This is a genomic window from Erwinia sp. JUb26, assembly GCF_003751505.1.
Taxonomy (GTDB): domain Bacteria; phylum Pseudomonadota; class Gammaproteobacteria; order Enterobacterales; family Enterobacteriaceae; genus Erwinia.
Genome location: NZ_RJVB01000002.1, coordinates 1 through 57,013, shown reverse-complemented (window position 1 = coordinate 57,013; position 57,013 = coordinate 1). Strand labels below are relative to the sequence as shown.

Annotated in this window: 54 protein-coding genes, 5 tRNA genes and 1 other annotated feature (1 of these 60 cut by a window edge); of the genes, 45 read left to right on the top strand and 14 right to left on the bottom strand. The window is 55.1% G+C overall.

The window, feature by feature from the left end:
- The 11 genes from cysN to rpoS form a co-directional block, all read left to right on the top strand.
- Positions 1-253, top strand: the 3' portion of a protein-coding gene (gene cysN / locus EC836_RS05400) for a sulfate adenylyltransferase subunit CysN (protein ID WP_123330908.1). 1,175 nt of this gene lie to the left of the window's left edge; the window shows 253 of its 1,428 coding nt (coding positions 1,176-1,428); its start codon lies beyond the left edge, outside the window; the stop codon is at positions 251-253.
- Between the two features lies 1 nt (position 254).
- Positions 255-860, top strand: coding sequence for an adenylyl-sulfate kinase (cysC, locus tag EC836_RS05395; protein WP_123330905.1), 606 nt, complete (start codon positions 255-257; stop codon positions 858-860).
- Positions 861-944: 84 nt separating this feature from the next.
- On the top strand, positions 945-1,265 hold the full coding sequence (locus EC836_RS05390; RefSeq protein ID WP_123330903.1) for a DUF3561 family protein: 321 nt from the start codon (positions 945-947) through the stop codon (positions 1,263-1,265).
- 192 nt (positions 1,266-1,457) lie between these two features.
- Positions 1,458-1,772 carry a cell division protein FtsB gene (ftsB, locus tag EC836_RS05385; protein WP_123330901.1) on the top strand — a complete coding sequence of 105 codons (315 nt, stop codon included), beginning with the start codon at positions 1,458-1,460 and terminating at the stop codon, positions 1,770-1,772.
- An 8-nt stretch (positions 1,773-1,780) separates the two neighbouring features.
- On the top strand, positions 1,781-2,500 hold the full coding sequence (gene ispD / locus EC836_RS05380) for a 2-C-methyl-D-erythritol 4-phosphate cytidylyltransferase (RefSeq protein WP_123330899.1): 720 nt from the start codon (positions 1,781-1,783) through the stop codon (positions 2,498-2,500).
- On the top strand, positions 2,500-2,973 hold the full coding sequence (ispF, locus tag EC836_RS05375; RefSeq protein ID WP_123330897.1) for a 2-C-methyl-D-erythritol 2,4-cyclodiphosphate synthase: 474 nt from the start codon (positions 2,500-2,502) through the stop codon (positions 2,971-2,973). The genes ispD and ispF overlap by 1 nt, the downstream gene beginning before the upstream one ends.
- 2 nt (positions 2,974-2,975) lie before the next feature.
- The gene (truD, locus tag EC836_RS05370; protein ID WP_123330895.1) at positions 2,976-4,025 is read left to right on the top strand and encodes a tRNA pseudouridine(13) synthase TruD; all 1,050 of its coding nucleotides are present in this window, start codon (positions 2,976-2,978) and stop codon (positions 4,023-4,025) included.
- Positions 4,026-4,232: 207 nt separating this feature from the next.
- Positions 4,233-4,994, top strand: a complete 762-nt coding sequence (gene surE, locus EC836_RS05365) for a 5'/3'-nucleotidase SurE (protein ID WP_123330893.1) — start codon at positions 4,233-4,235, stop codon at positions 4,992-4,994.
- Entirely contained in the window at positions 4,988-5,617 is a 630-nt protein-coding gene (locus tag EC836_RS05360; protein WP_123330891.1) for a protein-L-isoaspartate(D-aspartate) O-methyltransferase, read from the top strand. The genes surE and EC836_RS05360 overlap by 7 nt, the downstream gene beginning before the upstream one ends.
- A gap of 158 nt (positions 5,618-5,775) precedes the next feature.
- Positions 5,776-6,855, top strand: a complete 1,080-nt coding sequence (gene nlpD / locus EC836_RS05355; RefSeq protein ID WP_123330889.1) for a murein hydrolase activator NlpD — start codon at positions 5,776-5,778, stop codon at positions 6,853-6,855.
- Positions 6,856-6,904: 49 nt separating this feature from the next.
- Positions 6,905-7,897: an RNA polymerase sigma factor RpoS gene (gene rpoS / locus EC836_RS05350; RefSeq protein ID WP_105593956.1), complete on the top strand. Its 993-nt coding sequence runs from the start codon at positions 6,905-6,907 to the stop codon at positions 7,895-7,897.
- 70 nt (positions 7,898-7,967) lie between these two features.
- Here the strand turns inward: rpoS and narL are convergent, their stop codons facing one another.
- Entirely contained in the window at positions 7,968-8,621 is a 654-nt protein-coding gene (narL, locus tag EC836_RS05345; RefSeq protein WP_123330887.1) for a two-component system response regulator NarL, read from the bottom strand.
- A gap of 323 nt (positions 8,622-8,944) precedes the next feature.
- Here narL and EC836_RS05340 point away from each other — a divergent pair, with 323 nt between their 5' ends.
- Genes EC836_RS05340 through narI form a run of 5 tightly spaced genes read left to right on the top strand, consistent with a single transcriptional unit; the run spans position 8,945 to position 17,072 of the window.
- A complete protein-coding gene (locus EC836_RS05340; RefSeq protein WP_123330885.1) occupies positions 8,945-10,342 on the top strand; it encodes a NarK family nitrate/nitrite MFS transporter in 1,398 nt (465 codons plus the stop codon).
- Positions 10,343-10,369: 27 nt separating this feature from the next.
- Positions 10,370-14,131 carry a nitrate reductase subunit alpha gene (locus tag EC836_RS05335; RefSeq protein ID WP_123330883.1) on the top strand — a complete coding sequence of 1,254 codons (3,762 nt, stop codon included), beginning with the start codon at positions 10,370-10,372 and terminating at the stop codon, positions 14,129-14,131.
- Complete coding sequence (gene narH, locus EC836_RS05330) at positions 14,128-15,672, top strand: nitrate reductase subunit beta (RefSeq protein ID WP_123330880.1); 1,545 nt, start codon at positions 14,128-14,130, stop codon at positions 15,670-15,672. Before EC836_RS05335 ends, narH begins: the two co-directional genes overlap by 4 nt.
- Complete coding sequence (narJ, locus tag EC836_RS05325) at positions 15,669-16,391, top strand: nitrate reductase molybdenum cofactor assembly chaperone (RefSeq protein WP_123330879.1); 723 nt, start codon at positions 15,669-15,671, stop codon at positions 16,389-16,391. The genes narH and narJ overlap by 4 nt, the downstream gene beginning before the upstream one ends.
- Positions 16,392-16,394: 3 nt before the next feature.
- Entirely contained in the window at positions 16,395-17,072 is a 678-nt protein-coding gene (gene narI / locus EC836_RS05320) for a respiratory nitrate reductase subunit gamma (protein ID WP_123330877.1), read from the top strand.
- Positions 17,073-17,250: 178 nt separating this feature from the next.
- Here the strand turns inward: narI and mutS are convergent, their stop codons facing one another.
- From mutS to EC836_RS05305, 3 genes are all read right to left on the bottom strand, one after another.
- Positions 17,251-19,812, bottom strand: a complete 2,562-nt coding sequence (mutS, locus tag EC836_RS05315) for a DNA mismatch repair protein MutS (protein WP_123330875.1) — start codon at positions 19,810-19,812, stop codon at positions 17,251-17,253.
- Positions 19,813-20,261: 449 nt separating this feature from the next.
- Positions 20,262-21,587 (bottom strand): CitMHS family transporter, encoded by a 1,326-nt coding sequence (locus EC836_RS05310; protein ID WP_123330873.1) that lies wholly within the window; start codon positions 21,585-21,587, stop codon positions 20,262-20,264.
- A gap of 32 nt (positions 21,588-21,619) precedes the next feature.
- Positions 21,620-22,315, bottom strand: a complete 696-nt coding sequence (locus EC836_RS05305; protein WP_123330871.1) for an RraA family protein — start codon at positions 22,313-22,315, stop codon at positions 21,620-21,622.
- Positions 22,316-22,434: 119 nt separating this feature from the next.
- Between EC836_RS05305 and EC836_RS05300 the strand changes: the two genes are divergently transcribed.
- From EC836_RS05300 to luxS, 18 genes are all read left to right on the top strand, one after another.
- The gene (locus EC836_RS05300; protein ID WP_233599144.1) at positions 22,435-23,322 is read left to right on the top strand and encodes a LysR family transcriptional regulator; all 888 of its coding nucleotides are present in this window, start codon (positions 22,435-22,437) and stop codon (positions 23,320-23,322) included.
- 213 nt (positions 23,323-23,535) lie between these two features.
- Positions 23,536-23,997, top strand: a complete 462-nt coding sequence (locus tag EC836_RS25090; RefSeq protein WP_123330867.1) for an RcnB family protein — start codon at positions 23,536-23,538, stop codon at positions 23,995-23,997.
- A gap of 138 nt (positions 23,998-24,135) precedes the next feature.
- Positions 24,136-25,221, top strand: coding sequence for a lytic murein transglycosylase B (gene mltB, locus EC836_RS05290; protein ID WP_123330865.1), 1,086 nt, complete (start codon positions 24,136-24,138; stop codon positions 25,219-25,221).
- A 94-nt stretch (positions 25,222-25,315) separates the two neighbouring features.
- Positions 25,316-26,089 carry a trans-aconitate 2-methyltransferase gene (tam, locus tag EC836_RS05285; protein WP_123330863.1) on the top strand — a complete coding sequence of 258 codons (774 nt, stop codon included), beginning with the start codon at positions 25,316-25,318 and terminating at the stop codon, positions 26,087-26,089.
- Positions 26,090-26,190: 101 nt separating this feature from the next.
- Positions 26,191-26,685, top strand: coding sequence for a nicotinamide-nucleotide amidase (gene pncC, locus EC836_RS05280; protein ID WP_123332116.1), 495 nt, complete (start codon positions 26,191-26,193; stop codon positions 26,683-26,685).
- A gap of 94 nt (positions 26,686-26,779) precedes the next feature.
- Positions 26,780-27,841: a recombinase RecA gene (recA, locus tag EC836_RS05275; protein WP_123330861.1), complete on the top strand. Its 1,062-nt coding sequence runs from the start codon at positions 26,780-26,782 to the stop codon at positions 27,839-27,841.
- Positions 27,842-28,032: 191 nt separating this feature from the next.
- Positions 28,033-28,545, top strand: a complete 513-nt coding sequence (locus tag EC836_RS05270) for a regulatory protein RecX (RefSeq protein WP_123330859.1) — start codon at positions 28,033-28,035, stop codon at positions 28,543-28,545.
- A gap of 137 nt (positions 28,546-28,682) precedes the next feature.
- On the top strand, positions 28,683-31,310 hold the full coding sequence (gene alaS / locus EC836_RS05265) for an alanine--tRNA ligase (RefSeq protein ID WP_123330857.1): 2,628 nt from the start codon (positions 28,683-28,685) through the stop codon (positions 31,308-31,310).
- Between the two features lie 246 nt (positions 31,311-31,556).
- Positions 31,557-31,742: a carbon storage regulator CsrA gene (csrA, locus tag EC836_RS05260; RefSeq protein ID WP_004155916.1), complete on the top strand. Its 186-nt coding sequence runs from the start codon at positions 31,557-31,559 to the stop codon at positions 31,740-31,742.
- Positions 31,743-32,101: 359 nt separating this feature from the next.
- Positions 32,102-32,194, top strand: a tRNA-Ser gene (locus EC836_RS05255).
- A 4-nt stretch (positions 32,195-32,198) separates the two neighbouring features.
- Positions 32,199-32,275, top strand: a tRNA-Arg gene (locus EC836_RS05250).
- A gap of 110 nt (positions 32,276-32,385) precedes the next feature.
- Positions 32,386-32,462 (top strand) — tRNA-Arg (locus EC836_RS05245).
- A 78-nt stretch (positions 32,463-32,540) separates the two neighbouring features.
- A tRNA-Arg gene (locus EC836_RS05240) sits at positions 32,541-32,617 on the top strand.
- A gap of 23 nt (positions 32,618-32,640) precedes the next feature.
- A tRNA-Arg gene (locus EC836_RS05235) sits at positions 32,641-32,717 on the top strand.
- A gap of 273 nt (positions 32,718-32,990) precedes the next feature.
- On the top strand, positions 32,991-33,557 hold the full coding sequence (yqaB, locus tag EC836_RS05230; RefSeq protein WP_123330856.1) for a fructose-1-phosphate/6-phosphogluconate phosphatase: 567 nt from the start codon (positions 32,991-32,993) through the stop codon (positions 33,555-33,557).
- Positions 33,554-33,982 (top strand): YqaA family protein, encoded by a 429-nt coding sequence (locus EC836_RS05225; RefSeq protein WP_123330854.1) that lies wholly within the window; start codon positions 33,554-33,556, stop codon positions 33,980-33,982. Before yqaB ends, EC836_RS05225 begins: the two co-directional genes overlap by 4 nt.
- Before the next feature lie 72 nt (positions 33,983-34,054).
- On the top strand, positions 34,055-35,614 hold the full coding sequence (gshA, locus tag EC836_RS05220; protein ID WP_123330852.1) for a glutamate--cysteine ligase: 1,560 nt from the start codon (positions 34,055-34,057) through the stop codon (positions 35,612-35,614).
- Positions 35,615-35,768: 154 nt separating this feature from the next.
- Positions 35,769-36,284 (top strand): S-ribosylhomocysteine lyase, encoded by a 516-nt coding sequence (gene luxS / locus EC836_RS05210; RefSeq protein WP_105593979.1) that lies wholly within the window; start codon positions 35,769-35,771, stop codon positions 36,282-36,284.
- Between the two features lie 76 nt (positions 36,285-36,360).
- On the opposite strand, the gene EC836_RS05205 is transcribed toward luxS, so the two are convergent.
- Positions 36,361-37,653: an HlyC/CorC family transporter gene (locus EC836_RS05205; protein WP_123330848.1), complete on the bottom strand. Its 1,293-nt coding sequence runs from the start codon at positions 37,651-37,653 to the stop codon at positions 36,361-36,363.
- A gap of 22 nt (positions 37,654-37,675) precedes the next feature.
- The gene (locus tag EC836_RS05200; RefSeq protein ID WP_123330846.1) at positions 37,676-38,467 is read right to left on the bottom strand and encodes an inner membrane protein YpjD; all 792 of its coding nucleotides are present in this window, start codon (positions 38,465-38,467) and stop codon (positions 37,676-37,678) included.
- Positions 38,468-38,633: 166 nt separating this feature from the next.
- On the opposite strand from EC836_RS05200, the gene ffh reads away from it, so the two are divergent.
- From ffh to EC836_RS05170, 6 genes are all read left to right on the top strand, one after another.
- Complete coding sequence (gene ffh, locus EC836_RS05195) at positions 38,634-39,995, top strand: signal recognition particle protein (protein ID WP_123330844.1); 1,362 nt, start codon at positions 38,634-38,636, stop codon at positions 39,993-39,995.
- A gap of 136 nt (positions 39,996-40,131) precedes the next feature.
- Positions 40,132-40,380 (top strand): 30S ribosomal protein S16, encoded by a 249-nt coding sequence (gene rpsP / locus EC836_RS05190; RefSeq protein WP_105593983.1) that lies wholly within the window; start codon positions 40,132-40,134, stop codon positions 40,378-40,380.
- Positions 40,381-40,398: 18 nt separating this feature from the next.
- The gene (rimM, locus tag EC836_RS05185) at positions 40,399-40,941 is read left to right on the top strand and encodes a ribosome maturation factor RimM (protein ID WP_123330842.1); all 543 of its coding nucleotides are present in this window, start codon (positions 40,399-40,401) and stop codon (positions 40,939-40,941) included.
- A gap of 35 nt (positions 40,942-40,976) precedes the next feature.
- The gene (trmD, locus tag EC836_RS05180; RefSeq protein WP_123330840.1) at positions 40,977-41,747 is read left to right on the top strand and encodes a tRNA (guanosine(37)-N1)-methyltransferase TrmD; all 771 of its coding nucleotides are present in this window, start codon (positions 40,977-40,979) and stop codon (positions 41,745-41,747) included.
- Positions 41,748-41,796: 49 nt separating this feature from the next.
- Positions 41,797-42,147 carry a 50S ribosomal protein L19 gene (gene rplS / locus EC836_RS05175; protein ID WP_123330838.1) on the top strand — a complete coding sequence of 117 codons (351 nt, stop codon included), beginning with the start codon at positions 41,797-41,799 and terminating at the stop codon, positions 42,145-42,147.
- A gap of 186 nt (positions 42,148-42,333) precedes the next feature.
- On the top strand, positions 42,334-43,257 hold the full coding sequence (locus EC836_RS05170; RefSeq protein WP_123330836.1) for a DMT family transporter: 924 nt from the start codon (positions 42,334-42,336) through the stop codon (positions 43,255-43,257).
- Positions 43,258-43,380: 123 nt separating this feature from the next.
- On the opposite strand, the gene EC836_RS05165 is transcribed toward EC836_RS05170, so the two are convergent.
- Together EC836_RS05165 and EC836_RS05160 are read right to left on the bottom strand one after the other, a co-directional pair.
- Positions 43,381-44,079, bottom strand: coding sequence for a CTP synthase (locus EC836_RS05165; RefSeq protein ID WP_123330834.1), 699 nt, complete (start codon positions 44,077-44,079; stop codon positions 43,381-43,383).
- 32 nt (positions 44,080-44,111) lie between these two features.
- On the bottom strand, positions 44,112-44,672 hold the full coding sequence (locus tag EC836_RS05160) for a GNAT family N-acetyltransferase (protein WP_123330832.1): 561 nt from the start codon (positions 44,670-44,672) through the stop codon (positions 44,112-44,114).
- Positions 44,673-45,005: 333 nt separating this feature from the next.
- Between EC836_RS05160 and EC836_RS05155 the strand changes: the two genes are divergently transcribed.
- Positions 45,006-46,073: a 3-deoxy-7-phosphoheptulonate synthase gene (locus tag EC836_RS05155; protein ID WP_123330830.1), complete on the top strand. Its 1,068-nt coding sequence runs from the start codon at positions 45,006-45,008 to the stop codon at positions 46,071-46,073.
- Positions 46,074-46,091: 18 nt separating this feature from the next.
- Positions 46,092-47,213, top strand: coding sequence for a bifunctional chorismate mutase/prephenate dehydrogenase (gene tyrA, locus EC836_RS05150; protein WP_123330828.1), 1,122 nt, complete (start codon positions 46,092-46,094; stop codon positions 47,211-47,213).
- A 121-nt stretch (positions 47,214-47,334) separates the two neighbouring features.
- Here the strand turns inward: tyrA and modA are convergent, their stop codons facing one another.
- The 6 genes from modA to bamD all read right to left on the bottom strand — a co-directional run bounded on the left by modA (position 47,335) and on the right by bamD (position 51,959).
- On the bottom strand, positions 47,335-48,054 hold the full coding sequence (gene modA / locus EC836_RS05145; RefSeq protein WP_123330826.1) for a molybdate ABC transporter substrate-binding protein: 720 nt from the start codon (positions 48,052-48,054) through the stop codon (positions 47,335-47,337).
- Positions 48,054-49,103 carry an ABC transporter substrate-binding protein gene (locus EC836_RS05140; RefSeq protein ID WP_123330824.1) on the bottom strand — a complete coding sequence of 350 codons (1,050 nt, stop codon included), beginning with the start codon at positions 49,101-49,103 and terminating at the stop codon, positions 48,054-48,056. The genes modA and EC836_RS05140 overlap by 1 nt, the downstream gene beginning before the upstream one ends.
- A gap of 110 nt (positions 49,104-49,213) precedes the next feature.
- Entirely contained in the window at positions 49,214-50,374 is a 1,161-nt protein-coding gene (pheA, locus tag EC836_RS05135) for a bifunctional chorismate mutase/prephenate dehydratase (RefSeq protein WP_123330822.1), read from the bottom strand.
- 23 nt (positions 50,375-50,397) lie between these two features.
- Positions 50,398-50,524, bottom strand: a sequence feature (Phe leader region).
- Entirely contained in the window at positions 50,476-50,523 is a 48-nt protein-coding gene (gene pheL, locus EC836_RS05130) for a pheA operon leader peptide PheL (protein ID WP_105594002.1), read from the bottom strand. Its footprint overlaps the feature before it by 48 nt.
- Positions 50,525-50,627: 103 nt before the next feature.
- Entirely contained in the window at positions 50,628-50,960 is a 333-nt protein-coding gene (gene raiA, locus EC836_RS05125; protein WP_123330820.1) for a ribosome-associated translation inhibitor RaiA, read from the bottom strand.
- 267 nt (positions 50,961-51,227) lie between these two features.
- A complete protein-coding gene (bamD, locus tag EC836_RS05120; RefSeq protein ID WP_123330818.1) occupies positions 51,228-51,959 on the bottom strand; it encodes an outer membrane protein assembly factor BamD in 732 nt (243 codons plus the stop codon).
- A gap of 130 nt (positions 51,960-52,089) precedes the next feature.
- On the opposite strand from bamD, the gene rluD reads away from it, so the two are divergent.
- The 3 genes from rluD (at position 52,090) to clpB (ending at position 56,495) form a co-directional block, all read left to right on the top strand.
- The gene (gene rluD, locus EC836_RS05115; RefSeq protein ID WP_123330816.1) at positions 52,090-53,067 is read left to right on the top strand and encodes a 23S rRNA pseudouridine(1911/1915/1917) synthase RluD; all 978 of its coding nucleotides are present in this window, start codon (positions 52,090-52,092) and stop codon (positions 53,065-53,067) included.
- A complete protein-coding gene (gene yfiH, locus EC836_RS05110) occupies positions 53,067-53,795 on the top strand; it encodes a purine nucleoside phosphorylase YfiH (protein WP_123330814.1) in 729 nt (242 codons plus the stop codon). Before rluD ends, yfiH begins: the two co-directional genes overlap by 1 nt.
- Before the next feature lie 126 nt (positions 53,796-53,921).
- Entirely contained in the window at positions 53,922-56,495 is a 2,574-nt protein-coding gene (gene clpB, locus EC836_RS05105) for an ATP-dependent chaperone ClpB (RefSeq protein ID WP_123330812.1), read from the top strand.
- The last annotated feature ends 518 nt before the right edge of the window (positions 56,496-57,013 follow it).

Sequence of the window (57,013 nt, the reverse complement as noted above, 5' to 3'; positions counted from 1 at the left end):
GATTGGCCTGGTGGACGTCACCTTTGATGAACCGGTGGTGCTGGATCCGTATCAGCAAAACCCGGTAACCGGCGGGATGATCTTTATCGATCGTCTGAGCAACGTCACCGTGGGTGCCGGTATGATCCTGGAGCCGCTGGCGGAAACGCAGCAGGCCGCAGGTAACTACAGCGCCTTTGAGCTGGAACTGAATGCGCTGGTGCGCCGTCACTTCCCGCACTGGAACGCGCGCGATCTGCTGGGCGGTAACTGATATGGCCCTGCATGACGAGAATGTCGTCTGGCACAATCACCCGGTCAGCCGGGAAGAGCGTGAGGGGCAGCACGGTCATCAGGGCGCGGTACTGTGGTTTACCGGGCTTTCCGGCTCCGGTAAATCCACCGTCGCCGGTGCGCTGGAGCAGGTACTGCACCGCCTGGGCGTCAGCACCTATCTGCTGGATGGTGATAACGTGCGCCACGGCCTGTGCCGCGATCTTGGCTTTAGCGACGACGACCGCCGGGAGAATATCCGCCGGGTGGGTGAAGTGGCGAAACTGATGGTGGACGCGGGTCTGCTGGTGCTCACCGCCTTTATCTCGCCGCACCGCGCCGAGCGCGATATGGTGCGTGAGATGCTGGGAGAAGGGCGTTTTATTGAGGTGTTTGTCGACACGCCGCTGGCCATCTGTGAAGCGCGCGATCCGAAGGGGTTGTACAAAAAAGCCCGGGCCGGAGAACTGCGTAATTTCACCGGTATCGACTCGGTTTACGAGGCACCGGAACGTGCAGATATCCGCCTCGACGGCGAACAATTAGTAACACATTTAACCGTTCAGATATTAGACCTGCTGCGCCAGCGCGATATTATCAAATCCTGATACAGCGACTGTTAACGCCCTCACGGGCGTTATTCGGGTGGGGCGTCGTTTCGATGCTCCCGCTTAAGCGTTAATGGGATATCTATGCAAAACGTCACCCCACTGCTGGCAAGAAAAAACAAAAGCGATCACGATGAGGCTTCCTGGCCCTTTCCTGGCGGCGTGGTAGGCTTCGTGTCCTGGTGGGTCGCCCTGGCGACAACGTTTATGATGTACGGTTCAAACACCCTGTTTTTCTTCCTCTACACCTGGCCATTCTTCCTCGCATTGCTGCCCGTTTCCGTGCTGGTTGGTATTGCAATCAGCGTGCTGCTGCGCGGGCATCTGATCTGGACTACGCTTGTCACGATAATCGTGGTGGTGTGCCTGTTCTGGCTGCTGTTCAGTCAGTTAAGCGGCTGGTAACCTCGACGCCTGATGTGCAAACGCATCGCAGCGTTACAAAATTTTTCGTTAACCGGTTCCAAAAAAGCCTCTCTTTTGGTGCTTTTTGCCGCGTTTCCGCGTCATAGTCTGAGAAAACAGCGCTATTTCACTGGCAGAGTGGAGTCGTAGTAAAAGTTATGGGATGATTGAGCCGTTTTTCAGGGGGCGGGGATGGGAAAACTTACGCTGCTGTTACTTGTACTGCTGGGCTGGTTGCAATATTCGCTCTGGCTGGGCAAGAACGGCATTCATGACTATACGCGCGTTGATGAGGATGTTGCTGTGCAGCAGACCAACAACGCCAAGCTTAAAGCGCGCAACGATCAGCTTTTTGCCGAAATCGACGATCTTAACGGCGGTTCGGAAGCGATCGAGGAACGCGCACGCAACGAACTGGGGATGATTAAACCCGGTGAGATTTTCTATCGCCTTGTGCCGGATCAAAGCAAACGAAACGCGCAGCAAAGCCAACCAGCCAATCAGTAACGATAACCATGAACATCGCAGACGCCTGTCCGCACGTGATCGCCGTTGTGCCTGCTGCGGGGATCGGCAGCCGCATGCTGTCCGAGTGCCCCAAGCAGTACCTTTCGATCGGCAACAAAACGATTCTTGAACACAGCCTGGACGCGCTGCTGGCCCATCCCGCGGTGACGCGGGTCATTGTGGCGCTCAGCCCGGACGATAGCCATTTTTCCCGGCTGCCGGTGGCGAACGATCCGCGCATCATTCAGGTGGTGGGCGGGAACCAGCGTGCCGACTCGGTGCTGGCCGGCCTGAAGGCGGCCGAGAACGCGCAGTGGGTGCTGGTGCATGACGCCGCTCGCCCGTGCCTGCACCTCAGCGATCTGACCCGTCTGCTGGAGCTGACCCAGCGCAGTGACGTCGGCGGTATTCTTGCCGCGCCGGTGCGCGATACCATGAAGCGGGCGGCGGCAGATGGGGCAGAGACCATTGCCCATACGGTTGAGCGTGAGGCGCTGTGGCACGCGCTGACGCCGCAGCTGTTCCCGCTGGTGCTGCTGCGAAATTGCCTGGAGCGCGCGCTGCGCGAAGGTGCCAGCATCACCGATGAAGCCTCTGCCTTAGAGTACTGCGGCTATCATCCGGAATTAATCAGCGGACGCAGTGATAATCTTAAAGTAACCCGGCCGGAAGATCTGGCGCTGGCCGAGTTCTATCTGACCCAAATTTATAATAAGGAGAACGCATAATGCGTATTGGTCACGGTTTTGATGTACACGCTTTTGGCGGCGAAGGCCCGCTGATTATTGGCGGCGTGCGTATCCCTTATGAGAAAGGATTACTGGCCCATTCCGACGGCGACGTGGCGCTGCATGCGCTGACCGATGCACTGCTGGGCGCGGCGGCACTGGGCGATATCGGCAAACTGTTCCCGGACACCGATGCCGCCTATAAAGGCGCGGACAGCCGCGAACTGCTGCGCGAAGCGTGGCGGCAGATCGAGAAAAAAGGCTATCGCGTGGGCAACGTAGACGTCACGATCATCGCTCAGGCACCGAAAATGCTGCCACACACGCCGCAGATGCGCATCAATATTGCCGAAGATCTGGGCATCCACATGGATGAGGTCAATGTGAAGGCCACCACCACTGAAAAGCTGGGCTTTACCGGTCGCGGTGAAGGCATTGCCTGTGAAGCCGTTGCACTGCTGATTAAGGTCTGATGATGGATTTAGCGAAGCAGAACTGGCTGTACGGTAAGCCGAGCGCTGAAGGCGTGCTGAAGGCTGCGGCGGAAGATTTCGTTGTGGTTGAAGATCTCGGCTACGCCCCGGACGGCGATGGCGAACAGCTGCTGGTGCGCATTCGTAAAACCGGCTGCAATACGCGCTTCGTCGCTGAAGCGCTGGCAAAATTCGTCGGCATTCACCCGCGCGATGCCAGCTTTGCCGGGATGAAGGATCGCCACGCCGTGACCGAACAGTGGTTCTGCCTGCGCCTGCCGGGTAAAGAAACGCCCGATATGCGCAAGTTTGTGCTGGAAGGCGTGGAGGTGCTGGAGAGCGCCCGCCACCGCCGCAAGCTGCGTACCGGCGCGCTGCAGGGCAATGCGTTCCGGCTGGTGCTGCGCCAGGTGAGCGATCGTGATGCGGTTGAGCAGCGCCTGCAGCAGATCGCTGTTGGCGGCGTTCCGAACTATTTCGGCAGCCAGCGCTTTGGCCATAACGGTAACAATCTGCTGATGGCACAGCGCTGGGCGGCGGATGAAATCCGCGTGCGCGAACGCAACAAGCGCAGTTTCCTGCTCTCAGCGGCGCGCAGTGCGATGTTTAATCAGGTGGTCAGCGATCGTCTGGCACAGCAGGGTTCGCTGACGAAGGCATTAAACGGCGATGCGCTTCAACTCACCGGCCGCGGCAGCTGGTTTGTTGCTACTGCGGAAGAGTTGGCCGCCCTGCAGCAGCGGGTGGATGAAAATGAACTGCGTATTACCGCTCCGCTTCCTGGCAGCGGTGAGTGGGGCACGCACGATGAGGCTCTGGCGCTGGAGCAGGCTTCTCTGGCCTCCGAAACGGCCTTAATCGAACTGATGATGCGTGAAAAGGTGGAAGCCGCCCGCCGTGCGATGCTGGTTATCCCCCGCGATCTGCGCTGGGTCTGGCTGGATGATGCCACGCTGGCGATGAACTTCTGGCTCCCCGCAGGGAGTTTTGCCACCAGCGTAGTGCGCGAACTGCTGCTGCCGCAGAGCAGCGCCGATGAGGTTGATGAGTAACGCACTGACCTGCTGCTTGACTGCCGCTCCGGCGGCAGTTGCCAGGTGATTGAAACCAGAAACTTACACCTACCACAACCCGAATCATCCAGCTAAAATGGTTCCCAGCCACGCCCTCTATTCCGTCTGTTTTTCATCCGTTCAGCATTAGATTTGACCCGCTGACGGAATGGGGCGAACAAAAATTATCAACAGGTTAGGTGTTAAATGCGAATTTTGCTGAGTAACGACGATGGTATCCATGCGCCCGGAATTCAGGCGCTGGCAAAGGCGCTACGCCAGTTTGCTGAGGTCCAGGTTGTTGCTCCCGATCGTAATCGCAGCGGGGCGTCGAACTCGCTGACGCTGGAAACACCACTGCGCACGTTTGACTATCCCAACGGTGATATTGCCGTGCAGATGGGAACACCGACCGACTGTGTTTACCTGGGGGTGAATACCCTGATGCGCCCAAAGCCAGATATTGTCGTCTCTGGAATTAATGCCGGGCCGAATCTCGGCGATGATGTGATCTACTCCGGGACCGTTGCGGCGGCGATGGAAGGGCGTCACCTCGGGCTGCCCGCGCTGGCGGTGTCGCTGGACGGGCATCAGCATTATGAAACGGCGGCGGCGGTGACCTGCTCGATTCTGCGCGCGCTGGAGCGTGAACCACTGCGCACCGGACGCATTCTGAATATCAACGTTCCCGATTTGCCGCTGGATCAGATTAAAGGCATCCGCGTGACGCGCTGCGGCAGTCGCCATCCCAGCGACAGGGCGATTCAACAGCAGGATCCGCGTGGCAACACGATGTACTGGATTGGGCCTCCGGGCGACAAGCTCGATGCGGGCCCGGGTACCGATTTTGCTGCGGTCGATGAAGGCTATGTTTCGGTGACCACGTTGCATGTTGATCTGACCGCCCATGCGGCTCAGGAGATTGTTTCTTCCTGGTTGTCACGGGTTGAGGTTGATCGGCAATGGTAAGCGGCGGTCGGATCGATACGCTGCTGACGCTGTTGCGCAAGCAGGGCATTAACGATGAGCGATTGCTGCTGGCCATTGAAGAGGTGCCGCGCGAACGTTTCGTTGATGAAGCCTTTGAGCATAAAGCCTGGGACAATATGGCGCTGCCTATTGGTTCGGGGCAGACTATTTCTCAACCCTATATGGTGGCCAGAATGACCGCGCTGCTGGAGCTGACTCCGCAGTCGCGGGTGCTGGAAATCGGTACCGGTTCCGGTTATCAGACGGCGATTCTGGCGCATCTGGTCGAGCACGTTTGCTCGGTCGAGCGCATTAAAGGTCTGCAGTGGCAGGCCAAACGCCGACTGAAGCAGCTCGACCTGCATAATGTTTCAACGCGGCACGGTGACGGCTGGCTTGGCTGGCGCTCTCGCGGGCCGTTTGATGCGATTATCGTCACGGCCGCACCGCCGGAAATTCCTGATGCGCTGCTGGCGCAGCTGGATGAGGGCGGCATTATGGTGCTGCCGGTGGGGGAAGAGCAGCAGGTTTTGCAGCGCATTCGGCGTCGTGGAGACGAGTTCGTGATTGAGACCATCGAGCCGGTTCGCTTTGTTCCTCTGGTGCAGGGCGACCTGGCCTGAGATATGCCACGAATAAAGATTAATACAACTGTTTCATGGCACGTTGTGGTTGATATTGCTAGTATCTGAATAATTCGCGCGGGCTGACAGAAGATGCTGTAAACCATCAGCCCGGCCGCAGTTCTGTCTTTAATAAGCATTGCCGTAATGGGGGAAGAATGAGCACTGGAAGCCCGGTTTTTAAGTTGCGCCGTATTGCGGCCGTTTCATTGATAGGTTTTTGGCTGGCAGGTTGTTCCAGCGATAATACGCAGGCTCCCATCAGTTCAGTTGGCGGTAATGATTCAGGCATGCTCAGTAATTCTGGCGGCGCCGGCGGCGGTGGTTTTATTCCTGCTCGCCCGCCGTCGTCGTCAAATGGTGGAATGATCTCGTCATCTTCACCGAACGTGGTGACGGAAAACGGACGTATTGTTTACAACCGCAGTTATGGGAACATTCCGAAAGGTAGCTACAGCGGTGACAGCTATACCGTTAAGCGTGGCGACACGCTGTTCTATATTGCATGGATCACCGGCAACGATTTCCGCGATCTGGCACAGCGCAATAATATCGCCGCGCCTTACGGGCTCAACGTTGGCCAGCAGATTCAGGTTGGAAACGGCGGTGGTACGCCGATCACCGGCGGTAATGCCATTACCGTCGCCGACGCCACGGCGGGGGGCGTAACGACTCCTCCTTCCAGTACACAAATGCAGCCAACACCTGTTGCACGGCAACCGGTTATTACGTATTCTGAGGATTCAGGTACTCCAAGTGGAGGAAGTGGAGGCAAAATGCTGCCTTCATCCGGCACAACTGTTGCAACGACGACAGCGCCGGTTACCGCCCCGACCGTCAGCAGTACAACGGACAGCGCTACCCCAGTGGGAAGCTGGCGTTGGCCGACAGACGGTAAGATTATTGATAACTTCTCTGCTTCCGAAGGTGGCAATAAAGGCATCGATATCGCGGGTTCACGTGGTCAGTCCGTTGTTTCCACCGCTTCAGGTCGGGTGGTGTACGCCGGAAATGCGCTGCGCGGATACGGTAATCTGATAATCATCAAACATAATGATGACTACCTGAGTGCTTATGCCCATAACGACACTATGCTGGTCCGTGAACAACAAGAAGTTAAAGCGGGTCAGAAAATAGCCACGATGGGCAGTACCGGCACGAGTTCGGTTAGATTGCACTTTGAAATTCGTTACAAGGGGAAATCCGTAAACCCGTTGCGTTATTTACCGCAGCGATAACCGGCAGAACCTTGGTGTTCTGCCCTGGAATCACGGGTAGGAGCCGCTTATGAGCCAGAATACGCTGAAAGTTAATGAGTTAAATGAAGATGCGGAATTCGACGAAAACGGAGCTGAGGTTTTTGATGAGAAGGCTCTTGTCGGAAATGAACCTGGTGATAATGATCTAGCAGAAGAAGAACTGCTGTCGCAGGGCGCTACACAGCGTGTGCTTGATGCGACGCAGCTCTATCTTGGGGAGATTGGTTATTCCCCACTGTTAACGGCGGAAGAAGAAGTGTTCTTTGCCCGCCGGGCGCTTCGTGGCGACATTCCTTCACGTCGCCGAATGATTGAAAGCAATCTGCGTCTGGTGGTGAAAATCGCCCGTCGTTACAGCAATCGTGGTCTGGCGCTGCTGGATCTGATTGAAGAAGGTAACCTCGGCCTGATTCGTGCCGTAGAGAAGTTTGACCCGGAAAGAGGGTTCCGTTTCTCCACGTACGCCACCTGGTGGATTCGTCAGACGATTGAACGGGCGATTATGAATCAAACCCGTACCATCCGCCTGCCGATTCACATCGTGAAAGAGCTGAATGTTTATCTGCGCACCGCGCGTGAACTTTCCCATAAGCTCGATCATGAGCCAAGTGCGGAAGAGATTGCCGAGCAGTTAGATAAACCTGTTGATGACGTAAGCCGGATGCTGCGCCTCAACGAACGCATTACCTCAGTTGACACGCCTCTGGGCGGAGATTCTGAGAAAGCGCTGCTGGATATCCTGGCCGATGAGAAAGATAACGGCCCGGAAGATACCACCCAGGACGATGATATGAAGCAAAGCATCGTCAAGTGGCTGTTCGAACTGAACGCCAAGCAGCGTGAAGTGTTGGCACGTCGTTTCGGCCTCCTTGGCTATGAAGCGGCAACGCTGGAAGATGTGGGTCGCGAAATTGGTCTGACCCGCGAGCGTGTACGCCAGATTCAGGTTGAAGGTCTTCGTCGTCTGCGTGAGATTCTGCAGGCACAGGGACTGAATATTGAAGCACTGTTCCGCGAGTAATCGCGAACTGCCTGACTGAGTTAATGCGAAAAGCGACGATCTCCGATCGTCGCTTTTTTATTGCCTTTTTTCAGCTGTAACCGTTTTGCAGCGACCACACCGCCGCTTCAACCCGCGACTTCATCTGCAGCTTCTTCAGCATATGCTTAACGTGTACCTTCACCGTGCTTTCGCTGATGCACAGGCGGCGGGCGATTAGCTTATTGCTCAGGCCCATGGCAACCAGCTTCAGGATATCGCGCTCGCGGGCCGTAAGCCGATCAATATCCGGCAGTTCCTTTGGCCGCTGCTGACGCAGGCTGGCGGCCAGCAGCGGCGGCAGTGTTTCACTGAGCACCATCTCTCCGGCGGCGGCGCGATGCAGTGAGTTCAGCAACGCTTCGGGTTCCATATCCTTCAGAAGGTATCCATCGGCACCCCGCTTCAGGGCGCGGATCACATCATCCTCATAATCCGACACGCTAAAGACCACGATGCGGCCGCGTGCGTCTATCGCCCTCAGCTGTTCCAGCGTTTCCAGACCGTTCATACCGGGCATATGCAGATCCAGCAGGATCAGATCGTAGTCATTTTGTTCCGCCAGCAGGACGCCGTCTGCACCGTTGCCCGCTTCCCCGATGACTTTCAGCCGATCGTCCATGCCGATCAATTGTTTCAGTCCGGTACGAATCATCGGGTGATCGTCAATCAGCAGGACGGTCGCGGGAGCAGGTTTATTATTCATCCATCATTCCGGGGGGTTAATTGCGCAAAACTGCAGGGTACACAGCGGCTGGCACTATTCTCTGTCATTGAGGTGGGAATACACATACCTCTTTTGGGGTAATACTTAATAGCCTGATTATATGATAACCCTGATAAATTATCATGGTAATGGGTTATTTTACTGATTTTATTTGGTTTTTATTTTGTTTATGTTCTCCCCCTTCAGGGGTAAGTCCGCCCGTGGGCCAAAATTCACCTGCCTGCTCGTTGATATACGTCAATTCGGCTAAGGGCATTACTACTCAGGATGGTGCCATCATAAACAACCCCACTGAGAAGAATATGTCCCACTCATCCCCTTCACCAGGAAAGAAAAGTAGCGCAGTCATTCAGGACTGGCGGCCCGAGGATGCCCAGTTCTGGGCGACAACGGGAAAGCGTATAGCCAGCCGTAACCTGTGGATCTCGGTCTTTTGTTTAATGCTGGCCTTTTGTGTCTGGATGCTGTTCAGCGTGGTGGCCGTCAACCTGAATAAGGTGGGCTTTAACTTTACCACCGACCAGCTTTTTCTGCTGACGGCGCTGCCTTCAATCTCCAGCGCGATTTTACGCGTGCCTTATTCATTTGTTATTCCCATCTTTGGTGGCCGTGTCTGGACGACCTTTAGTACCTGTTTCCTGTTAGTTCCCTGCATCTGGCTGGGCTTTGCAGTGCAGGACACCGCCACTCCATTTGCGGTATTCATCATTATTTCTTTGCTCTGCGGATTCGCCGGTGCCAACTTCGCATCCAGCATGGGCAATATCAGCTTCTTCTTCCCGAAAGCCATGCAGGGTGGTGCGTTGGGTATTAATGGAGGACTGGGTAACCTTGGCGTTAGCGTCATGCAGTTACTGGTACCGCTGGCTATCTCAACCGCGATTTTTGTTGGGTTCAGCGACAGTACAACCGGCTCCGGCTATGGTCTCTGGTTGGAAAATGCGGCCTGGATCTGGGTGCCGCTGTTGGTGATTGCCACACTTGCTGCCTGGTTTGGCATGAACGAATTAGCAACGGCAAAATCATCGCTGCGTGAACAACTGCCGGTACTGAAACGTGGGCATCTGTGGATGCTGTCGTTGCTGTACCTCTGCACCTTTGGATCATTTATCGGCTTTTCTGCCGGTTTCGCCATGCTGTCTAAAACACAGTTTCCTGATGTGATGATCATGCAGTTTGCCTTCTTCGGCCCGTTTATCGGCGCGCTGGCACGTTCCGCCGGTGGCATTATCTCCGATCGTCTGGGCGGCGTTCGCGTCTCGCTGTTCACCTTTATCCTGATGGCGATTTTTACCGGATTACTGTTCCTGACGCTGCCGGGTGAAAACAGCTCGGGTTCTTTTGTCGCCTTCTATGGCGTGTTTATGGTGCTGTTCTTCGCCGCCGGTTTGGGCAGCGGCTCGACCTTCCAGATGATCGCCGTCATTTTCCGCAAGCTGACACTCGATCGCGTGAAAGTCGCCGGTGGCAGCGATGAAACCGCGCAGCGTGAGGCGGTGACCGAAACCAGTGCCGCGCTGGGCTTCATCTCGGCAATCGGTGCGCTGGGCGGCTTCTTTATCCCGCAGACCTTCGGTATTTCGCTGAGCATGAGCGGGTCGCCCGCGGGCGCCATGAAAGTCTTCCTCGTTTTTTATCTGGTGTGTATCGCGATTACCTGGCTGGTGTACGGCCGTAAAAAAAATAACGAAGTGCGATAAACATCATTCCTTTTTGGAGCAAGTCGTATGAGCAAATTTCTGGATCGTTTACGCTATTTCAAACAGCTGGCAGAACCCTTCTCCGGCGATCACGGGCAAACCCTGAACACCAACCGTGATTGGGAAGATGGTTATCGCAGCCGCTGGCAGCATGACAAAATTGTCCGCTCCACGCACGGGGTGAACTGTACCGGCTCATGCAGCTGGAAAATCTATGTGAAAAATGGCCTGGTTACCTGGGAAACCCAGCAAACCGACTATCCGCGCACCCGCCCGGACTTGCCGAATCATGAGCCTCGCGGTTGTCCGCGCGGCGCCAGCTATTCCTGGTATTTATACAGCGCCAACCGCCTGAAGTATCCCCTGATGCGTAAAAGCCTGATGATGCTCTGGCGCAAAGCGAAAGCCCGCCAGAGCGATCCGGTGCTGGCGTGGCAGTCAATTGTGGAAGATGCCGAACAGGCGATGAGCTATAAAGCGGCACGCGGGCGCGGAGGTTTCGTGCGCTCAAGCTGGCAGGAGGTCAACGAGCTGATCGCTGCGGCTAACGTCTATACCGCGAAAACCTTCGGCCCCGATCGCATCATTGGATTTTCCCCGATCCCGGCGATGTCGATGGTTTCTTACGCCTCGGGTTCACGCTACCTGTCACTGATTGGCGGTACCTGCCTGAGCTTCTATGACTGGTACTGCGACCTGCCGCCGGCATCGCCGATGACCTGGGGTGAGCAGACCGACGTCCCCGAATCCGCAGACTGGTACAACTCTTCCTATATTATGGCGTGGGGCAGTAACGTTCCTCAGACCCGTACGCCGGATGCGCACTTCTTTACCGAAGTCCGCTACAAAGGTACTAAAACGGTCGCCATCACCCCGGACTACGCGGAAATCGCCAAGCTGTGCGATCAGTGGCTGGCGCCGAAGCAGGGCACCGACAGCGCGCTGGCGATGGCGATGGGCCACGTGATGCTGACCGAGTTCCATCAGCAGCGTCAGGTCGAGTATTTCCGCAATTACGTGCGTACCTATACCGATATGCCGATGCTGGTGATGCTGGAACCGCGCGACGGCGGCTACTACGCTGCCGGACGCATGCTGCGCGCCAGCGATCTGGTTGACGGTCTGGGCCAGGAAAATAATCCACAGTGGAAAACCATTGCCATTAACGAAACCAACGGCGAGCTGGTCGCGCCACAGGGATCGATTGGCTTCCGCTGGGGCGAGAAGGGCAAATGGAACCTCGAACAGCGCGAAGGTAAGGATCAGCAGGAAGTCGAGCTGCAGCTGAGTCTGCTGGACAAGCACGATGACATCGTTAACGTCGGGTTCCCTTACTTTGGTGGTACCGAGGTACAGGACTTCAACACCGTCGCGCTGGATGAAATTCTGCTGCATAAACTGCCGGTTAAGCGCCTGCAGCTGGCAGACGGTAGCACCGCGCTGGTGACCAGCGTTTATGACCTGACGCTGGCTAACTACGGCGTTGAGCGCGGCATGAACGATGCTAACTGCGCGGCAACCTACGATGAGGTGAAGGCCTACAGCCCGGCATGGGCGGAGCAGATCACCGGCGTACCGCGTCAAAATACCATCCGTATCGCCCGCGAATTTGCTGAAACCGCGGAAAAAACGCACGGACGTTCAATGATCATCGTCGGTGCCGGTTTGAACCACTGGTACCACATGGATATGAACTACCGTGGGCTGATCAATATGCTGGTGTTCTGCGGCTGCGTGGGCCAGAGCGGCGGCGGCTGGGCGCACTATGTCGGCCAGGAAAAACTGCGTCCGCAGACCGGCTGGCTGCCGCTGGCCTTTGGTCTCGACTGGCAGCGTCCACCGCGCCAGATGAATGGCACGTCGTTCTTCTACAATCATTCCAGCCAGTGGCGCTATGAAAGTCTGCAAACCGATGAGCTGCTGTCGCCGCTGGCGGACAAATCACGCTACACCGGCAGCCTGATCGACTTCAACGTGCGCTCGGAACGTATGGGCTGGCTGCCGTCGGCACCGCAGCTGAACGTTAACCCGCTGCACCTGGCGGAAAAAGCGAAAGCGGCAGGCCTTTCCCCGGTTGATTACACCGTCGCCGGTTTGAAAGATGGCTCGCTGCGCTTTGCCGCCGAGCAGCCTGACGATCCGCAGAACTTCCCGCGCAACCTGTTTGTCTGGCGCTCTAACCTGCTGGGTTCTTCCGGTAAGGGCCATGAGTATCTGCTGAAGTATCTGCTGGGTACCGACAGCGGCGTGCTGGGTGAAGATCTCGGTGAAATGGGTGCGGCTAAGCCGGAAGAAGTGGAGTGGCGCGATAATCCGGGCAAGGGCAAGCTCGATCTGGTGGTAACCCTCGACTTCCGTATGTCGAGTACCTGTCTCTATTCCGATATCGTCTTGCCCACCGCAACCTGGTATGAAAAAGACGATATGAATACCTCGGATATGCATCCGTTTATTCATCCGCTCTCTGCCGCCGTTGACCCGGCCTGGGAATCCCGCAGCGACTGGGAAATCTACAAGGGCATTGCGAAGCGTTTCTCTGAGGTGTGCGTTGGCCACCTTGGTGTAGAAACCGACGTGGTGACCTTGCCGATGCAGCATGACTCCGCCGCCGAGCTGGCGCAGCCGCTGAGCGTGCAGGACTGGCACAAGGGCGAATGCGATCTGATCCCGGGCAAAACGGCGCCCCATCTGATGGTGGTGGAGCGTGACTATCCGTCAACGTATGAGCGCTTTACCTCTCTCGGGCCGCTGCTCGATAAGCTGGGCAACGGCGGTAAGGGCATCAGCTGGAATACCCAGACCGAAGTCGATTTCCTCAAAAAACTCAACTACGTCAAGGCCGACGGTCCGGCAGCGGGTCGACCGAATATCGACAGCGCGATTGATGCTGCTGAGGTGATTCTGTCGCTGGCGCCGGAAACCAACGGCCAGGTTGCGGTGAAAGCCTGGCAGGCGCTGGGTGAATTTACCGGGCGCGATCATACGCATCTGGCGCTGAACAAAGAGGATGAAAAAATCCGCTTCCGTGATATTCAGGCACAGCCGCGCAAAATTATTTCCAGCCCGACGTGGTCCGGCCTGGAAGATGAGCATGTGTCTTACAACGCCGGTTATACCAACGTTCACGAGCTGATCCCGTGGCGTACGCTGTCCGGCCGTCAGCAGTTGTATCAGGATCACCAGTGGATGCGTGATTTTGGCGAAAGCCTGCTGGTGTACCGCCCACCGATCGACACGCGCACCGTCCAGCCGCTGTTGAACCGCAAGCCTAACGGCAATCCGGAGATGGCACTGAACTTCATCACCCCGCACCAGAAATGGGGAATTCACTCAACCTACAGTGAAAACCTGCTGATGCTGACGCTGTCGCGCGGTGGCCCGATTGTCTGGCTGAGCGAAGACGATGCGAAGCAGTTAGGCATTGAGGATAACGACTGGATTGAGGCCTTCAACGCCAACGGTGCGCTGACCGCCAGAGCCGTGGTCAGCCAGCGTGTGCCTGCGGGTATGACCATGATGTACCACGCTCAGGAACGTCTGGTGAATATTCCGGGTGCGGAAACCACCCAGCAGCGCGGCGGCATTCATAACTCGGTGACGCGCGTTTGCCCGAAACCGACGCATATGATTGGTGGCTACGCGCAGCAGTCCTACGGCTTCAACTATTACGGCACCGTTGGCTCGAACCGCGATGAGTTCGTAATAGTAAGAAAGATGAATAATATTAACTGGTTAGATGGTGAGGGCAACGATGATTGCCAGGGCAGCCAGCAGGAGATCGCTAAATGAAAATTCGTTCACAGGTCGGGATGGTGTTGAATCTCGACAAATGCATCGGCTGCCACACCTGCTCAGTGACCTGTAAAAACGTCTGGACCAGCCGGGAAGGGATGGAATACGCCTGGTTTAACAACGTGGAAAGTAAACCGGGTTTGGGCTTCCCTCACGCCTGGGAAGATCAGGAAAAATGGAAGGGCGGCTGGATCCGCAAGATTAACGGCAAGCTGGAACCGCGCATGGGTAGCCGCGTTGGCGTGCTGTCGAAGATTTTTGCCAACCCGCATGTACCGGAGCTGGACGACTACTACGAGCCGTTTGATTTCGACTATCAGCATCTGCATAACGCCCCGGCCGGAAAACATCAGCCGATTGCCCGCCCGCGATCGCTGATTACCGGCCAGCGTATGAAGAAGATTGAGAACGGCCCCAACTGGGAAGAGATTCTCGGCGGCGAGTTCAGCAAGCGTTCTAAAGATGCCAACTTCGCGCAGATCCAGAAGGAGATGTACGGCCAGTTCGAAAACACCTTCATGATGTATCTGCCGCGTCTGTGCGAACACTGCCTGAACCCGGCGTGCGTCGCCACCTGTCCAAGCGGCGCAATCTACAAGCGCAGCGAAGATGGCATCGTGCTAATCGATCAGGATAAGTGCCGTGGCTGGCGCATGTGCCTGACCGGCTGCCCTTACAAGAAGATCTACTTCAACTGGAAAAGCGGCAAATCGGAAAAATGTATTTTCTGCTATCCGCGTATCGAATCCGGTGCGCCAACCGTGTGTTCAGAAACCTGCGTGGGCCGTATCCGCTATCTCGGTGTGCTGCTGTATGACGCCGATCGCATTGAGCAGGCCGCCGCTGTGGAGAATGAAAAAGATCTCTATCAGAGCCAGCTGGATATCTTCCTCGATCCCAACGATCCGGCGGTCATCGAGCAGGCACTGAAAGACGGCGTGCCGCAGGGCGTAATCGACTCGGCTCAGCGCTCACCGGTGTACAAAATGGCGATGGACTGGAAGCTGGCGCTGCCGCTGCACCCGGAATATCGCACCCTGCCGATGGTGTGGTACGTGCCACCGCTGTCGCCAATTCAGTCCGTGGCGGATGCGGGGCAGCTGGCGCATAACGGCGTACTGCCAGATGTGGAAAGCCTGCGCATTCCCGTACAGTACCTTGCTAACCTGCTGACGGCAGGCGATACCGCTCCGGTGCTGCTGGCGTTAAAACGCATGCTGGCAATGCGGCACTACAAGCGTGCCGAAACCGTTGACGGTGTTCACGACGTCAGCGCGCTCGAGCAGGTTGGGTTGAGCGAGGCGCAGGCGAAAGAGATGTATCGCTATCTGGCGATCGCCAACTATGAAGATCGCTTCGTAATCCCTTCCAGCCATCGGGAACAGGCACGTGAAGCTTTCCCTGAAAGTAAAGGCTGTGGCTTCAGCTTCGGCGACGGCTGCCACGGCAGCGACGTGAAGTTCAACCTGTTTAACAGCCACCGCATCGATGCGATTGACGTGTCGATCAAAACTCAGCGGAAGGAAGATGCATCATGATTGCGATACGCCTTATCGCCCGGCTGCTGGATTATCCGGAGCAGGAATTTTTCGATCATCAGGACGAGCTGCTGGCCGCACTGCAGGAAGCGGATGAACTCAGCGCCGAGCACAAAACCCTGCTGGCGGCGTTGATCCGCCAGTGTGCGGAGCGGCCGCTTTTGGATCTGCAATCCGATTACTGTGAGCTGTTCGATCGCGGCCGTGCGACCTCGCTGCTGCTGTTCGAACATGTGCACGGTGAATCCCGCGATCGCGGACAGGCGATGGTCGATCTGCTTGATCAGTACCGTGCCGACGGCCTGGAGCTGGATTCCCGTGAGCTGCCCGATCATCTGCCGCTTTATCTGGAATACCTGGCGCAGGGTGGCACAGAACGCGTCCGGAGTGGGTTGCAGGACGTGGCGCCGATACTGGCGCTGCTGGGCGCGCGGCTGGAACAGCGGAATAGTCCCTACGCGCAGCTGTTCCCTGTGCTGCTGGATCTGTCCGGCAGCAGCGCCAGCCCGGCGTCGCTGCAGTCGCAGGTTGCCGGTGAAACGCGGGACGACACGCCGCAGGCGCTCGACGCGGTGTGGGAAGAGGAGCAGGTGTCCTTTATTGCCCGCATGAATCCGCAGGGTGAAGGCTGTACGGCCACGCATCAGCGCCGTTTCGCGGGAGCCGTCACTCCGCAGTATCTCGACGTTTCGACACTCAGCCAGACAAGGGGAGAGTAGGTTATGCAATTTTTGAATATGTTCTTTTTTGATATCTACCCCTACCTGGCCGGGACGGTATTTCTGGTCGGAAGCTGGCTGCGCTACGATTATGGTCAGTACAGCTGGCGGGCGGGCTCCAGCCAGATGCTGAGTAAAAAAGGCATGAGGCTGGCCTCTAACCTGTTCCATATCGGGATCCTGGGCATTTTCTTTGGCCACATCGTTGGCCTGCTGACGCCGCACTGGGTGTATCAGTCCTTCCTGTCGATTGCCGCCAAGCAGCAGCTGGCAATGATCGCCGGGGGCATTTGTGGTGCGATGACGCTGATCGGTGGCGGTCTGTTGTTGAAGCGGCGGCTGACTAACGTGCGCGTGCGGGCGACCAGCAGCTTTGCTGACATTATGATCCTGACGCTACTGGTGACTCAGGCGGCGTTGGGGCTGCTGACCATTCCGTTCTCAGCGCAGCATCTTGACGGTTTGGAGATGATGCAGCTGGTGGGCTGGGCGCAGGCGGTGGTGACCTTCCACGGCGGGGCATCGCAGCATCTTGAGGGCGTGGCCTTTATTTACCGCGTGCATATGGTGCTGGGCATGACGCTGTTCCTGCTGTTCCCGTTCTGCCGTCTGGTGCATATCTGGAGCGCGCCGGTGGAGTATCTCACCCGTCGCTATCAGCTGGTGCGTAACCGCCGCTAAAAATAAACGGGCTGGTGGTACCAGCCCGTTTTTTTTCGTTGCAACCCCTGCCAGCAGGTAGTTCCCTCAGACTTATCGCTTTGAGCAGGCGATTAAAAGCCCTTCTAATTTCGTCCCGGACCCGCTGCAAGGCGGCTCGTCCAGAGCGGTTTGTCAACCAGCGTCCGGCAGCACCGGGTTAAACCAGCGATTTCAGGCGGTAAATCCACTCCAGCGCCTGGCGAGGAGAGAGCGAGTCGGGATCGAGCGCTTCCAGTGCCTCAACGGCGGGCGAGGTCTCCTCTACCAGTAGCGGCAGCTGCGAGCCATCGGCTCGCGTTGCAGCAGCGTTGCCGGAAAGGGCTTCAAGCTCTTTCAGCTTTTGACGCGCGCGCTTAATCACATCCTTCGGCACGCCCGCCAGCGCGGCGACAGCCAGACCGTAGCTTTTGCTGGCCGCACCGTCCTGCACGCTGTGCATAAAGGCGATGGTATCGCCGTGCTCAACGGCATCAAGGTGGACGTTAGCCACGCCTTCAATCTGATCCGGCAGCGTGGTCAGCTCGAAGTAGTGGGTGGCGAACAGCGTCATCGCCTTAATGCGGGTGGCCAGACTTTCCGCACAGGCCCAAGCCAGCGAAAGACCGTCATAGGTGGAGGTTCCACGGCCAATTTCATCCATCAGCACCAGGCTGTACTCGGTAGCATTGTGCAGGATATTGGCGGTTTCGGTCATTTCCACCATAAAGGTGGAGCGGCCTGATGCCAGATCGTCCGCCGCACCGACGCGGGTGAAGATGCGGTCTACCGGGCCGATGACCGCCTGCTCTGCCGGAACAAAGCTGCCGATACAGGCCATCAGCGTGATCAGCGCCGCCTGACGCATATAGGTGCTTTTACCGCCCATATTGGGGCCGGTGACGATCAGCATGCGACGCTGCGGCGAAAGCGACAGCGGGTTAGCGATAAACGGCTCTTTCAGCACCTGTTCCACCACCGGATGGCGGCCGCCGGTCAGCTTAATACCCGCTTTATCGCTCAGCGTCGGGCAGTTGTAGTTCAGCGTCCAGGCGCGTTCGGCCAGGTTGCTCAGCACGTCCAGTTCGGCCAGCGCGGCGGCGCTCACCTGCAACGCTTCCAGGTGCGGCAGCAGCATATCGAACAGCTGCTCATACAGCGCTTTTTCCAGCGTCAGCGCTTTGCCTTTGGAGGTCAGAACTTTATCTTCGTACTCCTTCAGCTCGGGAATGATATAGCGTTCGGCATTTTTCAGCGTCTGGCGGCGCACATAGTGGATCGGCACCTGGTGGCTCTGGCCACGACTAACCTGAATGTAGTAGCCGTGAATGGCATTGAACCCGACCTTCAGCGTATCCAGCCCGAGTTTGTCACGTTCGCGGATTTCCAGCCGATCGAGGTAGTCGGTTGCGCCGTCGGCCAGCGCCCGCCATTCGTCCAGCTCTTCGTTATAACCCGGGGCAATGACGCCGCCGTCTCGTACCAGCACCGGCGGCGTTTCGATAATCGCGCGCTCAAGCAGCTCGCGCAGTTCAGCAAACTCGCCCATCTGACTACGCAGGGTTTGTAGATGGCTGGTCTGATTGTTTTCCAGCACCTGATTTAGCAGCGGCAACTGCTGGAAGGCGTGACGCATGCGGGCCAGATCGCGCGGGCGAGCGGTGCGCAGCGCCAGACGCGCCAGAATTCGTTCAAGATCGCCAATCTGCCGCAGAAACGGCGACAGCTCATCGTTAAGATCCTGCAGGGCGGCGATACTTTGCTGGCGCTGGGTAATCACCTGAGTATTGCGCACCGGGCTGTGCAGCCAGCGCTTTAGCATGCGGCTGCCCATCGGCGTCACGGTTTTATCCAGTACCGAAGCCAGCGTGTTTTCAATGCCGCCGGAGAGGTTCTGGGTGATTTCAAGATTTCGCCGGGTGGCCGCATCCATAATGATGCTGTCCTGCTGACGCTCCATGGTCAGCGAACGGATATGTGGCAGCGAAGTGCGCTGGGTATCTTTCACGTACTGCAACAGGCAGCCGGCGGCACGCAGCGCCTGATGCGCCTGTTCCACGCCGAAACCGCTGAGGTCGCGGGTGGCGAACTGAAGGTTAAGCTGCTGGCGGGCGGTATCCAGCTCAAACTCCCACAGCGGGCGGCGGCGCAGGCCGCGACGGTTTTCAATCAGCGCCATCGACGGGAAGTCTTCGGGGTACAGCAGCTCAGCCGGGTTGGAGCGCTGTAGTTCAGCCGCCATGGTTTCCAGGTCGTCCGGCTCCGCCACACGGAAGCGGCCGGAGCTGATATCCAGCGTGGCATAGCCAAATCCACGCGCGCTCTGCCAGATGGCCGCCAGCAGGTTATCCTGGCGCTCCTGCAGCAGCGCTTCATCGCTGATCGTTCCCGGGGTGACAATGCGCACCACCTTGCGCTCAACCGGGCCTTTGCTCAGCGCCGGATCGCCAACCTGCTCGCAGATCGCCACAGATTCGCCCAGCTGTACTAGTTTCGCCAGATAGTTTTCCACTGCGTGATAGGGGACGCCCGCCATCGGGATCGGTTCACCGGCGGAAGCGCCGCGTTTGGTCAGTGAGATTTCCAGCAGTTGGGAAGCGCGTTTGGCATCGTCGTAAAACAGTTCGTAAAAGTCACCCATGCGGTAGAACATCAGAATTTCCGGATGCTCCGCTTTCAGCCGCAGATACTGCTGCATCATCGGGGTGTGGGAGTCGAGATTCTTGTTGTCAGTCATAGACATGATTTAATTAATCCATTGAATTTAAAGTATAATGTGATTTTGTTGTTTTCGTTGGTATCACGATGTTGCGCAAAATATGACGTAATCCTGTTGGTACTCGCGATTTAAAATCAATCGGTTAACTCTGCTTAGCGATAAGCTCCGTTATGTACCGCTATAGTAGCCCAGGGACCAACGGGCTGTCACAGGTAAAAACGGAAGGCCTGCCGCAAACTTTGCATCAGAAAGAAGAGCACAGCGATTGGGCGAATCGGGCGAGGACGTCAGGATGCCAGGTTGTGGGGGAACGGGAAGAGTGAATGTATGCAGGGTCGCTGCATGGAAAGTGGTGGACCTGCCGCTTTTGCGCAGCCCCGCCGGGGTATTGGTGGGAAACGATCGGACTGTTCGGGCACGCGGGGCTTTTCTGCCCCGCCGGGCGAGCCGGTAAGAACCACCCGGCTGTTATCTTAAAGTGGCACCGTATTGGTCAGGACCAGTGAGAACACCATCACAAACGAGAACACCACGACGGGTAAAAAGGAAAAACGGATATGATCTTTCAGTTCAACACCGGCCAGACCAATCGCTAAATAGGTGGTTGCAAATACCGGGCTAAGCATCATGGTAATATTTTTCCCCACCACCATCGTCAGCCCCATTTCTTCCCAGCTTAGGCCGTAGTTGGTGCCGACCTTGGCGACCAGCGGATAGATGCCGTAGAAGAAGGCATCCGGACCAATCACAAAGCCGATCAATCCGCCCAGGAGACCCATGATGATATGCAGATGGGAACCTAAGGAGTCGGGCATCACGTGGAGCACCACGTCGGCCATTTCCGTCAGAATTGAGGCATCGCCGCCGCCGCTTAAAATACCAACAAAGACGCCCGCTGCCATTACCGTGCCGGAAATCATATAGGCAGAGTAGGCATATTTTTTCATCACGCCTTCCTGCGCCTTGAGGTTGGGATAGTTGAAAATCATCGCGGCGGAAAACGCACACATAAAGATAATGTAGGCCTGAATATGGGTGATCAGCAGCAGAAGCGTAGCGCCGACGACCAGCGTGACGTTGAGGGCAAACAGCAGGCGGTTTTGCTTATCTTCAACCTCATGGTGGCCTTTGCCCGTCGCCTTCTCCGGCTCCAGCGCCGCTTCCGGGATCGGCAGGCCACGCGCAATGCGGCGTTTTTCCTGCAGGCCTAAGTACAGCCCCAGTACAATCATACAGACCAGCCCAATCACCTGCGTTGGGATCAGCCGGTGATACAGGGCATTAACGTCAAGACCGGACACGGCAGCGACGCGCGCCAGCGGGCCGGCCCAGGGCGTAAAGTTCGTTACCCCCATCCCGGCAGCCAGCATACACAACAGCACGACAGGCCTGATGCCAAACTGCTTATAGATTGGCAGCATGGCACCAATGGTGATCAGCACCGTCGGCACAGACGAACCGTCAAGGTGAGCAATGGTGGCAATGCATCCGGTTACCACCACAATCGCGACGACGCTGTTACCGGCAATTTTGGTCATCCAGTTAACCAGCGGCTGGAATACTCCGGCATCGGTAACAATGCTGAAAAAGATAATGGAGAAGGTGAACAGCACCGCGTTAGGCGCGGTTTGCATCACGCCTTTCATGATGTAATCATTCATCTGCATCGGCGTATAGCCTGCGCAGAACCCGGCGATAATCGAAAGGAAAATAAATAAAGAGATAGGGGTAGCTTTTCCTTTAATCAGGAAAAACATCAGGCATGCAATAAGTGCATAACCAATCAGGGCAAGATACATATTATTATCCTTATTATGGCTTAACGATATTTTTACACCGGACATCCTGCTTTGCGCAGAATGGAATTAAATCTTTCCGGGTCGCTGCGGCCGCTGGCATTATTTTCTCTGATGGCTTCCTCTTTCTTTAAATGTGCTTTCGCGCGCACCAGTACGTTCTCTGCGTCAGAAGGAGCGATCGCCAGTGCGCCATCGCTATCCGCCAGGACCAGATCGCCGGGGTTCACTACCATGCCGCAGCAGGCAATCGCCACATTCACTTCTCCCGGTCCGCTTTTATCCGGTCCGCGATGGGTGTGGCCTTTGGCAAATACCGGTATCTGGCCGTCTGCCCATTCGGCTAAATCACGGATGGCCCCATCAACGATGAACCCGGCAATTTTCTTCGTCAGCGCCGTGGTGCGGATTAGCCCGCCGATCAGCGCCTGGGTCAGATCACCGCCGCCGTCAATCACGATGACATCGCCCGGCTGCGCCTGTTCCAGCGCCTTGTGGATCATCAGGTTATCCCCGGGGCGCACTTTAACGGTGATGGCCGGTCCACAGATACTGATATTGACGTCCTGGTGGTAGCGCTGTAATCCGGTCGCGCCGCTAATTCGGCCTGTACAATCGCCGGCGACCGCAACGGGAATAGAGTGAAATTCTGCAACAATGTCCGAAGAGAGAATATTCTTACGCTCAGAAATATAAAACCCTGCTGGCCAACTGCTTCGTTCGTTATTCATAGTACCTCTGCATTGATATTATCGGTTTATGCCTGCGATCCGTGCGGACATTATTGTTGTGATGATTTATTTCCACTAATATACTTTTTTATTTAATCGATGAATTTCAGGAATGAGTGATGAATAACAGAGAGTTAGGGTACTTTATGGAGGCGGCCCGCATTATGAATTTGGGACAGGCTTCACAAAACCTCAATATCACCCAGCCCGCACTCTCCAAGTCCATCGCGCGTCTGGAAAAAGACCTGAATATCAAACTGTTCAAGCGATCGGGGCGAGGACTGGCACTGACCGAAGCGGGTGATATCCTCTACCAGCGAGGACTGATGCTGCAAAGCTCGTGGGATGACGTCGCGAAAACGATGGCGGAGTTAAGTCACGGTCGTCGGGGCGTGGTGCGGGTGGGTAGCGCGGGATCCGCGACTCAGTTTTTGCTGCCGGAAGTGTGTAAACGCCTGCAGCAGGATGCGCCGAATGTGAAGCTGGAGATCCAGATCGGCATGAATGATGTGCTGTTCAACCTGCTTGATAAGCATGAGCTGGATATTATCGTCGGCCCGCTGGTGGGCTATAACAAACCGGTGGTACAGCTGCCGGTGACCACCGATCGGGTGGTAGTGGCGGCTTCCCGCTCCCATCCGCTGGCGAACGGCCCCGCCAGCCTGCGCGATCTCAGCCGCCATGGCTGGATCCTGCCGGCAAAAACCGTCTCCATGCGTCAGTGGCTGGAGCGGATCTTCTATGAAAATCACTGTGCGGCGCCCGAGGTTAAAATCGAAATCAGTTCTCTGGCTGCCGTACCGGGGCTAATTGCCAGCAGCGGTCTGCTGAGCTTTATTTCTGAAAACAGTCTGGCAGAAAAAGAGTTTGCCTCACTGCTGACGCGTATCGACAACAACCAGCTGGTGATGACGCGCCGCGTGGGGATTACCTGGCTGCAGGATGCTTTCCTGTCTCCGGCAACGCAGCAGGTGATTGATATCACCTGCGCGTACGGGAAAAAATAAGTCAGTACCGGCCTTCAACACCTTTCTTAACAAAAATTTGCGCCCCTGCTGGCCGACATCGCATTATCATCGCAAACCGCTCGGGCCGGAACTCTGCGGAGGTTGTGATATCTAATGCTGAACGACCTCAAATGCCAGCCTGAGTAAGCTATTCTGATACTGTGGCGACTGCGTGATGATGTGTCGCTCATCGTCGTTAAAACTGGAGACGTTATGCGTAAGTTGCAAGTGATATTATGTTCAGCGGTATTCTCGACGGTGGCACTCGCCAGCGTTTCTGCAGCCTGGGCTGATGACGAGCAGAATGCGGCGCAGCAGGCCCCTGAAGCGGTCGCCCAGCAGACGGATGCCGCCGCAGCGGCAAGCCAGACCACGGAAGCGCCAGCCGAAACCGCGACGGCTGAACAGCCGTCCGACCAGGCGCAGGCTGACTCTGCGGATCCCTATAGCGTAAAAAGCTTCTTCGCGGACTTTACCCATTTCGCCATTGGTGACACGGTGCCCGATCTTTATCGCACTAAGAAGTATGAGGTGACCCAGTGGACGGTACGCCATCTGCCAGCCCCGGTTGCCGAAAGCCACTGGACCTATATGGGCGGTAACTATGTGATGATCGCCAACGCCGACGGGAAAATCCTCAAGGCAGAATCCGGCGAGATCTATTATAAGCACTGATTGAAATACTGCGGCGGGGCATTTTTTCTACCCGCTGCGCAGTTTTATCGCCCGGCAGGTAAATCCTCTTTAATTCCATCCTGACTCTGTTTTACCATCTGCTTTCTGATTTTTTATGCACGGTTAAATGGATACCCCATGCGTTTTCTGGCAACTCTTCTTCCCGCAGTCGCATTACTTTCCGCCTGTAGCAGCCAGCCGCAGCAGGCCCCGGCTGAACCGCACGGTAATCCGTTTAAGGGAAACGGCGGTTTCCTGCTCAGCCCCGATCATACGGCCGCGCCGTTCGGCGGTGATTTTTCCGATAACCAGGCGGCGAATGCCTTTATCGACAAAATGGTGCGCGAGCACGGTTTCGACCGCCAGCAGCTGCATGACGTGCTTGGACAGGCGAAGAATCTGGACTGGATCATTCGCCTGATGGATCGCCAGGCACCGACGACGGCTCAGGGGCCAACCGGACCTAACGGCGCCTGGATACGCTACCGCAGCAAGTTTATTACGCCGGATAACGTGCAGAACGGCGTTGCCTTCTGGGATCAGTATCAGGATGCGCTACAGCGCGCGCAGCAGGTTTACGGCGTGCCGCCGGAAATCATCGTCGGGATTATCGGTGTGGAAACACGCTGGGGCAGGGTGATGGGCAAAACGCGCATTTTAGATGCGCTGGCGACGCTGTCCTTTAACTATCCGCGCCGTGCCGCCTACTTCAGCGGTGAGCTGGAAACCTTCCTGCTGATGGCGCGTGAAGAAGGCGATGACCCGCTGAATCTGCGCGGTTCCTTTGCCGGTGCGATGGGCTACGGTCAGTTTATGCCTTCGGCATTCAAACAGTATGCGGTGGACTTTAACGGCGACGGGCATATCAACCTCTGGGATCCGGTGGATGCGATCGGGAGCGTGGCGCACTATTTCCAGGCCCACGGCTGGCTGACCAACGGCACGGTTGCCGTACAGGCCAACGGCCAGGCACCGGGTATGGAAAGCGGATTTAAGACGCGTTACTCGGTGGCTACGCTGGCCGCAGCCGGGCTGTCGCCGCAGATCCCGCTGGATAATAATCAGCAGGTCAGCCTGCTTAAATTCGATATGGGAAGCAGCTATCAATACTGGTACGGCCTGCCGAACTTCTATGCCATCACCCGCTATAACCACAGCAATCATTACGCGATGGCCGTATGGCAGTTGGGCGAAGCGGTAGGGCGCGCCCGACTGGGGATGTAGTGCCCGCAGGATAAATTGTTGCTATTTCGTTATTTATCGCCAGCGCGACCAGGCCTACACTGTGTCCGGTCGCACACTTACTGAGCGAGGAATAATGAAAGACTGGAACCCCGATCTCTACCGACAGTTTGAAGCAGAACGTACCCGTCCGGCGCAGGAGTTGCTGAGCCGAATCCCCCTGACTGACGTGACTTCCGCCACCGATCTCGGCTGTGGCCCGGGCAACAGCACCGAGCTGCTGTGCAACGCCTGGCCCGATGCGCACATTACGGGACTGGACAGTTCGCAGGCGATGCTCGAGCAGGCGCAGCAGCGTCTGCCCGGCTGCACCTTTGCCCGCGAAGATATTCGCCGGTGGCAGGCCGCTCAGCCGCAGGATGTCATCTATGCCAATGCCTCGCTGCAGTGGCTGACGGAGCATCAGACTCTTTTGCCCCATCTGATTGCCCAGCTGGCCCCGTCGGGCGTGCTGGCGGTACAAATGCCGGATAACCTTGATCAGCCGACCCATCGCCTGATGCGCGAAGTGGCGCAGCGTGCGCCGTGGGGGGAGATTATCGATCCGCAGGCCGCCAACAGGAAGAAGCTGCTGTCGACGGAGCAGTATTACGATTTGTTGTGCGATGCAGGATGCCGGGTAGATATCTGGCGTACCACCTATTATCACGTGATGCCCTCGCCGCAGGCGATCGTTGACTGGCTGCGGGCAACCGGACTGCGGCCGTTTCTTGCTGCGCTGGATGAGCCACAGCAGGAGGCGTATCTGGCCGAATATCGATCGGAGATTGTCCAGGCCTATCCTGCCCGGGCTGATGGTAACCTGCTAATGGCCTTCCCCCGTTTGTTTATGCTGGCACAAAAGATTTAACGCCGGGCTGGAAGAGGGGCCGCAAAAACGGCTTCCTCTGCTCCCCGAACGCCGTAAAAATGTTAGGCTTTGCGACAATCAAAACGGAAAAGGTGCGCACCATGACGGATGAACAATTAACGCAGTTAAGTACCCGTGTTGGTCAGTTGCTGTTAGCCCGTGGCGCGACGGTGACCACCGCCGAGTCCTGTACCGGGGGCTGGATTGCCAAGGTTCTGACCGATATTGCGGGCAGCTCTGCCTGGTTTCATCGCGGCTTTGTGACCTACAGCAACGATGCCAAGCAGCACATGATCGGCGTCAGCGAACGTTCGCTGGCGGAACACGGTGCCGTCAGCGAGCCCGTCGTGCGAGAAATGGCACAGGGCGCGCTGCGCGAAGCGGCAGCTGATTTCGCGCTGTCGGTCAGCGGCATCGCCGGGCCGGACGGCGGCAGCGAGGAAAAACCGGTGGGTACGGTATGGTTCGGTTTTGCCAGAGCAGGCGGTGACGTGCTGGCAGAACGCCGTTGTTTCAGCGGAGACCGGGAGGCCGTTCGCCGTCAGGCAACCGCGTGGGCATTACAAACCCTACTCGATCGTTTTCTGAAAAATTAAACTTGATACTGTATGACCATACAGTATAATCACTGCATATTTTAGAGACAAAGCAGCGTCCGCGTGTGCTTTACCCGCATGACTAGGAGTAAAAATGGCTATTGACGAAAACAAGCAAAAAGCACTGGCAGCAGCGCTGGGCCAGATTGAAAAGCAATTTGGTAAAGGCTCCATCATGCGCCTGGGTGAAGACCGTACTATGGATGTTGAAACCATCTCTACCGGTTCTTTATCGCTTGATATCGCGCTGGGCGCGGGTGGCCTGCCGATGGGCCGTATCGTCGAGATCTACGGACCGGAATCCTCAGGTAAAACCACGCTGACTCTGCAGGTGATTGCTGCCGCGCAGCGCAAAGGTAAAACCTGTGCCTTTATCGACGCCGAGCACGCGCTGGACCCCGTTTATGCCAAGAAGCTGGGCGTGGATATCGATAACCTGCTGTGTTCTCAGCCGGATACCGGTGAGCAGGCGCTGGAAATCTGTGATGCGCTGGCGCGTTCTGGCGCGGTAGATGTCATCATCGTTGACTCCGTTGCGGCCCTGACGCCAAAAGCGGAAATCGAAGGTGAGATTGGTGACTCTCATATGGGCCTTGCGGCGCGTATGATGAGCCAGGCGATGCGTAAGCTGGCCGGTAACCTGAAAAACTCCAATACGCTGCTGATCTTTATTAACCAGATTCGTATGAAAATTGGTGTGATGTTTGGTAACCCGGAAACGACCACCGGCGGTAACGCGCTGAAGTTCTATGCTTCCGTCCGTCTGGATATCCGCCGCATCGGTGCCATCAAAGAAGGCGACGAGGTTGTGGGCAGTGAAACCCGCGTTAAAGTGGTGAAGAACAAAATCGCTGCACCTTTCCGTCAGGCTGAATTCCAGATTATGTACGGCGAAGGCATTAACATCTTCGGTGAGCTGGTGGATCTGGGCGTGAAGCACAAGCTGATTGAAAAAGCGGGCGCATGGTACAGCTACAACGGCGATAAAATCGGTCAGGGTAAAGCGAATGCTTCAAACTTCCTGAAAGAGAATCCGGAAAAAGCCAACGAAATCGATGCGAAACTGCGTGAGATGCTGCTGACTAACCCGGATCAGAAAGCTGATTTCGTGCCAACCGCAGAAGAAGCCAGCGAAGAAACTCACGAAGACTTCTGATCCGTCTGATGTTTTTTCCTGAAGAAAAGGAACGGTAACCCCGTTCCTTTTTTTATGGGTGATGTATGCAGCATGCAGAGCATCATAATCCGGCCAAACCTCCTGCCACCCGTGCGTATTTTCCTCGCCAGCCTCGCCGCCAGACGTTACCCTTATGGATGTGTTTTTTGCATTAAAAAGGGACTGCCTTTATGACCGAACATTCAGAACGGACCCGGCATGCCCGCCTGCTGGAGCGCGCAACGCGTATCCTTGCCATGCGCGACCACAGCGAAGCCGAGTTTCGCCGTAAGCTGAACATTGCCACGGAGCGCGCGGCGCAGTTTTCCCGCAGCGAAACACCGCCGGAGCCGCTAACGCCGGAAGAGATCGATCGGGTTGTCGAATGGTGCTACCAGCACAACTGGCTGGACGATGCCCGTTTTGCTGAACGCTATCTGGCGGGGCGCAGCAGGAAAGGCTATGGCCCGCAGCGCATCAGGCTGGAACTGGGTCAGAAGGGAGTGGACAAGGCCTTAATTGATGAGGCAATGTTTAACACGGATACGGACTGGCAAAGTCTGGCTTTCAGCCTGGCCGAGCGCAAGTTTGGTTTACCGTTACCCACGGAATGGAAGGAAAAAGCCAAAGTGCAGCGTTATCTGATGACAAAAGGCTTCTTTATGGAAGATATCAGGTCTGTTTTCACAAATTTTGATGATTGAACGCCAATGGGATTTTACTTCCCTCCGAAGAAAATTTATCTTATTCACCACTTTTTGTTCGTGTGTCGCCGCAGGCAAGTGTAATTCCGGCGCAGCAAGACCCACGAAACGTTCGTTAGCGTGATTCCAGGACAAATATGAGCAAGAGCACTGCGGAGATTCGTCAAGCGTTTCTCGACTTTTTCCAGAGCAAGGGACATCAGGTTGTAGCCAGTAGCTCCCTCGTCCCCAACAACGATCCGACTTTGCTGTTTACCAACGCCGGGATGAACCAGTTCAAGGATGTTTTCCTTGGCCAGGACAAGCGTAACTACACCCGTGCGACGACCTCGCAGCGCTGCGTGCGCGCCGGTGGTAAACACAACGATCTTGAAAACGTTGGCTACACTGCCCGCCACCATACTTTCTTCGAGATGCTGGGCAACTTCAGTTTTGGCGACTATTTCAAGAAAGAGGCGATTGCCTTTGCCTGGGAACTGTTGACCGGTTCGGCGTGGTTTGCACTGCCGAAAGAGAAACTGTGGGTGACCGTGTACGAAACCGATGATGAAGCCTTTGATATCTGGGCGAATGAGATCGGCGTACCGCGCGAACGTATTATTCGTATCGGCGACAATAAAGGCGGCGCCTACGCGTCAGATAACTTCTGGCAGATGGGCGATACCGGTCCTTGCGGTCCGTGCTCTGAAATCTTCTTTGACCACGGCGACCATATCTGGGGCGGCCCTCCGGGCAGCCCGGAAGAAGACGGCGACCGCTACATTGAGATCTGGAACATCGTCTTTATGCAGTTCAACCGTCAGCCTGACGGTACCATGCTGCCGCTGCCTAAGCCTTCGGTCGATACCGGCATGGGGCTGGAGCGTATCTCTGCGGTTCTGCAGCACGTGAACTCGAACTATGAAATCGATCTGTTCGCTAAACTGATTGCCTCTGTTGCAGAGGTTACCGGTGCAACCGATCTCGGCAATAAATCACTGCGCGTGATTGCTGACCACATCCGTTCCTGTGCATTCCTGATCGCCGATGGCGTGATCCCATCGAATGAAAACCGCGGCTACGTCCTGCGTCGTATCATTCGCCGTGCGGTTCGTCACGGCAACATGCTGGGCGCGAAGGGCACCTTCTTTTATAAACTGGTTGCGCCACTGATTGAAGTGATGGGCGCGGCGGGAGAAGAGCTGCAGCGCCAGCAGGCTCAGGTTGAGCAGGTTCTGAAATCAGAAGAAGAGCAGTTCGCAAAAACGCTGGAGCGCGGTCTGGCGCTGCTGGATGACGAACTGGAAAAACTTCAGGGCGATACGCTGGACGGTGAAACCGTCTTCCGTCTGTATGACACCTTTGGCTTCCCGGTCGATCTGACCGCCGATGTCTGCCGTGAACGTAACCTGAAAATCGACGAAGAAGGCTTCGAGCGGGCGATGGAGCAGCAGCGCCAGCGCGCACGTGATGCCAGCGGTTTTGGTGCTGACTACAGCAGCGTGATCAGCATCGATAAAGCGTCCGCGTTTAAAGGCTATGACCAGCTGGCGCTGAATGCGACCGTGACCGCCATTTTTGTGAATGGCCAGGCGGCGAGTGAAATCACTGCCGGTCAGGAAGGGGTAATCGTTCTGGATGAAACGCCGTTCTACGGCGAATCAGGCGGACAGGTAGGTGATACGGGCGAACTGAAAGGTGAGAACACCAGCTTCACCGTAACCGATACCCAAAAATACGGTCAGGCGATTGGCCACAGCGGCAAGCTGGCCGTAGGAACATTACGCATCGGCGATCGTCTGGCGGCGCAGGTTGATGAAGCGCGCCGTGCGCGTATCCGTCTTAACCACTCCGCGACGCACCTGCTGCATGCTGCGCTGCGCCAGGTTCTGGGCGACCACGTGGCACAGAAAGGCTCACTGGTGAACGATAAATACCTGCGTTTTGACTTCTCGCATTTCGAAGCGATGAAGCCGCAGGAAATCCGCCAGGTTGAAGAGATCGTCAACGCGCAGATCCGTCGTAATCTGGCGATTGATACCAATATCATGGAGCTGGAAGCGGCCAGAGCCAAAGGCGCCATGGCGCTGTTTGGCGAGAAGTATGACGATCATGTCCGCGTCGTCGGCATGGGTGACTTCTCAACCGAGCTGTGCGGTGGCGTTCACGCCAGCCGCACCGGCGATATCGGCCTGTTCCGCATTCTGTCTGAATCCGGCACGGCTGCGGGCGTGCGTCGTATTGAAGCCGTCACGGGTGAGGGCGCGCTGTCTCAGGTTTACAGCCAGAGCGAACAGCTGCTGGATATCGCCCAGCTGGTGAAAGCGAACAGCAGTAACCTGAATGATAAAGTGCGCGCGCTGATCGACCATGCACGCGGGCTGGAAAAAGAACTGCAGCAGCTGAAAGATCAGCAGGCCGCGCAGGAGAGCAATCTCCTGAGCAGTAAAGCGATTGCCGTGAAGGGCACAAAGCTGCTGGTTAGCGAACTGAAAAACGTTGAGCCAAAAATGCTGCGTACGATGGTAGACGATCTAAAAAATCAGCTCGGCTCCGCGGTTATCGTACTGGCAACCGTTGCAGATGGAAAAGTATCCCTGATTAGTGGGGTGACTAAAGACCTGACCGATCGTGTGAAAGCGGGTGAGCTGGTTGGCGAGCTTGCGCAGCAGGTTGGCGGGAAAGGTGGCGGTCGGCCGGACATGGCTCAGGCGGGCGGTACAGATGCACAGGCACTCCCTGCTGCGCTGGCTGGCGTTGAGTCCTGGGTGGCAGCAAAACTGTAACACCAATAAGAATGTACCGCTGATGAGCGCCAGGAAGCGAAAACCTGGCGCTCTTCATATGCGGTGCGCACTGTAATCATAAAGTCAGGTTGATGAGCAGGTTTTCGGCTAAACTAAGTATCAGCAGAATGTATTAGTATGAGGATGCACTCTTGGTGTATTTGTCATAGTCTACATTGCACGTTGTATGATGGATAATGCCGGGAACAGTTAACCCGACTCTTTTAATCTTTCAAGGAGCAAAGAATGCTTATTCTAACTCGTCGAGTTGGTGAAACCCTCATGATCGGTGATGAGGTTACTGTAACTGTGCTGGGTGTTAAAGGTAACCAGGTCCGTATTGGTGTGAACGCCCCTAAAGAAGTATCGGTGCATCGCGAAGAGATTTATCAGCGTATTCAGGCTGAAAAAACTCAGCAAACGAGCTACTAACGTATTCAGCGCCTCGCTCTCTGTAGCGAGGCCACTGCCGGTTTGCTTCTGTTCGACCCCATTTTTCCCCCCGATCCGTACATATCTTCTTTTCGCCTGCGTCTTTTTCATTAAATCAGCCATCCCGGTGGATTATTCCCGTTGTGCTTTTCATCGCAGAACGCCGTTTTCGCTGTTGATAATTCACTCTTTTTGCCTTTAAAACCGCCGGATTGCATGGCTTTTGTGCAATTGAACGCAGAGGGTGAAAAAAGGGGGAGAAAATGTTTGACTTAAAACGCCCAGAAAGTAATATGTGCGCCACGCAGTGCCGATGAGCAGTTAGAAAGTTCTGAAGCACAACTCGAAAGAGTGCTAGTGGTGAGGTGGCCGAGAGGCTGAAGGCGCTCCCCTGCTAAGGGAGTATGCGGTCAAAAGCTGCATCCGGGGTTCGAATCCCCGCCTCACCGCCATTTTGCATCCATAGCTCAGCTGGATAGAGTACTCGGCTACGAACCGAGCGGTCGGAGGTTCGAATCCTCCTGGATGCACCATCTCTCTTAAAGTGGCATAAGCGGCTTTATAAGAAGTAGTAAGGTACAGCGTTAGCAGCCTGTATCACGGTGAGTAGTTAAGCACCCTGCGTTATACAAGAATTAGCAATGCATCCATAGCTCAGCTGGATAGAGTACTCGGCTACGAACCGAGCGGTCGGAGGTTCGAATCCTCCTGGATGCACCATTCCTTAGAGTGGCAGTGATTTTCTTCAGTATCTCCTCAGGTTTGTCGCGTTACCCCCCAATCAAAAGTTTTTCCGATGCATCCATAGCTCAGCTGGATAGAGTACTCGGCTACGAACCGAGCGGTCGGAGGTTCGAATCCTCCTGGATGCACCATATTGAGTCAAGCATTTCCCGATGCATCCATAGCTCAGCTGGATAGAGTACTCGGCTACGAACCGAGCGGTCGGAGGTTCGAATCCTCCTGGATGCACCATCTCTCCTGATTTCTACTATTCCTCAATCTCGCTCGTCAGGCCGTCTACGATTGTGCCGCCATGTTGCCGTCACCCTGTTTTCCTCATCTGTTCGTTCCCCCTCTGTCTTTTTATCTTTAGCCCGTTATCCTGCATGTTAATTCGTTTTCTCATCGCAAATTTACTGCCAGAAATCCCTATGGCTTTCAAGGCATTTGCGGATCCACGCTGACAGCGACATTCATACGGCTTTACGCTAAAGTAATCGTTCCTTTATCAGGGTGGTTAAGAGAATGTACGACGCTTACGACGGCTTGATCTTCGATATGGATGGCACCATCCTCGATACTGAACCCACGCACCGCCAGGCCTGGCGTCAGGTGCTGGCTCAGCATGGGATGGCTTTTGATGAAAAGGCGCTGATTGGCCTTAATGGTTCTCCGACCTGGCGCATTGCACAGTTTATCGTTGAACAGCATCAGAGCGATCTCGATCCTCACCGCCTTGCTGCGGAGAAGACCTCTTTATTTAAAAGCATACTGTTCGATGTGGTGAAACCGCTCCCGCTGATCGAGGTGGTTAAAGCCTATAAGGGACGTCGCCCGATGGCGGTGGGCACCGGCAGCGAACATGCCATGGCGGTTGCGCTGTTGCAGCATCTGGGGCTGCGCGATTACTTCTCGGCGATTGTCGGAGCAGATGATGTTAAACGTCATAAGCCAGAGCCTGATACATTTATCCGCTGCGCTGAACTGTTGGGCGTACCGCCTGCGCGCTGCGTGGTATTTGAGGATGCGGACTTCGGTCTGCAGGCTGCACGTGCTGCGGGTATGGATGCCGTTGATGTTCGTTTGCTGTGACTGAGTGGCTGACATACGGTTCGATGTTTGCCAGCAGTTTTCTGAGTGCTACGCTGTTGCCCGGCAGCTCGGAGGCGATGCTGGTAGGCCTGTTACTGGCCGGTAAGGCTTCCGCGGTACATCTGGTATTGATTGCTGCCGTAGGTAACACCCTCGGGGGACTGACAAACATTCTGATTGGTCGCCTGCTGCCGCTAAAAGAACAGGGGCGATGGCATAAAACAGCGATGGCATGGTTACATCGTTTAGGGCCTGCCGCGCTGATATTTAGCTGGTTACCGGTGATCGGTGACCTGCTGTGCGTTATTGCCGGCTGGCTGCGTTTCGCCTGGCTGCCGACGGTTTTTTTTCTCGCTGTCGGCAAAACCTTGCGATATATCGCGCTGGCTGCTGCAACATTACAGGGCATGGAATGGTGGCATTGATTCGCTATTAGATGATGCTACGGTTAACATTATGCTTAACAATAATAAATTTTCTCTGAGCGGGAGGTCAATTTGATCCCGGACGTATCACAGGCACTTGCGTGGCTGGAAGCCCACCCTGGCGCACTTAAAGGAATTGGTCGCGGTATTGAACGCGAAACGCTGCGTGTCAGGCCCGATGGGCATCTGGCGACAACCCGGCATCCCTCTTCTCTGGGATCCACCTTAACGCATAAGTGGATCACCACCGATTTTGCGGAAGCGCTGTTGGAATTTATCACGCCGGTCGATCAGGATATCGATCATCTGCTGGCGTTCCTGCGTGATATTCATCGCCACACCTCCCGCGAACTCGGTGAAGAGCGGATGTGGCCGATGAGCATGCCGTGCATTATTGAACCGGGTCAGGATATTGAGCTGGCGCAGTACGGCAGTTCGAACATTGGCCGCATGAAAACGCTGTACCGTCAGGGATTGAAAAATCGTTACGGTGCGTTGATGCAGGTGATTTCCGGCGTGCATTATAACTTCTCGCTGCCGCTCTCTTTCTGGCAGGCCTGGGCTGGCGTAGAGGATGCGGAAAGCGGTAAAGATGCGATTTCAGACGGTTACCTGCGCCTGATTCGCAACTACTATCGCTTCGGCTGGATTATCCCTTATCTGTTCGGTGCGTCACCGGCGATTTGCTCTTCGTTCCTGCAGGGTAAGGAAAGCAATCTGCCGTTCGATCGCAGTGAACAGGGCATGCTGTCATTGCCGTATGCCACTTCTCTGCGCCTGAGCGATCTGGGTTACACCAACAAGTCGCAGAGCAACCTCGGTATTACCTTTAACGATCTGCCCGGCTATATCAAAGCGCTTAAGGCGGCGATTAAAACCCCCTCCGCTGAATTTGCGGCGATGGGCGTGAAGGACGCTAACGGTGACTGGCTGCAGCTGAATACCAACGTGCTGCAGATTGAAAATGAGCTGTATGCGCCAATCAGGCCGAAGCGCGTGACGCGTTCCGGTGAAGCGCCTTCAGACGCGCTGCTGCGCGGCGGCATTGAATATATTGAAGTGCGCTCGCTGGACATCAACCCGTTCTCTGCGATCGGGGTTGATGCTAACCAGGTGCGCTTCCTGGATCTGTTCTTGATCTGGTGTACGCTGGCGGAAGCGCCGGATATGAACAGTGATGAACTGCTCTGTACGCGTAAAAACTGGAACCGGGTGATCCTTGAAGGTCGTAAGCCGGGCCAAACCCTCGGCATTGGCTGCGGAGATACCGAGCAGCCGCTGGTCGATGTGGGTAAAGCATTGTTCCGCGATCTCAGGCGAGTTGCCGAAACGCTGGACGGTCAGAGCGGAGAAAACCACTACCAGGAAGTGTGCGATCGCCTGGTGGCCACGTTTGACGACCCGGATTTGACCTACTCCGCACGTTTCCTGCACTCGCTGAAGGAAAACGGCATTGTCGGTACCGGGCTGGCGCTGGCCGAGCAGTATCGCCAACAGCTGAACGAAGAGTCTTTGGAAGTATTGAGTGAAGAACAGTTCACCGCAGAGGCGCAGCGCTCGAAGGTAAGCCAGCAGCAGATTGAAGAAAGTGATACGCTGAGTCTGGAAGAGTTTCTGAAAGATAAAGGCTAGCGCTAAAAGAAAATGGCCACATCATTGTGGCCAAAGTAACATCTCTGTTGTCAGGGATGATGATAACAAATGCGCGTCTTTCACATAGTCAGACGCGAGCTGACAGAAAAAGTTTCACGATATCTAAAATAAATTCATTAGTTGAGGTAACAATATGCCATTGCTGGATAGCTTTACCGTTGATCACACCATCATGGCCGCTCCTGCAGTCCGCGTAGCTAAGACCATGAAGACCCCTCATGGCGACACTATCACCGTTTTCGATCTGCGTTTCTGCCGACCGAACATCGAAATCCTGCCTGAGCGCGGTATCCATACTCTGGAACACCTGTTCGCCGGTTTTATGCGCGACCACCTGAACGGTGAAGGCGTTGAAATCGTTGATATCTCGCCGATGGGATGCCGTACGGGGTTCTACATGAGCCTGATTGGTGTACCGGATGAGCAGCGCGTGGCGAAGGCGTGGAAAGCGGCAATGGAGGATGTTCTCAAGGTTGCCAACCAGAATGATATTCCTGAGCTGAACATCTATCAGTGCGGCACCTGTGAGATGCACTCACTGGAAGAAGCACAGGAAATTGCGCGTCACATTATCGCTAACGATATCCGCGTGAACCGTAATGAAGACCTGGCCCTGCCGAAAGAAAAACTGAAAGAACTGCATATCTAACCGGATCGGGGCGCTCGGGTTCACCGAACGTCCCTGTCATCGGTTAATCCTCTTCTGCAGCCGCAGGAGAGGGTATCTACGATGACGAACTCGCCGACTCTTTTAACGGCTTCTGTGGCGTTACCCGCACCTGCTTAATCATATTCTCCTGCACATCCAGAATATCGACCGCGTATTGACCAATATGGATGGTGGTATCGGGCAGTGGGATATCCTGAAGCTCTTCGAGAATCATTCCGTTGACGGTGCGCGCACCTTCTTCCGGCAGCGTCCAGTTAAAGGCCTTATTTAGCTCGCGTACGTTGGCACTGCCTTCAATCAGCACGGTACCATCATTCTGCGGCACCACCTCTTCAGCCAGCGACGGTGACATCGAAGTGGTGAAATCGCCGACGATCTCTTCCAGGATATCCTCAATGGTCACCAGCCCTTTGATGTCACCATACTCATCGACAACCAGTCCCACCTTTTCCTTATTGCGCTGAAACTTCACCAGCTGTACGTTCAGCGGCGTTCCCTCGGGCACGTAGTAAATTTCGTCTGCGGCGCGCAGCATTACTTCTTTGGTGAATTCCCTTTTCTCCGTCATCAGACGATAGGCTTCGCGTACGCGCAGCATGCTTATCGTATCGTCCAGCGAATCACGATAAAGCACGATGCGGCCGTGAGGGGAGTGGGCCAGCTGGCGCACAATTGATTTCCAGTCATCGTTGATATTGATACCGACAATTTCGTTGCGCGGCACCATGATGTCATCGACGTTGACCTTGTCGAGGTCGAGCACCGACAGCAGCATGTCCTGATTGCGGTGCGACATCAGCGAGCGCGATTCATAGACGATGGTGCGCAGCTCTTCTTTACTCAGCGCGGAGTTGATCGAACCGTCGCTTTTCATTCCCACCATGCGCATCAGCAGGCGGGTAATCGTATTCAGCAGCCACACCAGCGGCATCATCACGATCTGCAACGGTCCAAGCAGCACGCTGCTGGGAAAAGCCACCTTTTCCGGGTAGAGCGCGGCGATAGTTTTTGGCAGCACTTCCGCGAAAACCAGCACCAGGAAGGTGAGGATACCGGTGGCAATCGCCACGCCCGCATCCCCGTAGAGGCGCATACCGACGATGGTCCCCAGCGCAGAAGCCAGAATATTCACCAGGTTGTTGCCAATCAGCACAAGGCTTATCAGGCGGTCGGGGCGGCGGAGTAACTTCTCAACCCTGCGTGCGGCACGGTCTCCGTTTTTGGCCTGATGACGCAGCTTATAGCGATTCAGCGTCATCATGCCGGTTTCGGAGCCGGAAAAGTACGCGGATACCAGAATCATGATAATCAGCGTCACGATCAGGGTCGTGGTGGAAACGTGTTCCAAGGGAGATCCTTGTTGTGGTCGATCAGGAGGTTAAAAAGTGCTGCAGCATGCGGCTGCCGAAGTAGGCCATGGTCAAAAGAAACGCGCCGCCGCAGTTGAACCAGACGACGCGACGCCCGCGCCAGCCCTCGTGATAATGGCCCCAAAGCAGGACGATATAGAGGAACCAGGCCAGGAATGACAGTACGGCCTTATCAATATTTTCACGGCTGAAAAGGTCCGGTAAAAAGAACAGGCCGGTACACAGCACCAGCGTGAGCAGCACCACCCCAATCTGGGTGATATGAAACATTTTCCGCTCGATGGTCATCAGCGGCGGAATGTCCGTGGTGAACGCCAGCCTCTTGGTTTTCAACAGCCAGTCAATCCAGGCCAGCTGCAGCGCATAGAGGGCCGCAATAATCAGCGTAGCATAGGCAAACAACGCCAGGCCGATATGCACCATCATCCCCGGCGTGGTTTCCAGATGGGTAATAAACGCATTCGGTACGAAGGTCGCAAACGCCAGGTTGATCAGGGCAAAGCTGTAAACAATCGGCAGCAGGATCCAGCCACGATTGCGCGAGGCGACAATCGTCATGATTGAGCAGATCAGCAGGCTGACCAGGGAACCAATATTCAGCAGACTGAGGTTCTGCCCCCCACCGAGGGAGAAGATACGCTGCTGCAATGCAACGGCGTGAAACACCAGCGCGACGACGGCAGACAGAACGGCCAGCCTGCGCCAGCTGCTGTTTTTACGCAGCAGGCTGGGAACAATCAGTGCAAGGCTACATGAATAGGCGAATAGTGCCAGAATCGCAAATACGGACATATTAAGTGTTAGTACCGGCCAGGACTGTGAAAAAAGTCAGTATAGCGCCAGCGGCAGCAGGCTCCAAACGATCTCATCGCATATGGCTGAGATCCCGGCATCACTGTGTTATAATCCGCGCCATTGTGTCGCCCTGGCGGCCTCTCATTACGTTAAGCGAGAGACGATGTTTACTAATTTATCCGATAGATTGTCGCAGAGCCTGCGCAACATCAGTGGCCGTGGACGGCTGACAGAAGACAATATCAAAGACACGCTGCGCGAAGTGCGCATGGCGCTGTTGGAAGCCGACGTTGCACTGCCGGTGGTGCGTGAGTTTATCAGCCGCGTCAAAGAAAGTGCTGTCGGTCAGGATGTGAACAAAAGCCTGACTCCGGGTCAGGAATTCGTCAAAATCGTTAAAAATGAGCTGGTTGCAGCGATGGGGGAGGAGAACAACACTCTGAACCTGGCCGCTCAGCCGCCTGCCGTCGTGCTGATGGCCGGTTTGCAGGGTGCGGGTAAAACGACCAGCGTCGGCAAACTCGGTAAGTTCCTGCGTGAAAAGCACAAGAAAAAGGTATTAGTGGTTTCTGCCGACGTTTATCGCCCGGCGGCGATCAAACAGCTGGAAACCCTGGCGGAACAGGTTGGCGTTGACTTCTGTCCGTCCGACCTCAGCCAGAAGCCGGTTGATATTGTTAAGAACGCACTGCAGCAGGCGAAGCTGAAATTCTACGACGTGCTGCTGGTGGATACCGCCGGTCGACTTCACGTTGATGAAGCGATGATGGACGAGATCAAACAGGTTCACGCCGCGATTAATCCGGTTGAAACGCTGTTTGTTGTTGATGCCATGACTGGCCAGGATGCGGCCAATACGGCAAAGGCGTTTAACGAAGCGCTGCCGCTGACCGGTGTGGTACTGACAAAAGTCGACGGTGATGCGCGCGGTGGTGCGGCCCTGTCGATTCGTCATATCACCGGTAAGCCAATCAAATTTATGGGTGTCGGTGAGAAAACCGAAGCCCTTGAGCCGTTCTATCCTGAGCGTATTGCGTCACGTATCCTCGGCATGGGCGACATGCTGTCGCTGATCGAAGATATTGAAAGCAAAGTTGACCGGGCGCAGGCGGAAAAGCTGGCCAGCAAGCTGAAGAAGGGTGACGGTTTCGACCTGAACGACTTCCTCGACCAGCTCAAGCAAATGCGCAACATGGGCGGCATGGCCAGCCTGATGGGCAAACTGCCGGGTATGGGACAGCTGCCGGATAATGTGAAATCGCAGATGGACGATAAAGTTCTGGTGCGTATGGAAGCCATGATTAACTCCATGACGCGCAAAGAGCGTGAGAAGCCTGAGATTATCAAAGGCTCCCGCAAGCGTCGTATCGCCACCGGTTCCGGTATGCAGGTGCAGGACGTTAACCGCTTACTGAAGCAGTTTGACGACATGCAGCGTATGATGAAAAAGATGAAAAAAGGCGGTATGGCGAAGATGATGCGCGGCATGAAAGGTATGATGCCGCCTGGTTTCCCAGGCCGTTAAGCGAGCCGGAAAAGCACTCAGGCGAATTAGGTTGCTTTTTTCGCCAAAATGAGTAAAATTTTCGGGCTTTTTATATTGCACCCGGGCCCCGTTCCCTCAATGGGGCCCGGTTGTTTTATTAACTAAAGAGGATGTTATGGTAACAATTCGTTTGGCACGTCACGGCGCTAAAAAGCGTCCATTCTACCAGGTAGTCGTCACTGACAGCCGTAATGCTCGCAATGGCCGTTTCATTGAGCGCGTTGGTTTCTTCAACCCGATCGCATCTGGTCAGGCTGAAGCACTGCGTCTTGATCTGGACCGCATTGAGCACTGGGTTGGCCAGGGCGCAACTCTGTCCGACCGCGTTGGTGCGCTGGTCAAAGAAGCAAAGAAAGCAGCTTAATCTGTCACGGTGGTCAACATGAGCAAGCAACACAACCAGCCTCCCGCTAACCCGTTAATTCTGGGAAAGATGGGCTCGGCCTACGGTATCCGTGGTTGGCTCAAAGTGTTTTCCTCCACCGAAGACGCCGAAAGCATTTTTGACTATCAGCCGTGGTTTATCCAGCGGGCGGGTCAGTGGCAGCATGTCGAGCTGGAAAGCTGGAAGCGCCACAATCAGGACATGATCATCAAAGTCAAAGGCATTGACGATCGTGATGCTGCAGGTCTGCTGACTAATTGCGAAATTGTCGTGGACTCGGAGCAACTGCCGGAGCTTGACGGTGAATACTACTGGAAAGACCTTATGGGCTGCCAGGTGGTCACCACTGAAGGCTACGAGCTGGGTAAAGTCATCGATATGATGGAAACCGGCTCAAACGACGTTATGGTCGTGAAGGCAAACCTGAAAGATGCATTTGGTGTCCAGGAGCGGTTAATTCCGTTCCTCGATGAACAGGTTATCAAGAATGTCGATCTCACTACGCGTTCTATCAAAGTAGATTGGGATCCTGGTTTTTGAACTCCGAACAAAACGGTAATACTCCGGCGCAAAGTATGTGGATTGGCATAATCAGCCTGTTTCCTGAAATGTTTCGCGCAGTTACCGATTACGGAGTAACTGGCCGGGCAGTAAAAAATGGCCTGCTCAGCATTCAGAGCTGGAGTCCTCGTGATTTCGCTCACGATCGTCATCGTACCGTGGATGAACGTCCATACGGCGGCGGTCCGGGAATGCTAATGATGGTGCAACCCTTACGGGATGCCATCCACGCAGCAAAAGCGGCGGCAGGGGAAGGCGTTAAGGTGATTTATCTTTCACCTCAGGGCCGCAAACTCGATCAAGATGGGGTTTGCGAACTGGCGACCAATCAGAAGTTAATTCTGGTCTGTGGTCGTTATGAAGGGATTGATGAGCGCGTAATCAAAACCGAGATCGATGAAGAATGGTCGATTGGGGATTACGTTCTCAGCGGTGGCGAGCTGCCAGCAATGACGCTGATTGACTCGGTTTCCCGGTTTATTCCGGGAGTACTGGGGAAACAGGCGTCGGCGGAAGAAGATTCGTTTTCTGACGGTTTGCTGGATTGCCCACACTACACCCGCCCTGAAGTGTTAGAAGGGATGGAGGTTCCGTCAGTTCTGCTGTCGGGCAACCATGCTGATATTCGCCGGTGGCGCCTGAAACAGTCGCTGGGCCGTACCTGGCTTAGAAGACCTGAACTTCTGGAAAACCTGGCTCTGACTGTAGAGCAAGCAAAGTTGCTGGCCGAGTTCCAACGGGAACACGCCAGGCAACAAAACGATGAGACGGCTGGACAGGCATAATGCCGGGTTCGCCTTAACTATCAGTTTACCCAGGATAAGAGATTTAATTATGAGCAACATTATCAAGCAACTTGAAGAAGAACAGCTGAAGCAAGACGTACCTTCATTCCGTCCGGGTGATTCCGTGGAAGTGAAAGTATGGGTCGTTGAAGGTGCTAAAAAGCGTCTGCAGGCATTCGAGGGCGTGGTTATCGCTATTCGTAACCGCGGTCTGCACTCTGCATTCACTGTTCGCAAAATTTCCAATGGCGAAGGCGTTGAGCGTGTATTCCAGACTCACTCCCCAGTTATTGACAGCATTTCCGTGAAACGTCGCGGTGCTGTGCGTAAAGCTAAACTGTACTACCTGCGTGAGCGTACTGGTAAGTCTGCACGTATCAAAGAACGTCTGGGCGCTTAAGCGACATCTGATAGTTAATAGTGAAAAGGGGTTAGCATATGCTAGCCCCTTTTTTTATGAAAAATTCTCTGCCGACCAGGGCAGAAATAAAAAATTTAATGCCGTTATGCACTGATTTAAAAGCTCATTTAAACAGCGTAGCGAGTATGTTGGTTTAATATCCCTACTGCCGGAACCTTTCCTGATATGAGTAGCCCTTCGACGGGTATTTCGATGAAAATCGCCGCAGCGCTGAGTTCAACGCTGATGATGGCCTGTGTTAAAGACCTCGACGGCAGCATCCCCGTCGGTGAAGTGATTTTCTTTCGGTCGTTTATCGCGCTGATCCCACTGTTTATCTGGCTGTGGAGCCAGGGCAGTATTCTCGACGGCATCAGGACGAAGAACGTGCGCGGACATTTTGTTCGCGGCCTGGCCGGTACCGGCGGGCTCTACTTTAGTTACCTTTCGCTAATCTATATTTCCCTCGTTGACGTAACGGCAATCAACTATGCTGCGCCACTGATTACCGTGGTGATGGCGGCGGTCATTCTGCGCGAGAAAGTGAAGTTTCATCGCTGGATAGCCGTTGCTGCCGGGTTCGCCGGAATCCTGGTGATGTTATCGGGGCACCTGTTCTTTAATCGTGAAGGGGCTTTTACCTCCGTAAGCTGGACTTCCTCACTGGGGGTTATCCTCGCGCTGGCCGCTGCGGTATGTATTGCCGGCGCGTCGATTCAGATCCGTTATCTGAACGGCATTGAAAAGCCGGGGGCGATTGCGTTCTGGTTTGCGGTAATGACCACGCTGACCTCACTGACCACGCTGTGGTTCGGCTGGACGGTACCGAATACCCGACAGCTGGTGTTATTGATCAGCTGCGGATTGCTGGGCGGGATTACGCAAATACTGCTGACGCTTAGCCTGCGCTATGCCGATGCCTCGCTGCTGGCGCCGTTTGATTACACCACGCTGGTCTGGTCAGCGATGATCGGATATCTGTTCTGGGGCAATATGCCGGAGTCCGTCACGCTGATCGGTGCCGCACTGGTGGTATCGGGTGGGATGATTTCAATGTACTTTGAGCGGCGAAATCGACGGATTGTGACATCGCTCAGTACGGAAAGCTGAATTCAGTATGGAAAGCCAGGCTGAGCTTGTTACGGGAAGCCACGTTGAGCTCAGTGCGGAAAGCCGGTCTGGTCGCAATGACGAGAATCACGGGGCCAGACGCTCTCGCGGCCCCGTTTATTTTTACGTGCGCTGGCTGGCCACGCGCAGAAGCTCGACAACCATCGGCGACAGTTCATTGCGCAGGGCAGCACGCTCCGACTGAAACAGCGTTGCCATAAAGAATCTGTGTTCTGGCAGCTCAATGGCCCGAACGTCCCCGTCAAGATCGTGGGCGCTGATACGCAGTGAGTGGGACTGCAGCTCGCTGACAAAATCAGCATTCACGCCATAGTTGCAGTGATAGCCTTCCTCAATCTCACCTTTACCGTAAAGTCCTGCCAGACGCGTGTCGGGCTGAATCACGATAGTTCCGGTTTTCTCGACGAGTGAACAGCTTAATGGCGCAATGACCAGGCGCCCGCCGCTGTCGGTTTCGGCATGCCCGGCATCCTTCCAGCCCAGCACGTTACGGGCATATTCAACAACGGCGTACTGAAAGCCGCCGCAGGATCCCAGAAACGGCAGATTGTTTTCACGCGCGTGGCGGATGGCCATAAACGCGCCTTCATCATTCAGATAGGGACTGCCGGGAACCAGCCAGACGGCATCATATCTTGCCAGCACCGACGGATCGGTAAGGTCGGGCGTTGGCAGCCATTCGGCAGTAACATCGAGGTTCAGGGACTGTGCGGCAAGATCTACCGCGAGAGGGATGGCCTGGTGTGCAACCGCATCGGCGCGGTAATCGCCCATCAGGGCTAAGCGAACGTGAGACGTCATTGCTGATTATCCTGTGCAGGTAAAACAGAATGCTATCGGAGACGGTCAGGTCTGGCAATGCCATCGTCACTTTCATCCAGGAAAGGACGATGGAGATGATAGATAACGGTGCTGACCGGGCCGCTGTCCAGCACGATCAGCCCATAGCGAATCGCGATAGTCTTCGCCCCCACTTTTTCGGCAACGGTACGGCTGGCGATATTTCTCTCGGCGACCAGGATCTCCACTACGTCAATATCCGGCTGGCTGAAGGCACGGGTTGCCAGGCGGCGAACCGCCTCGCTGGCGAGCCCCTGGCGCTGCTCGCTGCTGCGAACCCAATAGCCAATAGAGCAGGGGATCAGCGGATTGATGCTGTAACGTAAACCGGCACCGCCGAGCAGACGACCATCGGCGGCGAACAGGCCCAGCTCGTTGGCCGTTCCCTGCTGGCGCTGCAGGTGAGTCAGGTGAAACCAGAGCCGGGCCTCATCTTCCGTGTAATTTTTATGTGCCCATGTCATCCACGGTAGCAGGGTATCCAGTGACTGATTCACGGCCTGTGTGAAGGCTGCTGCATCAGCGTCTTCAAATGCCCGCATGATAAAATCCATTCATTTCTCCCGACGATTTGCCTTAAAGAATCAAAGATCGGCACTAACATTACCACAGTGCATCAGGGGGAAGACGGCAGGTAACGGAAAAGACAGGGAATTTTATAAAACCTCTTCTTGTAAACTAATGTTTACATTCTGGTTTGTCTTTTTGGGTTTTTTTATTAATATATTCTATTGATATTAATCAATTTATTTTTAATTTCGTGGTCTTTGTTTTGGTGGTGGTAATAAATCTGTACATTTCGGGGTTGAGTAATGTACGTATTGTGGTACAGTTCTTTTCAACCTCATTGAGGATCCCTATTAATCGAATTGCCCAGGATTACGATCATGCAAAAAGACGCGCTGAACAATATTCATATCGCTGACGAACAGGTTCTGATTACCCCTGAAGAACTGAAAAAACGCTTCCCGCTCAACAGCGCGCTGGAGCAGCAGATTGCCGCTTCACGCCAGACCATTTCCGACATCATTAATGGTAAAGATCATCGCCTGCTGGTGGTGTGTGGGCCTTGTTCGATTCACGATACGGAGGCAGCGCTGGACTATGCTCGCCATCTGAAAACCCTGGCTGACCAGGTCGGTGACCAGCTGTACATTGTGATGCGCGTTTACTTTGAAAAGCCGCGCACCACAGTTGGCTGGAAAGGTCTGATTAACGATCCGCACATGGATAACACCTTTGATATGGAAGGCGGCCTGCACATTGCGCGTCAGCTGCTGCTGAATCTGGTTGAAATGGGCCTGCCGCTGGCGACCGAAGCTCTGGATCCAAACAGCCCACAGTACCTCGGTGACCTGTTCAGCTGGTCTGCAATCGGTGCGCGTACCACCGAGTCGCAAACTCACCGTGAAATGGCGTCCGGTCTGTCAATGCCGGTTGGCTTTAAAAACGGCACCGATGGCAGTCTGGGCACCGCGATTAACGCCATGCGCGCCGCTGCGATGCCGCACCGTTTCGTCGGCATTAACCAGGCCGGTCAGGTCTGCCTGCTGCAAACCCAGGGGAACCCGGACGGACACGTGATCCTGCGCGGCGGTAAAAAGCCGAACTACGGCCCGGAAGATGTGGCTCAGTGTGAAAAAGAGATGCAGCAGGCGGGACTCCGTCCATCCTTGATGATAGATTGCAGTCACGGCAATTCTAATAAAGATTTCCGCCGCCAGTCGGGCGTCGCTGAATCGGCAGTGGCACAGATCAAAGACGGTAACCGTTCAATTATCGGTCTGATGCTGGAAAGTCACCTTAATGAAGGCAATCAGTCTTCCGAGCAGCCGCGCAGCGATATGCGTTACGGTGTTTCGGTCACGGATGCCTGCATTAACTGGGAAACGACTGAAAGCCTGCTGCGTGAAATTCATCAGGATCTCAACGGCGTATTGGCGGCACGTCTGTAGTAAGAGGATTAACGAGTTATGGTGGCTGAACTGACCGCACTGCGCGATCAAATTGATGAAGTGGATAAAGCGCTACTAGATTTACTGGCTAAACGGCTGGAGCTGGTAGCGGAAGTGGGGGAAGTGAAAAGCCGCTACGGATTACCGATCTATGTACCGGAACGAGAGGCCACCATGCTGGCCTCTCGCCGTAAAGAAGCCGAGCTGCTGGGCGTGCCGCCGGACCTGATCGAAGACGTGCTGCGTCGGGTAATGCGTGAATCCTATACCAGTGAAAATGATAAAGGCTTCAAAACGCTGAACCCAGAGCTGCGTCCGGTGGTGATCGTCGGCGGTAAAGGGCAGATGGGGCGGCTGTTTGAAAAAATGCTGACCCTCTCCGGCTATCAGGTGAGGATCCTCGATAAAGAGGAGCATCATCAGGCGGAGGAACTGCTGGCGGATGCCGGCATGGTGATTATCAGCGTGCCGATCCATCTGACCGAGCAGGTGATCGCCGAGCTGCCGCCGCTGCCGCAGGACTGTATTCTGGTCGACCTGGCATCGGTGAAAAATAAACCGCTGCAGGCGATGCTGGCCGCCCACGGCGGGCCGGTTCTGGGCCTGCATCCGATGTTTGGCCCGGACAGCGGCAGCCTGGCGAAGCAGGTGGTGGTCTGGTGCGACGGCCGTCAGCCGGAAGCCTATCAGTGGTTCCTGGAGCAGATTCAGGTCTGGGGGGCGCGGCTTCATCGTATCAGCGCGGTTGAGCATGACCAGAATATGGCGTTTATCCAGGCGCTGCGCCACTTTGCGACCTTCGCCTATGGCCTGCATCTGGCCGAAGAGAACGTACAGCTGGAACAGCTGCTGGCGCTCTCTTCACCGATCTACCGCCTTGAGCTGGCGATGGTTGGCCGACTGTTCGCGCAGGATCCACAGCTTTACGCGGATATTATTATGTCTTCGGAAAGCAACCTGGCGCTGATTAAGCGTTACTACACGCGGTTTGGCGAGGCGATTAAGCTGTTGGAACATGGTGACAAGCAGGCGTTTATCGACAGTTTCCGCCGGGTCGAGCACTGGTTTGGCGACTACGCGAAGCGCTTCCAGGCCGAGAGCCGAACGCTGCTGCGTCAGGCAAACGACAGCCGGGCATAATTTGGCGTGTTGATTAAGAAGGGCAGCCGTTGGTTAAGCGTGCGCACGCAGAGTGAGCAGAATTAACCGCCGGGCTGCCCTTTTTTATGGGTCATTTGCGGATTTACGTATTTCCAAACTGCTAAGAATCTACCGCGTTAAAACCATACTGATGGAAAATAGCCTGTGCCTCTTCCGACAGTAAAAAGTCAGCCAGCGGCCGGGCTTTCGCATCACAAATGGCAAAACCGTAGATTATCGACGGCTGCCATTCCTGAGGAATGCTGACTGTAGCGATACGGCTTTCTTTTCCCTGCAGGCGGTTATAGCTGCGGTAGCCGATAAAAATATCGGCCTGATCAGACTCGATAATCCACGACGACGCCTGCATACCGGGCGGGACCTGCGGAGAGTTTTCCCCACCGACCAGCATCCGGGCACGCTGCCTGAGCTCCTGACCCAGAACGCTATCCCACGCAGCCAGACTGTCGAACATCTGCCATGCATAGTCACCGCAGGGATCGCTGCCTGCCGTTGAGGTTGCCACACGCATTTTCGGATCCTGCAGCAGCTCCAGCCAGGAGCGATCGCCAAGCTCCCGGCGTACGTTCAGGCACAGTGCGTTATGGCTAAAGGCGGCAACCTGCTGCGCCCGGCCTGACTGCTGTAAAGCCAGCGGATGCGCCATATTGGCGGAGGCAAACAGACTGCAGGGCTCGCCCTGTTCAATCCGCTGCCGAAGCAGGCCTGCCGGGCCAAACTGCGTCTCCATGCCTGACGGATAATGGCTCTGAAAGCGTTCAGCAATCGCTGACCAAACGGGGCGCAGGCTTCCTGCGGCCAGCACGCGCAGCGGATTCATCAGTTGCTGCCGCGATAGTCAGTACGGTAGAAGCGCTGATACCAGCTTTCGGCCTGCTGCTGCATGTCGATATCGTTGAATTTTTCGGGATAGAGTTTTTTCGCCATCCACAGTTCACCCAGCGCCATCGCCTCCGGCATCGGATAACCCCACGCCTTGGCATATTCCGGCATCAGATAGACGCGATGATTTTTCACTGCGTCTAAAGCCTGCCAGGTAGGCTGCTGATAGATCTCATCCACCACCTGCGGATAACGATCCTGCACAAAGATCACCTGAGGATCCCACGCCAGTATCTGCTCCATCGAAACCTGCTTATAGCCTTTTACCGTCGCGGCCGCCACGTTCATCGCGCCCGCATGGTTCATCATCAGGCCGGTATATTTACCGGAACCGTAGGTTGTCAGGTCGGGGTTCGCCATATAAACCCGAATGCGATCGGCGGCAGGAATGTCCTTCAGACGGTCGGTGGTTTTCTGACGCAGGCTGAAAGTGGCTTTAATCAGCGCCTCCGCCTGCTGCTGATGGTTCACCACCGTGCCGATTAAACGGATACCGTCTTTCAGGCCCTGATTGTAAGCCTGCTCCTCGTTCTGCAAATCGGGATTGAGGTGGCTCTGCTGCTTATCATCCGCCCGCAGCGAGATAGCGATAACCGCAATACCGAGCTGCTGGATCTGGTCGATCATCTCCTGCGGCGCGTAGTTGGTGACAAATACCACCTGAGGATGCAGGGCGACCAGCTTTTCAAGATCGACATGGGTTAAATCGCCGAGCATAGGGACTTTGGTCAGTTCAGGCACCAGGCGGGCGTAGCTATCACCAAGCTGCTGCCGCCAGTTGGCGAGTATCCCCACCATCTTATTTGTGGCATCCAGCTGGACCAGAAGGTTGAGGGTTTGATGCTGTAGCACAACCACACGATCAACCTTGTCAGGGATGGTCACCTGGCGCCCAAGCTGGTCTGTTACTTGGCGATCGGCGTAAGAGAAAAAGGGCACTGAGGTGATAAAAAACGTCAGAGCTAAAGTACGGAGGATAGGGATCATAAAGAATTCCTGAAGTCGCTGTATATACCATGATATAGCGTCAGGGGGCAGGGGGGAATGCTTCTGTTGTGCTGAATAGGTGGCCTGCAACGGCAGGCCACCGGTAATAATTAGAGAGGCTCTACCGCCACGACGTTTTCACTGGGATAGCAGCCCAGCACTTTCAGCGAGCGGGTAATCGGGGCCAGCTCGCGCAGCGCCTGCTGAACCTCATCTGAACGTAAATTGCCCTGGAAATCGATATAAAACATCTCTTCCCACGGATTGCCGTTGATCGGACGAGACTCCAGCTTGCTCATGGTCAGATTATGCTGGCGCAGTACCAGCAAGGCTTCAACCAGTGCGCCCGCCTGCTGCCCTGTGGCCATAATCAGCGTGGTTTTCGCCGGGACCTGCATTGAAACATCCACCGCTTTGCGGGCCAGCACGATAAAGCGGGTGATATTCTGCCGCTGGTTGGCGAGATTTCTTTCAAGAACCTGCAGGCCATACAGATCGCCCCCGGCTTCGCTGCCCAGTGCGGCAACTTTCGGTGAATTCATGGCGGCGACCTTTTCCATCGCGGCGGCGGTGCTTTCGGTGTACTCAATTTTCCAGTGCGGATAGCGGTGAATAAACTGGCTGCACTGCTGGAAAGGCTGAGGGTGGCTGTAAACGGTCTCAATCTGCTGGAGATCGGTGCTGCCGGAAACCAGCACGCAGTGGTCGATGGGCAGCGTGATCTCGCCGACGATGGACAGGCTGGTTTGCTGCAGCAGGTCATAGACGTCGGTAATTGAGCCGGATGTGGTGTTCTCAATTGGCAGAACGGCGTAATCCGCCTGGCCGGTCTCAACCTGATTGAAAATATCGTGGAATTTCAGGCAGCCGCTTTCGATAAAATTATCAAAATGGCGTGCCGCATAGTGGCGCGAGGCCAGGTGCGAGTAGGAGCCTTTCGGGCCAAGGAAGGCGATACGGGCAGACTGCGCGTTCGTGTTGTTCAGATGCTTTTGCAGCAGAGCCTGCTGGGTCAGAACGGAGTCTTCAATAATCAGCTGAAAGAGACGGGTGATGTAGTGGGCATCCAGTTTATGGCTTTTTCCCAATGTAATCAGGTGCTCAAGCAGGTCTCGCTCGCGGTCAATGTCGCGGATAGGGCGATGCGTAGACATTTTGGCTTTGGCTACGTCAACCGCCAGCGAGCGGCGCTGGGCCAGCAGTTGCAGTAGTTCTTCATCCAGCGCGCTGATTTTACCACGCAGGGCCAGCAAAGGATTCTCGGAGTTCATATCGCTACCTGTCAGATGTCGCTAAAAAAAAAGCCTCCCTTTTTTGGGAGGCTTTATTGTTCGTCTTCGCATTCATTCTTACACGACGAATTGCCTCCCAGTCAGGGGAAGGTAAAAAAGAATGCGAAGAAAAACGGGATAAATTTCATTTTGCTCAATTCATAGCAGCGATCTGGAAGGTTAAAGTAACCGCTGTAATTTCATTCTGTCAATAAAAAACGCGCCCGCAGGCGCGTTATTCGGGATGCGGAACTTATTCTTCGTCGATTGGACTCAAATCTTTGACGCTGGCGGCGGCGCGGCGCGCTTCACCTTTGTGCTGAACTTTGTTCAGCTGGCGCTCGAGTTTGTTAATCAGCTCGTTGATAGCCGTGTACATATCTTCATGTTTAGCGGTGGCAACCAGCGGGCCGTTAGGCGTATTGATATTGGCATCGGCAACGAACTCTTTCGGCTCCTTCGAAAGAACAATGTGCGGATTAATCAGATGGGTTTGCCATTTTTCGAGCTTTGAAAGACGGTCTTCGACATGTTGGCGAATAGCCGGAGTAATTTCCATTTGCTTGCTGGTAATGTTCAGAACCATAGTGCTTACCTCTCTGTCATTTCCGTCTTGGTGATTCCAGCATAGCGCCTAAAACGGTAAAATGTGTGATTTAGATCACATTTTATTGTCACTTTTTGTCAGGAAGGATAAAAGTGTGAAACCGGCTGATAAATGCGGTCAGAGCCCTTGTCGGCGGCCTGTTTCAATGGCATTGTTGATAGGATCATACGGGCGGGAATGTGCCAGACGGCATTTTTCAGGCGTAAAAAAAGGCAGCTAAGCGCTGCCTTTTTTGTTACCAGCCGATCAGGCCTGGTTAGCCGAGATGATTTTGGCCACGCGCTCAGCTTCAGCATTAAGCTGCAGCTGACGATAAGCATTTTCCATCAGCGGTAACGCGGTGCGCGTTGCTTTGGTATCCGGGTAATCTTTCAGCATTTGTTCTACACGGTTAACCACTGCAACATAAGCGCCGCGTTTAGTGTAGAATTCAGCCACGGATAATTCGTATTTCGCCAGACGATCTTTCAGGTACACCAGGCGCTTACGTGAATCGGTCGCATATTGACTGTTGGGGTAGCCGCGCAGTAGCTGCGAGAAGTCTTTGAAAGCATCACGCGCATGAGTTGGATCGCGGTCTGAACGGTCAATACCAAAGAATCCCTGCAGCGCGCTATCATCCAACGCCATATCCGTCAGGCCACGCATGTAAATGACGTAGTCAATGTTTGGATGGGTGGGATTGAGGCGCATAAAGCGGTCGATGGCAGCCTGGGCCAGCGGCAAATCGGCATTCTTATAGTATGCGTAGATCAGGTCTAGCTGAACTTGCTGGGAGTAAGGGCCGAATGGATAGCGGTTATCTAGCGCTTCCAGTTGCGTTATTGCTCCTTTAAAGTTACCGTCCTGCAGTTTTTGCTGGGCAGTGGCATAAATCTCGGAAGGCGGGCTGTCAGGCACCACATCCTTGGAGCCGGAACATCCAGCTAATGCCAGGCTCAACGTGGCTGCAGCCACCAGATATTTCATACGCGTCATGACGATTTGATTATCCTCAGAGTGTTATTCAGGAAGCTGTCCGTATAGCTCCCGATAGTGACCAGGTACAATAGCACATTATATTAAACGGCATCGCCGTGAAAACCCAACGTTAACGAAGAAGCTGTTTATGGCACAACAAGTAAAACTCAACGCAACGGTATCCGAATCGCAACTCGGACAACGCTTAGATCAGGCTTTGGCCGAATTGTTCCCTGATTATTCACGTTCTCGCATAAAAGAATGGATTCTTGACCGTCGCGTCACCGTAAACGGTGAAATAATCGACAAGCCTAAGGAAAAAGTGCTCGGAAGTGAGCAAATTATCATCGATGCGGAAATCGAAGAAGAGGCCCGATGGGAAGCGCAGGACATCCCACTCACGATCGTTTATGAAGATGACGACATTCTGGTCATTAATAAACCGCGTCATCTGGTCGTCCATCCGGGTGCAGGCAACCCCGACGGCACCGTGCTGAATGCATTACTTCATCACTTCCCGGCGATTGCCGATGTACCGCGCGCGGGTATCGTCCATCGTCTGGATAAAGATACGACCGGCCTGATGGTCGTGGCGAAAACCGTTCCGGCGCAGACGCATCTGGTCGATTCGCTTCAGCGACGCGAAATCACCCGCGAGTATGAAGCCGTAGCTATTGGCCGCATGACGGCGGGCGGCACCGTAGACGAGCCGATTAGTCGCCACTCGACTAAGCGTACGCATATGGCGGTGCACCCGATGGGTAAACCGGCAACGACCCACTATCGTATTATGGAGCACTTCCGTGCCCATACGCGTCTGCGTCTCCGCCTGGAAACCGGGCGTACTCACCAGATCCGCGTGCATATGTCCCACATCACGCATCCGCTGGTGGGCGATCCGCTCTACGGTGGCCGTCCACGCCCGCCGAAAGGGGCTTCAGAGGCCTTTATCGCTACGCTGCGCGGTTTCGATCGCCAGGCGCTGCACGCAACCATGCTGCGTCTTTATCATCCGATTACCGGCATTGAGATGGAGTGGCATGCGCCGTTGCCGCAGGACATGGTCGATCTGATCAATGCCCTGAAGGCGGATACCGAAGAGTTTAAAGAGCAGTTGGACTGGTAATGAAGCCCGTTATCCCTGACGGGGCTCTTCCCGCCAACGTCCGCGCGTGCAGCAGCACGCGCAGCGGCGGCGTCAGTCATGCTCCGTGGGACAGTCTGAACCTGGGCGCGCACGTTGGCGACGATCCGCAGAACGTTCAGGTTAACCGGCAGCGCCTGGTGGATGAACTTAATCTTCCTTCGATGCCGGTCTGGCTGGATCAGGTTCACGGTACGCATGTATTGCGGCTTGATGGGCAACCACCGGCTTCACTGCGCGCAGATGCCGTCTATACCCGCGAGCGTAGGGTAGTTTGTGCGGTGATGACCGCGGATTGTCTGCCTGTGCTCTTTTGCTCGGCGGATGGCCAGGAGGTTGCCGCCGCTCACGCAGGCTGGCGGGGTTTATGTTCCGGGGTACTGGAAGCGACGCTGAATGCTTTTTCAGCGCCAGCTGCGGACATTACCGTCTGGCTCGGCCCGGCCATCGGTCCGAACGCATTTGAAGTCGGCCCGGAGGTTCGGGAGGCATTTTGTGCCGCCGATTCTGCTGCCGACTCCGCTTTTCGTGCTGTAGGTGAAAAGTTTTATGCCGATCTCTGGATGCTGGCAACGCAGCGTTTACACGCTGCCGGAGTGCGGTGTATCAGCGGTGGCGGCGATTGCACCTATACGCAGGAAGAACAATTTTTCTCCTACCGACGCGATGGAATCACCGGGCGTATGGCAAGTTTCATCTGGCTGATATAACCTAGCGCCATAAGACGGTCCGGATTGATGTTTTTTTCTCCGAAATGTTCAGGTCATTACCTTGAAAAATTTGAGGGATGACCTCATTTAATCTCCAGTAGCAATTTGACCTGAATGGGGGAAATTATGCGTCTGGATCGTCTTACTAACAAATTTCAGCTGGCACTGGCTGATGCCCAATCCCTGGCCCTCGGCCGAGATAACCAATTCATTGAACCTCTGCATCTGATGAGCGCCTTGCTCAATCAGGAAGGTGGATCCGTTCGTCCTTTACTGACCGCGGCTGGCGTAGATGTTGCTTCCTTACGCAACGATATTGAACAGTCTCTTAGTCGCTTACCGCAGGTTGAAGGCACCGATGGCGATGTCCAGCCTTCTGCTGACCTGGTACGCGTACTGAACCTGTGTGACAAACTGGCGCAAAAGCGCGCCGACAACTTTATTTCATCAGAATTATTTGTTCTGGCAGCACTCGACTCCCGCGGTTCACTGGCTGACTTACTGAAATCTGCCGGTGTAACCAGCGACAAGCTGACGAAAGCGATTGACCAGATGCGAGGAGGAGAGAAAGTGAACGATCAAGGGGCGGAAGATCAACGTCAGGCATTAAGCAAATATACCATCGACCTGACCGAGCGCGCCGAAAAGGGCAAGCTTGACCCGGTCATCGGCCGCGATGAGGAGATTCGCCGTACTATCCAGGTACTGCAGCGTCGTACCAAAAATAACCCGGTGCTGATTGGTGAACCCGGCGTCGGTAAAACGGCCATCGTCGAAGGACTGGCACAGCGCATCATTAACGGTGAAGTACCGGAAGGGCTGAAAGGCCGCCGCGTGCTGGCGCTGGATATGGGCGCGCTGGTGGCCGGGGCTAAGTACCGCGGTGAGTTCGAAGAGCGTCTGAAAGGCGTGCTGAACGATCTGTCGAAACAGGAAGGCAACGTCATTCTGTTTATCGACGAACTGCACACCATGGTGGGTGCCGGTAAGGCCGACGGCGCGATGGATGCCGGTAATATGCTCAAACCGGCGCTGGCGCGCGGCGAGTTGCACTGCGTTGGCGCGACAACGCTGGACGAATATCGCCAGTACATTGAGAAAGATGCGGCGCTGGAACGTCGTTTCCAGAAGGTGTTTGTGGCCGAGCCAAGCGTGGAGGATACCATTGCCATCTTGCGCGGTCTGAAAGAGCGCTACGAGCTGCATCACCATGTACAGATTACCGACCCGGCTATCGTTGCGGCGGCAACGCTGTCCCATCGCTATATTGCCGATCGTCAGCTGCCGGACAAAGCTATCGATCTGATCGATGAAGCGGCTTCCAGCATTCGTATGCAGATCGACTCCAAGCCGGAAGCGCTCGATCGCCTGGAGCGCCGCATCATTCAGCTGAAGCTGGAACAGCAGGCGCTGAAGAAAGAGTCTGACGATGCCAGTATCAAACGGTTGGAGATGCTGGAAAACGAGCTTTCGCAGAAAGAGCGTGATTACTCAGAGCTGGAAGAAGAGTGGAAGGCGGAGAAAGCCTCTCTTTCCGGTACTCAGCACATTAAAGCCGAGCTGGAGCAGGCGAGGCTGAATATGGAACAGGCGCGCCGACTGGGTGACCTGGGCCAGATGTCTGAGCTGCAGTACGGTAAAATTCCGGAGCTGGAAAAACAGCTGGCGGCGGCAACCCAGTCGGAAGGTAAAACCATGCGTCTGCTGCGTAACCGCGTGACCGACGTCGAAATTGCCGATGTGCTGGCGCGCTGGACCGGTATTCCTGTGGCCCGCATGATGGAAGGCGAGCGTGACAAGCTGCTGCGCATGGAGCAGGAACTGCATACGCGGGTGATTGGGCAGAATGAGGCGGTGGAAGCCGTATCGAACGCCATTCGCCGTAGCCGTGCGGGCCTGGCCGATCCAAACCGTCCAATTGGCTCGTTCCTGTTCCTCGGCCCGACCGGGGTGGGTAAAACCGAGCTGTGTAAAGCGCTGGCTAACTTTATGTTCGACAGCGACGATGCCATGGTGCGCATTGATATGTCCGAGTTTATGGAAAAACACTCGGTATCGCGGCTGGTGGGTGCACCTCCGGGATATGTGGGTTATGAAGAGGGAGGGTACCTGACCGAAGCCGTGCGCCGTCGTCCTTATTCAGTGATCCTGCTGGATGAAGTGGAGAAAGCACACCCGGATGTCTTTAACATCCTGCTTCAGGTACTGGATGATGGGCGCCTGACCGACGGACAGGGCAGAACGGTCGATTTCCGCAATACCGTGGTGATCATGACCTCTAACCTGGGTTCCGATCTGATTCAGGAGCGTTTCGGTGCGCTGAGCTATGGCGAAATGAAAGAGCTGGTGCTGTCGGTTGTCAGCCACAGTTTCCGTCCGGAGTTCATTAACCGTATTGACGAGCTGGTGGTCTTCCATCCGCTGGGCGAGAAACACATTGCTTCTATTGCTCGTATCCAGCTGCAGCGTTTGTATCAGCGTCTGGAAGAGCGTGGCTATGAGCTGCATATTTCCGATGCTGCCCTGCAGCAGCTGGGTGAGAATGGTTATGATCCGGTATACGGTGCCCGTCCGTTGAAACGCGCTATCCAGCAGCAGATTGAGAACCCGTTAGCGCAGCAGATTCTTTCCGGTGCTTTGGTTCCGGGCAAGATGATAGAAATGGATCTGCAGGATGGCGTTATCGTCGCGCATCAGTAAAGAGTGACGTGTCGGATACGTTCCTTAAATGACGTTTTCTGACAATGTTGTTATTAAAATGGGCCTTCGGGCCCATTTTTGTTTATTTAATCGGCAAAAAAACGGCTTTTTTCGTAATTCTGCATGAAAACTAAGCATGTGAATGTTTTTTTTAAATTAGCCCTTGTCAGCCGTCAGAAAATCCCTATACTGCGCCTCCACTGACACGGAACAACGGCTTACAGGCCAGCGTGTTAGAGGTTCAGGAAGTTCTCTGAACCGCCGGAAAAAACTTCTCAAAAAGAAGTTGACTCCGAAGGAGGAAAGCGTAATATACGCCACCTCGCAGCAGGAAGCCTCGGCACTGACTGCACTGCTCTTTAACAATTTATCAGACAATCTGTGTGGGCACTCGCAGGATTGATATCAAAAGTCTCCGGACTTTAAAAAATATCAAGTCTCACGAGTGAACACATAATGAAATTCATTATGACGTTTTACAGATGAGCATCGCTGAACGTGTTTCAGCAAATCGAACT

What these genes read in the sequence shown, in the direction of transcription:
- cysC (WP_123330905.1), top strand. Translation starts at nt 255, where the DNA reads ATGGCCCTGCATGACGAGAATGTCGTCTGGCACAATCACCCGGTCAGC.
- EC836_RS05390 (WP_123330903.1), top strand. Translation starts at nt 945, where the DNA reads ATGCAAAACGTCACCCCACTGCTGGCAAGAAAAAACAAAAGCGATCAC.
- ftsB (WP_123330901.1), top strand. Translation starts at nt 1,458, where the DNA reads ATGGGAAAACTTACGCTGCTGTTACTTGTACTGCTGGGCTGGTTGCAA.
- ispD (WP_123330899.1), top strand. Translation starts at nt 1,781, where the DNA reads ATGAACATCGCAGACGCCTGTCCGCACGTGATCGCCGTTGTGCCTGCT.
- ispF (WP_123330897.1), top strand. Translation starts at nt 2,500, where the DNA reads ATGCGTATTGGTCACGGTTTTGATGTACACGCTTTTGGCGGCGAAGGC.
- truD (WP_123330895.1), top strand. Translation starts at nt 2,976, where the DNA reads ATGGATTTAGCGAAGCAGAACTGGCTGTACGGTAAGCCGAGCGCTGAA.
- surE (WP_123330893.1), top strand. Translation starts at nt 4,233, where the DNA reads ATGCGAATTTTGCTGAGTAACGACGATGGTATCCATGCGCCCGGAATT.
- EC836_RS05360 (WP_123330891.1), top strand. Translation starts at nt 4,988, where the DNA reads ATGGTAAGCGGCGGTCGGATCGATACGCTGCTGACGCTGTTGCGCAAG.
- nlpD (WP_123330889.1), top strand. Translation starts at nt 5,776, where the DNA reads ATGAGCACTGGAAGCCCGGTTTTTAAGTTGCGCCGTATTGCGGCCGTT.
- rpoS (WP_105593956.1), top strand. Translation starts at nt 6,905, where the DNA reads ATGAGCCAGAATACGCTGAAAGTTAATGAGTTAAATGAAGATGCGGAA.
- narL (WP_123330887.1), bottom strand. Translation starts at nt 8,621, where the DNA reads ATGAATAATAAACCTGCTCCCGCGACCGTCCTGCTGATTGACGATCAC.
- EC836_RS05340 (WP_123330885.1), top strand. Translation starts at nt 8,945, where the DNA reads ATGTCCCACTCATCCCCTTCACCAGGAAAGAAAAGTAGCGCAGTCATT.
- EC836_RS05335 (WP_123330883.1), top strand. Translation starts at nt 10,370, where the DNA reads ATGAGCAAATTTCTGGATCGTTTACGCTATTTCAAACAGCTGGCAGAA.
- narH (WP_123330880.1), top strand. Translation starts at nt 14,128, where the DNA reads ATGAAAATTCGTTCACAGGTCGGGATGGTGTTGAATCTCGACAAATGC.
- narJ (WP_123330879.1), top strand. Translation starts at nt 15,669, where the DNA reads ATGATTGCGATACGCCTTATCGCCCGGCTGCTGGATTATCCGGAGCAG.
- narI (WP_123330877.1), top strand. Translation starts at nt 16,395, where the DNA reads ATGCAATTTTTGAATATGTTCTTTTTTGATATCTACCCCTACCTGGCC.
- mutS (WP_123330875.1), bottom strand. Translation starts at nt 19,812, where the DNA reads ATGTCTATGACTGACAACAAGAATCTCGACTCCCACACCCCGATGATG.
- EC836_RS05310 (WP_123330873.1), bottom strand. Translation starts at nt 21,587, where the DNA reads ATGTATCTTGCCCTGATTGGTTATGCACTTATTGCATGCCTGATGTTT.
- EC836_RS05305 (WP_123330871.1), bottom strand. Translation starts at nt 22,315, where the DNA reads ATGAATAACGAACGAAGCAGTTGGCCAGCAGGGTTTTATATTTCTGAG.
- EC836_RS05300 (WP_233599144.1), top strand. Translation starts at nt 22,435, where the DNA reads ATGAATAACAGAGAGTTAGGGTACTTTATGGAGGCGGCCCGCATTATG.
- EC836_RS25090 (WP_123330867.1), top strand. Translation starts at nt 23,536, where the DNA reads ATGCGTAAGTTGCAAGTGATATTATGTTCAGCGGTATTCTCGACGGTG.
- mltB (WP_123330865.1), top strand. Translation starts at nt 24,136, where the DNA reads ATGCGTTTTCTGGCAACTCTTCTTCCCGCAGTCGCATTACTTTCCGCC.
- tam (WP_123330863.1), top strand. Translation starts at nt 25,316, where the DNA reads ATGAAAGACTGGAACCCCGATCTCTACCGACAGTTTGAAGCAGAACGT.
- pncC (WP_123332116.1), top strand. Translation starts at nt 26,191, where the DNA reads ATGACGGATGAACAATTAACGCAGTTAAGTACCCGTGTTGGTCAGTTG.
- recA (WP_123330861.1), top strand. Translation starts at nt 26,780, where the DNA reads ATGGCTATTGACGAAAACAAGCAAAAAGCACTGGCAGCAGCGCTGGGC.
- EC836_RS05270 (WP_123330859.1), top strand. Translation starts at nt 28,033, where the DNA reads ATGACCGAACATTCAGAACGGACCCGGCATGCCCGCCTGCTGGAGCGC.
- alaS (WP_123330857.1), top strand. Translation starts at nt 28,683, where the DNA reads ATGAGCAAGAGCACTGCGGAGATTCGTCAAGCGTTTCTCGACTTTTTC.
- csrA (WP_004155916.1), top strand. Translation starts at nt 31,557, where the DNA reads ATGCTTATTCTAACTCGTCGAGTTGGTGAAACCCTCATGATCGGTGAT.
- yqaB (WP_123330856.1), top strand. Translation starts at nt 32,991, where the DNA reads ATGTACGACGCTTACGACGGCTTGATCTTCGATATGGATGGCACCATC.
- luxS (WP_105593979.1), top strand. Translation starts at nt 35,769, where the DNA reads ATGCCATTGCTGGATAGCTTTACCGTTGATCACACCATCATGGCCGCT.
- EC836_RS05200 (WP_123330846.1), bottom strand. Translation starts at nt 38,467, where the DNA reads ATGTCCGTATTTGCGATTCTGGCACTATTCGCCTATTCATGTAGCCTT.
- ffh (WP_123330844.1), top strand. Translation starts at nt 38,634, where the DNA reads ATGTTTACTAATTTATCCGATAGATTGTCGCAGAGCCTGCGCAACATC.
- rpsP (WP_105593983.1), top strand. Translation starts at nt 40,132, where the DNA reads ATGGTAACAATTCGTTTGGCACGTCACGGCGCTAAAAAGCGTCCATTC.
- rimM (WP_123330842.1), top strand. Translation starts at nt 40,399, where the DNA reads ATGAGCAAGCAACACAACCAGCCTCCCGCTAACCCGTTAATTCTGGGA.
- trmD (WP_123330840.1), top strand. Translation starts at nt 40,977, where the DNA reads ATGTGGATTGGCATAATCAGCCTGTTTCCTGAAATGTTTCGCGCAGTT.
- rplS (WP_123330838.1), top strand. Translation starts at nt 41,797, where the DNA reads ATGAGCAACATTATCAAGCAACTTGAAGAAGAACAGCTGAAGCAAGAC.
- EC836_RS05170 (WP_123330836.1), top strand. Translation starts at nt 42,334, where the DNA reads ATGAGTAGCCCTTCGACGGGTATTTCGATGAAAATCGCCGCAGCGCTG.
- EC836_RS05165 (WP_123330834.1), bottom strand. Translation starts at nt 44,079, where the DNA reads ATGACGTCTCACGTTCGCTTAGCCCTGATGGGCGATTACCGCGCCGAT.
- EC836_RS05160 (WP_123330832.1), bottom strand. Translation starts at nt 44,672, where the DNA reads ATGGATTTTATCATGCGGGCATTTGAAGACGCTGATGCAGCAGCCTTC.
- EC836_RS05155 (WP_123330830.1), top strand. Translation starts at nt 45,006, where the DNA reads ATGCAAAAAGACGCGCTGAACAATATTCATATCGCTGACGAACAGGTT.
- tyrA (WP_123330828.1), top strand. Translation starts at nt 46,092, where the DNA reads ATGGTGGCTGAACTGACCGCACTGCGCGATCAAATTGATGAAGTGGAT.
- modA (WP_123330826.1), bottom strand. Translation starts at nt 48,054, where the DNA reads ATGAATCCGCTGCGCGTGCTGGCCGCAGGAAGCCTGCGCCCCGTTTGG.
- EC836_RS05140 (WP_123330824.1), bottom strand. Translation starts at nt 49,103, where the DNA reads ATGATCCCTATCCTCCGTACTTTAGCTCTGACGTTTTTTATCACCTCA.
- pheA (WP_123330822.1), bottom strand. Translation starts at nt 50,374, where the DNA reads ATGAACTCCGAGAATCCTTTGCTGGCCCTGCGTGGTAAAATCAGCGCG.
- raiA (WP_123330820.1), bottom strand. Translation starts at nt 50,960, where the DNA reads ATGGTTCTGAACATTACCAGCAAGCAAATGGAAATTACTCCGGCTATT.
- bamD (WP_123330818.1), bottom strand. Translation starts at nt 51,959, where the DNA reads ATGACGCGTATGAAATATCTGGTGGCTGCAGCCACGTTGAGCCTGGCA.
- rluD (WP_123330816.1), top strand. Translation starts at nt 52,090, where the DNA reads ATGGCACAACAAGTAAAACTCAACGCAACGGTATCCGAATCGCAACTC.
- yfiH (WP_123330814.1), top strand. Translation starts at nt 53,067, where the DNA reads ATGAAGCCCGTTATCCCTGACGGGGCTCTTCCCGCCAACGTCCGCGCG.
- clpB (WP_123330812.1), top strand. Translation starts at nt 53,922, where the DNA reads ATGCGTCTGGATCGTCTTACTAACAAATTTCAGCTGGCACTGGCTGAT.